Origin of the sequence: Streptomyces sp. A0592, assembly GCF_004795115.1 — a bacterium.
Lineage (GTDB): Bacteria > Actinomycetota > Actinomycetes > Streptomycetales > Streptomycetaceae > Streptomyces > Streptomyces erythrochromogenes.
The window spans coordinates 1-55627 of record NZ_SSBM01000023.1 but is presented as its reverse complement, the minus strand read 5'-3'; the positions used below and the strand labels follow the sequence as shown (position 1 = coordinate 55627).

General features: G+C 73.2%; 54 protein-coding genes, 1 pseudogene and 1 riboswitch (1 of these 56 cut by a window edge). Of the genes and pseudogenes, 31 read left to right on the top strand and 24 right to left on the bottom strand.

Annotation, left to right across the window (positions count from 1 at the left end):
* The 3 genes from E6U81_RS27300 to E6U81_RS27290 all read left to right on the top strand — a co-directional run.
* Positions 1 to 250, top strand: partial view of a heme o synthase gene (locus tag E6U81_RS27300; RefSeq protein ID WP_136232726.1) — the 3' end only. 692 nt of this gene lie to the left of the window's left edge; the window shows 250 of its 942 coding nt (coding positions 693-942); the start codon falls outside the window, past its left edge; its stop codon occupies positions 248 to 250.
* 24 nt (positions 251 to 274) lie between these two features.
* A complete protein-coding gene (locus E6U81_RS27295; protein ID WP_136232725.1) occupies positions 275 to 634 on the top strand; it encodes a hypothetical protein in 360 nt (119 codons plus the stop codon).
* 127 nt (positions 635 to 761) lie between these two features.
* Positions 762 to 1853 (top strand): amidohydrolase family protein, encoded by a 1092-nt coding sequence (locus E6U81_RS27290; RefSeq protein WP_136232724.1) that lies wholly within the window; start codon positions 762 to 764, stop codon positions 1851 to 1853.
* 31 nt (positions 1854 to 1884) lie between these two features.
* On the opposite strand, the gene E6U81_RS27285 is transcribed toward E6U81_RS27290, so the two are convergent.
* The 4 genes from E6U81_RS27285 to E6U81_RS27270 all read right to left on the bottom strand — a co-directional run bounded on the left by E6U81_RS27285 (position 1885) and on the right by E6U81_RS27270 (position 5771).
* Entirely contained in the window at positions 1885 to 2874 is a 990-nt protein-coding gene (locus E6U81_RS27285) for a COX15/CtaA family protein (RefSeq protein WP_136232723.1), read from the bottom strand.
* A 4-nt stretch (positions 2875 to 2878) separates the two neighbouring features.
* Positions 2879 to 4012 carry a hypothetical protein gene (locus E6U81_RS27280; protein WP_136232722.1) on the bottom strand — a complete coding sequence of 378 codons (1134 nt, stop codon included), beginning with the start codon at positions 4010 to 4012 and terminating at the stop codon, positions 2879 to 2881.
* A gap of 68 nt (positions 4013 to 4080) precedes the next feature.
* Complete coding sequence (locus E6U81_RS27275) at positions 4081 to 4848, bottom strand: ABC transporter permease (protein WP_136232721.1); 768 nt, start codon at positions 4846 to 4848, stop codon at positions 4081 to 4083.
* On the bottom strand, positions 4845 to 5771 hold the full coding sequence (locus E6U81_RS27270; protein ID WP_136232720.1) for an ABC transporter ATP-binding protein: 927 nt from the start codon (positions 5769 to 5771) through the stop codon (positions 4845 to 4847). The genes E6U81_RS27275 and E6U81_RS27270 overlap by 4 nt, the downstream gene beginning before the upstream one ends.
* 396 nt (positions 5772 to 6167) lie before the next feature.
* On the opposite strand from E6U81_RS27270, the gene E6U81_RS27265 reads away from it, so the two are divergent.
* The 9 genes from E6U81_RS27265 (at position 6168) to E6U81_RS27225 (ending at position 14327) form a co-directional block, all read left to right on the top strand.
* Positions 6168 to 6929, top strand: coding sequence for a MarR family transcriptional regulator (locus E6U81_RS27265; RefSeq protein WP_136232719.1), 762 nt, complete (start codon positions 6168 to 6170; stop codon positions 6927 to 6929).
* Positions 6926 to 8341, top strand: coding sequence for a Fe-S cluster assembly protein SufB (gene sufB / locus E6U81_RS27260; RefSeq protein ID WP_136232718.1), 1416 nt, complete (start codon positions 6926 to 6928; stop codon positions 8339 to 8341). Before E6U81_RS27265 ends, sufB begins: the two co-directional genes overlap by 4 nt.
* 74 nt (positions 8342 to 8415) lie before the next feature.
* The gene (sufD, locus tag E6U81_RS27255) at positions 8416 to 9594 is read left to right on the top strand and encodes a Fe-S cluster assembly protein SufD (RefSeq protein WP_136232717.1); all 1179 of its coding nucleotides are present in this window, start codon (positions 8416 to 8418) and stop codon (positions 9592 to 9594) included.
* A complete protein-coding gene (locus E6U81_RS27250) occupies positions 9594 to 9911 on the top strand; it encodes a bifunctional 3-phenylpropionate/cinnamic acid dioxygenase ferredoxin subunit (RefSeq protein ID WP_136232716.1) in 318 nt (105 codons plus the stop codon). The genes sufD and E6U81_RS27250 overlap by 1 nt, the downstream gene beginning before the upstream one ends.
* A gap of 7 nt (positions 9912 to 9918) precedes the next feature.
* Complete coding sequence (sufC, locus tag E6U81_RS27245; RefSeq protein ID WP_030009136.1) at positions 9919 to 10686, top strand: Fe-S cluster assembly ATPase SufC; 768 nt, start codon at positions 9919 to 9921, stop codon at positions 10684 to 10686.
* Complete coding sequence (locus E6U81_RS27240; protein WP_030659930.1) at positions 10683 to 11939, top strand: cysteine desulfurase; 1257 nt, start codon at positions 10683 to 10685, stop codon at positions 11937 to 11939. The genes sufC and E6U81_RS27240 overlap by 4 nt, the downstream gene beginning before the upstream one ends.
* Before the next feature lie 22 nt (positions 11940 to 11961).
* The gene (sufU, locus tag E6U81_RS27235; RefSeq protein ID WP_030846233.1) at positions 11962 to 12423 is read left to right on the top strand and encodes a Fe-S cluster assembly sulfur transfer protein SufU; all 462 of its coding nucleotides are present in this window, start codon (positions 11962 to 11964) and stop codon (positions 12421 to 12423) included.
* Positions 12420 to 12764: a metal-sulfur cluster assembly factor gene (locus E6U81_RS27230; RefSeq protein WP_030027092.1), complete on the top strand. Its 345-nt coding sequence runs from the start codon at positions 12420 to 12422 to the stop codon at positions 12762 to 12764. Before sufU ends, E6U81_RS27230 begins: the two co-directional genes overlap by 4 nt.
* A 231-nt stretch (positions 12765 to 12995) precedes the next feature.
* Positions 12996 to 14327: a hypothetical protein gene (locus E6U81_RS27225; RefSeq protein ID WP_136232775.1), complete on the top strand. Its 1332-nt coding sequence runs from the start codon at positions 12996 to 12998 to the stop codon at positions 14325 to 14327.
* Here E6U81_RS27225 and E6U81_RS27220 read toward each other — a convergent pair.
* A complete protein-coding gene (locus tag E6U81_RS27220) occupies positions 14311 to 15153 on the bottom strand; it encodes a hypothetical protein (RefSeq protein ID WP_136232715.1) in 843 nt (280 codons plus the stop codon). The genes E6U81_RS27225 and E6U81_RS27220 overlap by 17 nt on opposite strands.
* A gap of 123 nt (positions 15154 to 15276) precedes the next feature.
* Here E6U81_RS27220 and E6U81_RS27215 point away from each other — a divergent pair, with 123 nt between their 5' ends.
* Entirely contained in the window at positions 15277 to 15597 is a 321-nt protein-coding gene (locus E6U81_RS27215) for a multidrug efflux SMR transporter (protein WP_030963955.1), read from the top strand.
* Entirely contained in the window at positions 15597 to 16142 is a 546-nt protein-coding gene (locus E6U81_RS27210) for a TetR family transcriptional regulator (protein ID WP_136232714.1), read from the top strand. Before E6U81_RS27215 ends, E6U81_RS27210 begins: the two co-directional genes overlap by 1 nt.
* Here E6U81_RS27210 and E6U81_RS27205 read toward each other — a convergent pair.
* The gene (locus tag E6U81_RS27205; protein ID WP_136232713.1) at positions 16139 to 17029 is read right to left on the bottom strand and encodes a winged helix-turn-helix transcriptional regulator; all 891 of its coding nucleotides are present in this window, start codon (positions 17027 to 17029) and stop codon (positions 16139 to 16141) included. The two genes, E6U81_RS27210 and E6U81_RS27205, sit on opposite strands and share 4 nt — an antisense overlap.
* Positions 17030 to 17105: 76 nt before the next feature.
* On the opposite strand from E6U81_RS27205, the gene E6U81_RS27200 reads away from it, so the two are divergent.
* Together E6U81_RS27200 and dapD are read left to right on the top strand one after the other, a co-directional pair.
* Positions 17106 to 18353: an MFS transporter gene (locus tag E6U81_RS27200; RefSeq protein WP_168714755.1), complete on the top strand. Its 1248-nt coding sequence runs from the start codon at positions 17106 to 17108 to the stop codon at positions 18351 to 18353.
* 9 nt (positions 18354 to 18362) lie between these two features.
* Positions 18363 to 19343 (top strand): 2,3,4,5-tetrahydropyridine-2,6-dicarboxylate N-succinyltransferase, encoded by a 981-nt coding sequence (dapD, locus tag E6U81_RS27195; RefSeq protein WP_136232712.1) that lies wholly within the window; start codon positions 18363 to 18365, stop codon positions 19341 to 19343.
* A 169-nt stretch (positions 19344 to 19512) separates the two neighbouring features.
* On the opposite strand, the gene E6U81_RS27190 is transcribed toward dapD, so the two are convergent.
* The 4 genes from E6U81_RS27190 to E6U81_RS27175 form a co-directional block, all read right to left on the bottom strand.
* The gene (locus E6U81_RS27190) at positions 19513 to 19971 is read right to left on the bottom strand and encodes a hypothetical protein (protein ID WP_136232711.1); all 459 of its coding nucleotides are present in this window, start codon (positions 19969 to 19971) and stop codon (positions 19513 to 19515) included.
* Positions 19972 to 19998: 27 nt separating this feature from the next.
* Positions 19999 to 20253: a hypothetical protein gene (locus E6U81_RS27185; protein ID WP_136232710.1), complete on the bottom strand. Its 255-nt coding sequence runs from the start codon at positions 20251 to 20253 to the stop codon at positions 19999 to 20001.
* A gap of 144 nt (positions 20254 to 20397) precedes the next feature.
* Complete coding sequence (locus tag E6U81_RS27180) at positions 20398 to 20859, bottom strand: GNAT family N-acetyltransferase (protein WP_136232709.1); 462 nt, start codon at positions 20857 to 20859, stop codon at positions 20398 to 20400.
* Positions 20860 to 20926: 67 nt separating this feature from the next.
* Positions 20927 to 22768 (bottom strand): endonuclease/exonuclease/phosphatase family protein, encoded by a 1842-nt coding sequence (locus tag E6U81_RS27175; RefSeq protein WP_136232708.1) that lies wholly within the window; start codon positions 22766 to 22768, stop codon positions 20927 to 20929.
* A 377-nt stretch (positions 22769 to 23145) separates the two neighbouring features.
* Here E6U81_RS27175 and E6U81_RS27170 point away from each other — a divergent pair, with 377 nt between their 5' ends.
* Together E6U81_RS27170 and E6U81_RS27165 are read left to right on the top strand one after the other, a co-directional pair.
* Complete coding sequence (locus E6U81_RS27170; protein WP_136232707.1) at positions 23146 to 24636, top strand: hypothetical protein; 1491 nt, start codon at positions 23146 to 23148, stop codon at positions 24634 to 24636.
* A gap of 180 nt (positions 24637 to 24816) precedes the next feature.
* The gene (locus tag E6U81_RS27165) at positions 24817 to 26256 is read left to right on the top strand and encodes an alkaline phosphatase PhoX (protein ID WP_136232706.1); all 1440 of its coding nucleotides are present in this window, start codon (positions 24817 to 24819) and stop codon (positions 26254 to 26256) included.
* A 27-nt stretch (positions 26257 to 26283) separates the two neighbouring features.
* Here the strand turns inward: E6U81_RS27165 and E6U81_RS40045 are convergent, their stop codons facing one another.
* The 4 genes from E6U81_RS40045 to E6U81_RS27150 all read right to left on the bottom strand — a co-directional run bounded on the left by E6U81_RS40045 (position 26284) and on the right by E6U81_RS27150 (position 29770).
* Complete coding sequence (locus E6U81_RS40045; protein WP_168714754.1) at positions 26284 to 26460, bottom strand: hypothetical protein; 177 nt, start codon at positions 26458 to 26460, stop codon at positions 26284 to 26286.
* A gap of 102 nt (positions 26461 to 26562) precedes the next feature.
* Positions 26563 to 27831, bottom strand: coding sequence for a TerD family protein (locus E6U81_RS27160; protein WP_206310027.1), 1269 nt, complete (start codon positions 27829 to 27831; stop codon positions 26563 to 26565).
* A 35-nt stretch (positions 27832 to 27866) separates the two neighbouring features.
* Positions 27867 to 28106, bottom strand: a complete 240-nt coding sequence (locus E6U81_RS27155; protein WP_136232704.1) for a hypothetical protein — start codon at positions 28104 to 28106, stop codon at positions 27867 to 27869.
* A 140-nt stretch (positions 28107 to 28246) separates the two neighbouring features.
* The gene (locus tag E6U81_RS27150) at positions 28247 to 29770 is read right to left on the bottom strand and encodes an aldehyde dehydrogenase (NADP(+)) (RefSeq protein ID WP_136232703.1); all 1524 of its coding nucleotides are present in this window, start codon (positions 29768 to 29770) and stop codon (positions 28247 to 28249) included.
* A gap of 128 nt (positions 29771 to 29898) precedes the next feature.
* Between E6U81_RS27150 and E6U81_RS27145 the strand changes: the two genes are divergently transcribed.
* The 10 genes from E6U81_RS27145 to E6U81_RS27100 all read left to right on the top strand — a co-directional run bounded on the left by E6U81_RS27145 (position 29899) and on the right by E6U81_RS27100 (position 40080).
* The gene (locus E6U81_RS27145; protein ID WP_136232702.1) at positions 29899 to 30681 is read left to right on the top strand and encodes an IclR family transcriptional regulator; all 783 of its coding nucleotides are present in this window, start codon (positions 29899 to 29901) and stop codon (positions 30679 to 30681) included.
* Positions 30682 to 30911: 230 nt separating this feature from the next.
* Positions 30912 to 31811 (top strand): hypothetical protein, encoded by a 900-nt coding sequence (locus tag E6U81_RS27140; RefSeq protein WP_240804044.1) that lies wholly within the window; start codon positions 30912 to 30914, stop codon positions 31809 to 31811.
* The gene (locus E6U81_RS27135) at positions 31811 to 33103 is read left to right on the top strand and encodes a histidine kinase (RefSeq protein ID WP_136232701.1); all 1293 of its coding nucleotides are present in this window, start codon (positions 31811 to 31813) and stop codon (positions 33101 to 33103) included. Before E6U81_RS27140 ends, E6U81_RS27135 begins: the two co-directional genes overlap by 1 nt.
* Positions 33100 to 33783, top strand: coding sequence for a response regulator transcription factor (locus E6U81_RS27130; RefSeq protein ID WP_136232700.1), 684 nt, complete (start codon positions 33100 to 33102; stop codon positions 33781 to 33783). Before E6U81_RS27135 ends, E6U81_RS27130 begins: the two co-directional genes overlap by 4 nt.
* Positions 33784 to 33845: 62 nt before the next feature.
* Positions 33846 to 35294: a penicillin-binding transpeptidase domain-containing protein gene (locus E6U81_RS27125; RefSeq protein WP_136232699.1), complete on the top strand. Its 1449-nt coding sequence runs from the start codon at positions 33846 to 33848 to the stop codon at positions 35292 to 35294.
* Positions 35295 to 35358: 64 nt separating this feature from the next.
* Entirely contained in the window at positions 35359 to 35835 is a 477-nt protein-coding gene (locus tag E6U81_RS27120) for a GNAT family N-acetyltransferase (RefSeq protein WP_136232698.1), read from the top strand.
* 138 nt (positions 35836 to 35973) lie between these two features.
* Positions 35974 to 36681, top strand: coding sequence for a DsbA family oxidoreductase (locus E6U81_RS27115; protein ID WP_136232697.1), 708 nt, complete (start codon positions 35974 to 35976; stop codon positions 36679 to 36681).
* Positions 36682 to 36751: 70 nt separating this feature from the next.
* Positions 36752 to 37813 carry an aminotransferase class V-fold PLP-dependent enzyme gene (locus E6U81_RS27110; protein WP_136232696.1) on the top strand — a complete coding sequence of 354 codons (1062 nt, stop codon included), beginning with the start codon at positions 36752 to 36754 and terminating at the stop codon, positions 37811 to 37813.
* Between the two features lie 30 nt (positions 37814 to 37843).
* Entirely contained in the window at positions 37844 to 38929 is a 1086-nt protein-coding gene (locus E6U81_RS27105; protein WP_136232695.1) for an amidohydrolase family protein, read from the top strand.
* A 188-nt stretch (positions 38930 to 39117) separates the two neighbouring features.
* Positions 39118 to 40080 (top strand): SCO1860 family LAETG-anchored protein, encoded by a 963-nt coding sequence (locus tag E6U81_RS27100; protein ID WP_136232694.1) that lies wholly within the window; start codon positions 39118 to 39120, stop codon positions 40078 to 40080.
* A 58-nt stretch (positions 40081 to 40138) separates the two neighbouring features.
* Here the strand turns inward: E6U81_RS27100 and E6U81_RS27095 are convergent, their stop codons facing one another.
* Together E6U81_RS27095 and cobC are read right to left on the bottom strand one after the other, a co-directional pair.
* Positions 40139 to 41380, bottom strand: a complete 1242-nt coding sequence (locus E6U81_RS27095) for a CapA family protein (protein WP_240804043.1) — start codon at positions 41378 to 41380, stop codon at positions 40139 to 40141.
* Positions 41381 to 41529: 149 nt separating this feature from the next.
* A complete protein-coding gene (gene cobC / locus E6U81_RS27090; protein WP_240804042.1) occupies positions 41530 to 42951 on the bottom strand; it encodes an Rv2231c family pyridoxal phosphate-dependent protein CobC in 1422 nt (473 codons plus the stop codon).
* A 132-nt stretch (positions 42952 to 43083) separates the two neighbouring features.
* Between cobC and E6U81_RS27085 the strand changes: the two genes are divergently transcribed.
* Positions 43084 to 43809, top strand: a complete 726-nt coding sequence (locus E6U81_RS27085) for a ZIP family metal transporter (RefSeq protein WP_136232693.1) — start codon at positions 43084 to 43086, stop codon at positions 43807 to 43809.
* An 11-nt stretch (positions 43810 to 43820) separates the two neighbouring features.
* Here E6U81_RS27085 and E6U81_RS27080 read toward each other — a convergent pair whose 3' ends face one another.
* From E6U81_RS27080 to E6U81_RS27050, 7 genes are all read right to left on the bottom strand, one after another.
* Positions 43821 to 45254: a cobyrinate a,c-diamide synthase gene (locus E6U81_RS27080; RefSeq protein WP_206310026.1), complete on the bottom strand. Its 1434-nt coding sequence runs from the start codon at positions 45252 to 45254 to the stop codon at positions 43821 to 43823.
* Entirely contained in the window at positions 45248 to 45847 is a 600-nt protein-coding gene (gene cobO / locus E6U81_RS27075; protein ID WP_031149039.1) for a cob(I)yrinic acid a,c-diamide adenosyltransferase, read from the bottom strand. Before cobO ends, E6U81_RS27080 begins: the two co-directional genes overlap by 7 nt.
* Positions 45847 to 47973, bottom strand: coding sequence for a putative cobaltochelatase (locus E6U81_RS27070; RefSeq protein ID WP_136232692.1), 2127 nt, complete (start codon positions 47971 to 47973; stop codon positions 45847 to 45849). Before E6U81_RS27070 ends, cobO begins: the two co-directional genes overlap by 1 nt.
* A 139-nt stretch (positions 47974 to 48112) precedes the next feature.
* Positions 48113 to 49672, bottom strand: coding sequence for a cobyric acid synthase (locus E6U81_RS27065; protein WP_136232691.1), 1560 nt, complete (start codon positions 49670 to 49672; stop codon positions 48113 to 48115).
* Positions 49669 to 50625 carry a cobalamin biosynthesis protein gene (locus tag E6U81_RS27060; protein WP_136232690.1) on the bottom strand — a complete coding sequence of 319 codons (957 nt, stop codon included), beginning with the start codon at positions 50623 to 50625 and terminating at the stop codon, positions 49669 to 49671. The genes E6U81_RS27065 and E6U81_RS27060 overlap by 4 nt, the downstream gene beginning before the upstream one ends.
* Positions 50626 to 50683: 58 nt before the next feature.
* Positions 50684 to 50770: riboswitch (cobalamin riboswitch) on the bottom strand.
* A gap of 156 nt (positions 50771 to 50926) precedes the next feature.
* Complete coding sequence (locus E6U81_RS27055; protein WP_046775416.1) at positions 50927 to 51148, bottom strand: hypothetical protein; 222 nt, start codon at positions 51146 to 51148, stop codon at positions 50927 to 50929.
* Between the two features lie 32 nt (positions 51149 to 51180).
* Positions 51181 to 52449, bottom strand: coding sequence for an inorganic phosphate transporter (locus E6U81_RS27050; RefSeq protein WP_136232689.1), 1269 nt, complete (start codon positions 52447 to 52449; stop codon positions 51181 to 51183).
* A gap of 309 nt (positions 52450 to 52758) precedes the next feature.
* Between E6U81_RS27050 and E6U81_RS27045 the strand changes: the two genes are divergently transcribed.
* Together E6U81_RS27045 and E6U81_RS27040 are read left to right on the top strand one after the other, a co-directional pair.
* Complete coding sequence (locus tag E6U81_RS27045) at positions 52759 to 53889, top strand: alpha/beta fold hydrolase (RefSeq protein WP_136232688.1); 1131 nt, start codon at positions 52759 to 52761, stop codon at positions 53887 to 53889.
* Between the two features lie 206 nt (positions 53890 to 54095).
* Complete coding sequence (locus tag E6U81_RS27040; protein ID WP_136232769.1) at positions 54096 to 55448, top strand: hypothetical protein; 1353 nt, start codon at positions 54096 to 54098, stop codon at positions 55446 to 55448.
* 86 nt (positions 55449 to 55534) lie between these two features.
* Here E6U81_RS27040 and E6U81_RS41245 read toward each other — a convergent pair.
* Positions 55535 to 55627: pseudogene (locus E6U81_RS41245) on the bottom strand (glyoxalase); the annotation flags it as partial.

Sequence of the window (55627 nt, the reverse complement as noted above, 5' to 3'; positions counted from 1 at the left end):
CGTCCTCTACAGCTGGGTGATGGTGGCGGTCTCGCTGCTGCTGACCCCGCTGGGGTACACGGGCTGGTTCTACACCGCGGTCGCGCTGGCGTCGGGTGGCTGGTGGCTGTGGGAGGCGCACGCGCTGCACGCACGCGCCAAGGCGGGCGTGACGGGCGCGAAGCTCAAGGAGATGCGCCTGTTCCACTGGTCGATCACCTATGTGTCGCTGCTGTTCGTGGCGGTGGCCGTGGATCCCTTCCTCCGCTGATTACTCGCCGGTAGCATGGGTTCCATGGGAGACACCGCAGACACCGCGGCCGCCGCAGGCACCGCGGACAAGAAGCAGGACCGTACGGCCGCGAAGCTGGCCAAGCAGATCGGCGCCTTCGCCAAGCAGCACGGCGGCGCCGAGGGCCAGCTCGCGCACATCGGCCAGGCCGGCACCCGCATCGTGCTCGTGGGCACGGACGGCGGCTGGGGCGACCTGGTGGCCCCGACCTTCGCGGTGGCGCAGCTGGCTGCGGAGAAGGCCGGGCTCACCCTCCACGACGAGTTCGACGGGGAGTTCGCCGCGCGGGTGCGGACCGGCCCGTACGAGTGGTCGCGGATGGCGGGCATCCAGCTCGGCGGGTCCGAGAACCCGGCGGCCTGACCGTCCCCGGACCCCCTCCGGGGGCCGGTGCGCGGGCTCGGTCAACAGCCCGAGCAACACCTCACACCCCGCTCACCCGTTAGGACGTGTGGAAGCGCCTTCCCCACGTCCGCAACGGGATGCCCGGATGATCGAAACGCCGCCCCTGGTGGACCAGTACTGCCACGGAGTCCTCCGTACGGAACTGGGACTGGGCACCTTCGAGGCCCAGCTGATCCACTCGGCCGGCCCGCCCGCCGCGGGCACCACCTTCTTCGACACCCAGACCGGTTTCGCGGTCCGCCGCTGGTGCCCGCCGCTGCTGGGGCTGGAGCCGCACGCCGCCCCCGCCCGCTATCTGGCCCGGCGCCGCGAGCTGGGCCCGGCCGAGTCCGCGCGGCGGCTGCTGCGGGGGTCCGAAGTCGCCGCCTATCTGGTCGACACCGGTCCGACCGGGGACCTCACCGCCCCCAAGGAACTGGCGCTCGCCGCCGACGCCGAGGCCTTCGAGACGGTCCGGCTGGAGTTATTGGCCGAGCAGGCCGCCGACACCTCCGGGACGGTGGCCGCCTTCCTCGTCAATCTGGCCGAGGCCGTCCACCATGCCGCCGCCGGCGCCGCGGCCTTCGCCTGCGCGACGGTCCCGGGCCGCGCGGACGGCACGCCCCTCGATCCCGATCCGCCCGGCCCGGGCGAGGTGCGCGGGGCCGCCGGGCGCTGGCTGGCCCGGCGGCCGCGCGGGGGAGCCGTACGGGACCCGGTGCTCCTGCGGCACCTGCTCTGGAGCGCGGTGGCGTCCGGGCTGCCGCTCCAGCTGCACACGGGTACGGGGGATCCCGCGGGGCTGACCGGGTTCGTGCGGGCCACCGCGGGGCTCGGCACACGCCTGGTGCTGCTCGGCGGGTATCCGTACCACCGGCACACGGCGCGGCTCGCGGAGGCCTTCCCGCACGTCTACGCGGACGCCGGCGCGGGCCTGGGGCGGACCGGGGCGCGGGCCGCGGCGGTCCTGGCCGAGCTGCTGGAACTCGCGCCGTTCGGGAAGCTGCTGTTCTCCAGCGGGGGAGGGCGGCTGCCCGAACTGCACGCGGTGGGCGCCCTGGTGTTCCGGGAGGCGCTGGCCCGGGTGCTGGGGGGCTGGGTCGCCGAGGGGTCCTGGTCCTGGCGGGACGCGAACCGGGTGGCGGCCATGGTCGCGGCGGGCAACGCCCGCCGCGTCTACCGGCTGGACCGGCCGTGAGGGCCGGTCCCGGACGGTCGGCCCGGCCGGCTCAGACGGAGGAGAGCCGGGCGTCGTCCGGCGCGGGGATCCCCGCCTCCTCGGCCGGCCGCTCGCGCAGGCTCAGGGCGAGCCGGAGCACGGCGATCCACACCAGGCAGGAGCCGAGCATGTGCGCGGCGACCAGGACCTCGGGCACGTCGGTGAAGAACTGCACGTAGCCGATGCCGCCCTGGGCGAGCAGGACGAGCAGCAGGTCGCGGGCGCGGGCCCGGGTGTCGACGGGAGCGTCGACCACGCGCAGCACCAGCCACATTGCGACGGCCAGCGCGCAGACCACCCAGGCGGCGATCGCGTGCACGTGCGCGGTGGCCTCCCAGTCGAACGGCATCCGCTTGATCTCGCTGCTGTCACCGGCGTGCGGGCCGGATCCGGTGACCACCGTGCCCGCGCCGATCAGGACGAGCGTGGTGGAGATCAGCGCCCACGACAGCTTGCGCACCGGGCCGGGGACGCGCGGACGGGGAGCGGTGTCGCCCTCGCCGGTGCGCTGCCAGGTGATGGTCGTCACGGCGATCAGCGCGGTGGCGAGCAGGAAGTGCCCGGCCACGCTGTAGGGGTTGAGGCCCGTCATGACGGTGATGCCGCCGAGCACGGCGTTGCACATGACGATCGCGAACTGGACCCAGCCGAGCTGCGTGAGCGAGTGGCGCCAGGGCTCGGCCGACCGGGCCGCGACGATCACCCAGCCGACGGCGGCGCTGAGCACGTAGGTCAGCATCCGGTTGCCGAACTCGATGGCACCGTGGAGCCCCTGCTCCTGCGTCACGATCAGGCTGTCGTCGGTGCACTTGGGCCAGGTGTCGCAGCCGAGACCGGATCCGGTCAGCCGCACCGCGCCGCCGGTGACGACGATGGCCACGCTCATGACGAGCGCGGCGAGCGCGGCCCGCCGGACGATCCGGGGTGACGGAGTCCAGCGGCTGGCGATGTATGCGAGGGGGTTCAACACGCCCCATATCGTAGGCGACCCCTTGTGCAAACTTTCACGAGGGGGTGGGGGGTGGTGCGTCGGGGCCGCAGAGCAGCCGGAACCTGGCCCCGGCGGGGTCGCCCTCCTCGTGCCACCAGAGCAGGACGCGCCAGTGCGCGGCGTGGCCCGGGTAGTCCGGCGAGCCCGTGAAGCCGCGCACTAATTCGGCCCCTACGTCCTCTGCCGTCCGGTTCCTCACCTCTGTGGTGCTGTGCCAGGGATGGGGGAGTGCGTTCCACAGTCCGTCGGGGTCGCGGACGTCGAAGCGCCACACCGCGAGCCACGGGGTGACCTCCAGCATCGTGCGCACCTGCTCGGCGCCGAGGTGCAGCCGGGCCGCGATCTCGCTCTCCTCGACCGACCGGATACGGGCGGCCACCACGGCCCGGGGCAGCAGCCGTTCGGGCAGCAGACCCCGCGTGCGCAGGCCGACCAGTTCGTCGAAGGCCAGGTGGCGCAGGCGCAGTTCCAGCTGGCGGCCGATGTGGTCGAGGGCCTCCTCCGCGGCCTCGGCCTCCTCCGCGGCGGGAACGGCCAGCAGCAGCTGCCGGAAGTCGGACTCCGCGTCCACGGCCCAGGCCACCGCGTCCTCGGTGAAGCCCAGCTCCGCGAGGCGGTCCCCGAGGAACACCTTGGCCTGGGCGAGGCCCCGCCGGTTGACCGGATCCCGCTGGTCCAGTCCCGCCCACACCTCCACCGCGGTACGGGTCAGATCGCGGGCGCGCTCACCGGCGGCCCGCTCCATGGCGCTGGGGCCCCCGCCGGCGGCCGGGCCCAGCGGGTGCCGGGGCAGCCGGTCCGCGTCGCTCAGCGGCCAGGCCAGCCACACCCCGTGGTTGATCAGCCCGCGGGCGTACCAGCGGGCGTACTCCGGGGTGTGCCGGGCGGCCCGCTCCGAGCTGCGCAGACCCTCCTCGATGGTGGCGAGGGCGCTCGCCCGGTCCCCCGCGGCGAACCGCAGGGCGGCCCGGTCGGCGAGGCGCAGCCCGAGCAGGGCGGTGCACTCGGGGTCGTCGTCAAGCGTGCGCAGGGCGCCGATCAGCTCGTCGAGGAGCCGCTCGCGCTCCGCCGGCTCCGCCTGCGCGGCCCCCGCCCGCACCCGCGCCCATCGGTCGTCCAGCCGAAGTACGGCCTCCCGCTGCACCATGTCCGCCCCCCGGCTTCATGTGTGGAGGCGCCCATCCTCGCGGCTCGGCCGTCGCGAGGGAAAGGGTTTCATTCCCAGCGGAAGAGCCGCGCGGCGGCGCCCAGACCGAGTACGGCCCAGGCCGCGAGGACGGCGGCGTCGCCCCACGGCAGCGCCGCACCCTGCTGGAGCACCTCGCGCAGACCGCCGGACAGGGCCGAGATGGGCAGCAGCCCCAGAACGGACTGGACGGCGCCCGGGAACTTCTCCATCGGCACGATCACCCCGCCGCCGATCAGCAGCAGCAGGAAGACCAGGTTGGCGGCGGCCAGGGTGGCCTCGGCCTTGAGCGTGCCCGCCATCAGCAGTCCGAGCCCCGAGAAGGCGGCGGTGCCCAGCAGGACCAGAGCGGCGACGGACAGCGGGTTCCCCTGCGGGGACCAGCCCAGCGCGAGGGCGATCACCGTCAGCAGGGCGGTCTGCAGCACCTCGGTGACCAGCACCGAGAGGGTCTTGGCGGCCATCAGCGCCCAGCGCGGCAGCGGGGAGGCCCCGAGCCGCTTGAGGACCCCGTAGCGGCGGTCGAAGCCGGTGGCGATGGCCTGGCCGGTGAAGGCGGTGGACATCACGGCGAGGGCGAGGATGCCCGGGGCGAGGAAGTCCACCGGCTTCCCGGCGCCCGTGTCGACGATGTCGACGGCGGAGAACAGCACCAGGAGCAGCGCCGGGATGATCACGGTCAGCAGCAGCTGCTCGCCGTTGCGCAGCAGCATCCGCGTCTCCAGCGCCGTCTGCGCGAGGATCATGCGGGACACGGGCGCGGCCCCCGGGCGGGGGGTGAACGTACCGGCGCTCATGCGCGCAGCTCCTTACCGGTCAGTTCGAGGAAGACGTCTTCGAGGGTGTGCCGCTCCACCGAGAGGCTGTCCGGCATCACGCCGTTCTGCGCGCACCAGGAGGCGACGGTGGCCAGCAGCTGCGGGTCGACCTCGCCGGTCACCCGGTAGACGCCGGTGGCGGCCTCGGCCGCCTCGGTGCCGTCGGGCAGCGCCTTCAGCAGCGAGGCGAGGTCCAGGGAGGGGCGGCCGGTGAAGCGCAGCGTGTTCTCGGCGCCGCCCCGGCACAGCTGCTCGGGGCTGCCGTGGGCGATGACCCGGCCCGCGTCCACGATGGCGACCTCGTCGGCGAGCTGCTCGGCCTCGTCCATGTGGTGGGTGGTGAGGACGACGGTGACCCCGTCCGCGCGCAGTTCCCGTACGAGGTCCCAGGTCGCGCGGCGGGCCTGCGGGTCCAGGCCGGCGGTGGGCTCGTCGAGGAAGACCAGCTCGGGGCGGCCCACGACGGCCATGGCCAGAGCCAGGCGCTGCTGCTGGCCGCCGGAGAGCCGGCGGTAGGGGGTGCGGCCGCAGCTGCCCAGCCCGAGGCGTTCCACCAGGACGTCCGGGTCGAGCGGGTCGGCGTACAGCTTGGCCATGTGGTGCAGCATCTCGACGGCGCGGGCCCCGGAGTAGACGCCTCCGGACTGGAGCATCACACCGATCCGCGGGCGCAGCGCCTCGGCCTGGGCGACCGGGTCGAGGCCGAGGACGCGGACGGTGCCGGCGTCGGGGCGGTGGTAGCCCTCGCAGGTCTCGACCGTGGTCGTCTTGCCCGCGCCGTTGGGACCGAGGACCGCGGTGACGGAGGCCCTGCGGACGGTGAGGTCCAGTCCGTCCACCGCCGTCTTGGCGCCGTACCGCTTCACCAGTCCGCGGATCTCCACGGCGGGGTCGTTGCTCATGGTGGGTGAGTCTACGGAGCCGCGGGGAGGGCCCAGGGTGCCGGGTGGGCGGGAGCGGGACCGCCGAATTCGGGAGGGGAGGGCGTCCGGGGGCCTGCGATTCGAACGCCAGGTAGCGAATATGGCTTTTTTCAGTCCGGTGCACCCGGACGGCCCATCCGGTTTCGGTGATCTTTTCGAGAAGTCGATGTTCGAGGAGCCTGGAACCACCGCGGGGGCATGAGTGCTGGTGGGAGCCGTACTGCGGGCCCTGAAACGCATTCGGGGGGTTAGCGGAGCGAGCCCCTCCGAATAACTCTCCGTAGACAAATAAGGTAACCCTTAGTGATGGAGGCCACCAGGCGTGGCGTCGGTCACGGCTTGTCCGGGCTCGGTTAATTACGCAACAATGGCGTTGTGAAATACGGCGAACGGCAGAACGAGACCCCCCAGGGGGAGCTCACCACCGGGGAGCGGTCAACCCGCAACCGGGTGGCGCGCTCGATCCTGGACCACGGTCCGTCCACCGTCGCCGACCTCGCCCAGCGCCTCGGCCTCACCCAGGCCGCCGTCCGCCGCCACCTCGACACGCTCGTCGCCGACGACGTGGTCGAAGCCCGTGAGCAGCGCGTGTACGGAGCGCGGACCCGGGGTCGGCCCGCCAAGGTCTTCGCGCTCACCGACTGCGGTCGCGACGCCTTCGACCAGTCCTACGACACGCTCGCCGCGGACGCCCTGCGCTGGATCGCGCAGTCCGTCGGCGGCGGCGAGCAGGGCGAGGCGGCCGTCGCCGCCTTCGCCAGGGCGCGGATGGAAGCGCAGGCGCAGACCTACCGGGAGGCCGTCGAGGCGGCCGCCCCCGAGGGCCGCACGGAGGCCCTTGCGAAGGCGTTGACGCAGGACGGGTACGCTGCTACGGCGAAGAGCGCTCCCGGTCCGCACAGCGGTGAACAGCTCTGCCAGCACCACTGCCCGGTCGCCCACGTGGCCGAGCAGTTCCCGCAGCTCTGCGAGGCGGAGACCGAGGTCTTCTCCCGCCTGCTCGGGACGCACGTGCAGCGCCTCGCCACGATCGCCCACGGCGACGGAGTGTGCACGACGTTCATTCCGCGAAGCGCGGGCACCACACAGACCGACACATCAGTATCTGCAAGTACGGCCGGGAGGAACCCCGCATGACCACGGAGACTGCTCACCCTGAGCTCGATGGCCTGGGCACCTATGAATACGGCTGGGCCGACTCCGACGCGGCCGGTGCCGCTGCCAAGCGGGGTCTGTCCGAGGACGTCGTCCGCGACATCTCGGCGAAGAAGTCCGAGCCGGAGTGGATGCTGAACCTCCGCCTCAAGGGCCTCAAGCTCTTCGACCGCAAGCCCATGCCCATGTGGGGCTCCGACCTCTCGGGCATCGACTTCAACAACATCAAGTACTTCGTGCGCTCCACCGAGAAGCAGGCCGCTTCCTGGGAGGAACTGCCCGAGGACATCAAGAACACGTACGACAAGCTCGGCATCCCGGAGGCGGAGAAGCAGCGCCTCGTCGCCGGTGTCGCGGCCCAGTACGAGTCCGAGGTCGTCTACCACCAGATCCGCGAGGACCTGGAGGAGCAGGGCGTGATCTTCCTCGACACGGACACCGCGCTCAAGGAGCACCCGGAGCTCTTCCAGGAGTACTTCGGCACGGTCATCCCGGTCGGCGACAACAAGTTCGCGTCGCTGAACACCGCGGTGTGGTCCGGCGGCTCGTTCATCTACGTCCCCAAGGGTGTCCACGTGGACATCCCGCTCCAGGCCTACTTCCGCATCAACACGGAGAACATGGGCCAGTTCGAGCGGACGCTGATCATCGTCGACGAGGACGCCTACGTCCACTACGTCGAGGGCTGCACCGCCCCGATCTACTCCTCGGACTCGCTGCACAGCGCCGTCGTCGAGATCATCGTCAAGAAGGGCGGCCGCTGCCGCTACACGACGATCCAGAACTGGTCGAACAACGTCTACAACCTGGTCACCAAGCGCGCCGTGGCGTACGAGGGCGCGACCATGGAGTGGATCGACGGCAACATCGGTTCCAAGGTCACCATGAAGTACCCGGCCGTCTACCTGATGGGCGAGCACGCCAAGGGCGAGACCCTCTCCATCGCCTTCGCGGGCGAGGGCCAGCACCAGGACGCCGGCTCCAAGATGGTCCACATGGCGCCGAACACCTCCTCGAACATCGTCTCCAAGTCGGTGGCCCGCGGCGGTGGCCGCACCTCCTACCGCGGCCTGGTCGAGATCGGCGAGGGCGCCGCCGGCTCCAAGTCCAACGTCCTGTGTGACGCGCTGCTCGTGGACACGATCTCCCGCTCGGACACGTACCCGTACGTGGACGTCCGCGAGGACGACGTGACGATGGGCCACGAGGCCACCGTCTCCAAGGTCTCCGACGACCAGCTCTTCTACCTCATGCAGCGCGGCCTCACCGAGTTCGAGGCCATGGCCATGATCGTGCGCGGCTTCGTCGAGCCGATCGCGAAGGAGCTGCCCATGGAGTACGCGCTGGAGCTCAACCGGCTGATCGAGCTGCAGATGGAGGGTTCGGTCGGCTAGTCCGACCGCCCCGCCCCGCAGCACATCCACAGACGCAGACCTGCTTCTTTAAGAGAGCGAGCAAGACGACAGCCATGGCTGAGGCTCAGAATATTCCGGCGGGCTCCACCACCGCCGGCGCGATCGCGGTGGCCGCCGAGTCCACCGTCGCCACCCGGATGAGCGCGCCCCCGTCCTTCGACGTGGCCGACTTCCCGGTTCCGCACGGCCGCGAGGAGGAGTGGCGCTTCACGCCGCTCGCCCGCCTCAAGGGCCTGCACGACGGCACCGCTGTCGCGGACGGCACCATGAAGGCCCAGATCGACGCGCCCGAGGGCGTGACCGTCGAGTCCGTGGAGCGCGGCGACGAGCGGATCGGCAAGGCCGGCACCCCCGTCGACCGGGTCGCCGCACAGGCCTTCTCCTCCTTCGCCAAGGCCACGGTCGTCACCGTGCCCAAGGAGACCGTGCTCGCCGAGCCCATCCGGGTCGCCCTGCACGGCGAGGGCGGCACGACCTTCGGCCACACCGTCTTCGACGTGAAGCCCTTCGCCGAGGCGATCATCGTGATCGACCACACCGGTGACGGCGTGCGCGCCGCCAACGTCGACATCCTCGTCGGCGACGGCGCCAAGGTGACCTTCGTGTCCGTCCAGGACTGGGACGACACCGCGGTCCACACCTCGCAGCACAACGCCCTCGTCGGCCGCGACGCCAGCTTCAAGTCCGTCGTCGTCACCTTCGGCGGCGACCTCGTCCGCCTGCACCCGCGCGTCACCTACGCGGGCCCCGGCGGCGAGGCCGAGATGCTCGGCGTGTACTTCACGGACGCCGGCCAGCACCAGGAGCACCGCCTCCTGGTCACGCACGACGCGCCGCACTGCAAGTCGAACGTGGTCTACAAGGGCGCGCTGCAGGGCCAGGACGCCCACGCGGTCTGGATCGGCGACGTGCTCATCGAGAAGAGCGCCGAGGGCACCGACACGTACGAGATGAACCGCAACCTCGTCCTCACGGACGGTGCGCGGGTCGACTCCGTGCCGAACCTGGAGATCGAGACCGGCGAGATCGTCGGCGCCGGCCACGCCTCCGCGACCGGCCGCTTCGACGACGAGCAGCTCTTCTACCTGCAGGCCCGCGGCATCCCGGCCGACGAGGCCCGCCGCCTGGTCGTCCGCGGCTTCTTCGCCGAGCTCGTCCAGCAGATCGGTGTCGACGACATCGAGGAGCGCCTGATCACCAAGATCGAGGCCGAGCTCCAGGGTTCTGTCTGATGAACTACGTCAAGGCCTGTGCGCTGAGCGAGCTGGAGGAGGACACCCCCAAGCGGGTGGAACTCGACGGCACGCCGGTGTCCATCGTCTCCACCGATGGGGAGGTGTTCGCGATCAACGACATCTGCTCGCACGCGAACGTCTCCCTCTCGGAGGGCGAGGTCGAGGACTGCATGATCGAGTGCTGGCTGCACGGGTCGGCCTTCGACCTGCGCACCGGCAAGCCCTCCGGTCTGCCCGCGACGCGCCCCGTTCCCGTATACCCCGTAAAGATCGAAGGGGACGACGTGCTCGTCTCCCTCACCCAGGAGTCCTGAGGTATCCATGGCAACGCTTGAAATCCACGACCTGCACGTCTCCGTCGAGGCCGAGAACGGCGCCCGCGAGATCCTCAAGGGCGTCGACCTCACCGTCAAGCAGGGTGAGACGCACGCCATCATGGGTCCGAACGGCTCCGGCAAGTCCACGCTGGCGTACTCCCTCGCCGGTCACCCGAAGTACACGATCACCAGCGGCACGGTGACCCTCGACGGCGAGGACGTCCTGGAGATGTCCGTCGACGAGCGCGCCCGCGCCGGCGTCTTCCTCGCCATGCAGTACCCGGTCGAGGTCCCCGGCGTCTCGGTCTCCAACTTCCTGCGCACCTCCGCCACCGCCATCCGCGGCGAGGCCCCCAAGCTGCGCACCTGGGTGAAGGAGGTCAAGTCCGCGATGGAGCAGCTCCAGATGGACCCGGCCTTCGCCGAGCGCAACGTCAACGAGGGCTTCTCCGGCGGTGAGAAGAAGCGCCACGAGATCCTGCAGCTGGAGCTCCTGAAGCCGAAGATCGCGATCCTCGACGAGACCGACTCCGGCCTGGACGTCGACGCCCTGCGCCAGGTCTCCGAGGGCGTCAACCGCGTCCGCGCCACCGGCGAGGTCGGCACGCTGCTGATCACGCACTACACGCGGATCCTCCGCTACATCAAGCCCGACTTCGTCCACGTCTTCTCCGAGGGCCGCATCGCCGAGTCCGGCGGCGCCGAGCTCGCCGACAAGCTGGAGGCCGAGGGCTACGAGTCCTACAGCACGAAGGGTGGCGCGACCGCGTGACACAGTTGCCTGGCCTCCTCGACATCGAGGCGATCCGAAAGGACTTCCCCCTTCTGGATCGTGTGGTCCACGACGGGAAGAAGATCGTTTACCTGGACAACGCGGCGACCTCGCAGAAGCCGCGCCAGGTGCTCGACGCGCTGAACGAGTACTACGAGCAGCACAACGCGAACGTCCACCGCGGCGTCCACGTGCTCGCAGAGGAGGCCACGGCGCTGTACGAGGGCGCCCGCGACAAGGTCGCCGCCTTCATCAACGCGCCGAGCCGCGACGAGGTGATCTTCACCAAGAACGCCTCGGAGTCGCTCAACCTCGTCGCGAACATGCTCGGCTGGGCGGACGAGCCCTACCGGGTCGACCGCGAGACCGAGATCGCCATCACGGAGATGGAGCACCACTCCAACATCGTGCCGTGGCAGCTGCTCGCGCAGCGCACCGGCGCGAAGCTGAAGTGGTTCGGCCTCACCGACGACGGCCGGCTCGACCTGTCCAACATCGAAGAGGTCATCACGGAGAAGACGAAGATCGTCTCCTTCACGCTGGTCTCCAACATCATGGGCACGGTCAACCCGGTCGAGGCGATCGTCCGGCGCGCCCAGGACGTCGGCGCGCTCGTGCTGATCGACGCCTCCCAGGCCGCTCCGCACATGCCGCTGGACGTGCAGGCGCTCGGCGCCGACTTCGTGGCCTTCACCGGCCACAAGATGTGCGGCCCGACCGGCATCGGTGTCCTGTGGGGCCGCCAGGAGCTCCTGGAGGACCTGCCCCCGTTCCTCGGTGGCGGCGAGATGATCGAGACCGTGTCGATGCACGCCTCGACCTACGCTCCCGCGCCGCACAAGTTCGAGGCCGGTACGCCCCCGATCGCCCAGGCCGTCGGCCTCGGCGCGGCCGTGGACTACCTGTCCGCGATCGGCATGGACAAGATCGCCGCGCATGAGCACGCGATCACCGAGTACGCGATCAAGCGCCTCGCCGAGGTGCCCGACCTGCGGATCATCGGCCCCACCACGGCCGAGGACCGCGGCGCCGCGATCTCCTTCGTGCTCGGCGACATCCACCCGCACGACGTCGGCCAGGTCCTGGACGAGCAGGGCATCGCGGTCCGCGTGGGACACCACTGCGCGCGCCCCGTCTGCCTGCGCTACGGAATTCCCGCGACGACGCGAGCGTCTTTCTACCTGTACTCCTCTCCGGCCGACGTCGACGCGCTGATCGACGGGCTGGAGCACGTACGGAACTTCTTCGGCTGACGGACGAGGCGACGAGGACGCAGTGAAGCTGGATTCGATGTACCAGGAACTGATCCTGGACCACTACAAGCACCCGCACGGGCGTGGCCTGCGCGACGGCGACGCCGAGGTGCACCACGTCAACCCGACGTGCGGCGACGAGATCACGCTGCGCGTGAAGTACGACGGTGAGAAGCTGACGGATGTCAGCTACGAGGGCCAGGGCTGCTCCATCAGCCAGGCCAGCGCCTCCGTGCTGAACGAGCTGCTCGTGGGCAAGGAACTGGCCGAGGCGCAGAAGATCCAGGCCGTGTTCCTGGAGATGATGCAGTCCAAGGGCAAGATCGAGCCCGACGAGGCCATGGAGGAGGTGCTGGAGGACGCGGTCGCGTTCGTCGGCGTCTCCAAGTACCCCGCCCGTGTGAAGTGCGCCCTGCTGAGCTGGATGGCGTGGAAGGACGCGACCGCCCAGGCTCTGGGCGACGCGGAGAGGAAGACGGCATGACCGAGAACGCGACGCCCGAGGCGTCGACCAAGCCGGCCACCGAGGAGGAGGTCCGCGAGGCCCTCTACGACGTGGTCGACCCCGAGCTGGGCATCGACGTCGTCAACCTGGGCCTGATCTACGGCATCCACATCGACGACGCGAACATCGCCACCCTCGACATGACCCTGACCTCGGCGGCCTGCCCGCTGACGGACGTCATCGAGGACCAGGCGAAGTCGGCGACGGACGGCATCGTCAACGAACTCCGGATCAACTGGGTCTGGATGCCGCCGTGGGGCCCGGACAAGATCACGGACGACGGTCGTGAGCAGCTCCGCGCGCTCGGCTTCAACGTCTGACCACCCGCGCTCGTACAGCAGGGCCCCCGGCACACGCGTGCCGGGGGCCCTGCTGTCTGCTGTTCTCCGGGTGGACGGACAACGTGCACCCCGTGTTGTCCACCGTCGCCGAATCTTCTCGACGGCCGTCACGACGTGGCGGCGCATACGAGAGGACCCCCTGTGACCGTTCGTTTCACCGCCGCGACCGCCGCGACCGCCGCGACCGCCGGGACCGCCGGCCTCGCCGCGCTGCTGATCGCCGGGCCGGCCGCGCCCGCGCAGGCCGTGACGTACGGGACGCCCACGATCGCACTGTCCGCGTCCTACCTCTCCGGGGCCGTCGGGGCAACCGGGGACCCGGTCGTGAACGTCACCGTCGGCCAGAGCGGGGCCGACGCGTCGGCGCTGACGGTCAGCGCGTCGGCGTCGAGCAGGGCCTCGGTCGCCGGGACCGGGGACGTGACCGTCACCGGCGCCGGCGCGGTGCGGCAGCTCGCCGTCGCCGCGCGCGGCCGCGGCTACACCGACCTCACGGTCAAGGTGACCGGGCTGGGTGGCAAGAGCGCCACCAAGACGCTGTACTACGCGGCTTCGGGGGCCGTGCAGAACCCGGCGGACGCCCGCTGGTTCACCGGCTCCGCGGACGCCTCGGCCGCCGTGGACGTGGGCGGCGGCTACGCGGTGGTGGCCGACGACGAGTCCAACGTGCTGCGCCTGTACGACCGTTCCCGCTCGGGCGCGCCCGTGAAGACCTGGGACTTCAGCTCGCAGCTCGGTGTCAGCAAGGAGGTGGACATCGAGGGGGCGACCCGGATCGGCAACACCGTCTACTGGACCGGCTCGCTGGGCAACAACAAGGACGGCGAGTACAAGGCGCCCCGGAACGCGGTGTTCACCACCACCGTGAGCGGCTCCGGCCCGGGCACGCAGCTGGCGTACGGGCGCTCGTACAAGAAGCTCCGTGACGACCTGGTCGCCTGGGACAAGGCGAACGGGAACAGGTACGGCTTCGCCGCGGGCACTGCGGACGGGGAGGCGCCCCAGCAGATCGACGGGTTCAACGTGGAGGGCCTGGAGTTCGCGCCGGGCTCCACGACCACCGCCTACCTGGGCTTCCGCGCCCCACTGGCACCGGCCGTGCCGGGCGGCAGGGCGCTGCTGGTGCCGGTCACCAACTTCGACCAGGTCCTGGCGAGCGGGGCCAAGGCGGTCTTCGGGGCGGGCGTCGAGCTGGATCTCGGCGGGCTGGCAGTGCGGGACATCCGCAGGAACGCGGCCGGGCAGTACCTGATCCTGGCCGGCTCCTGGGCCGCCGACGACAACTCCGACCCGTACGCGCTCTACCAGTGGGACGGGGTCCCGGGGCACGCCCCGGTCAAGCGGGCCGACCTGCCCACGACCGACCCGGGCGGCTGGGAGGCGATCGTGGACGTCCCGGACCTGACGGCCGCGGGGGCCCGGGTGCAGCTGGTCACCGACAGCGGGTCCGCGGACCTGTACGGGGACGGCACCGAGGCCAAGGACCTGTCGCACGCGGAGTGGAAGAAGGCACGGGCGGCCTGGTTCACGCTGAACCCGTGACCAGCGGCTCCGCCGTGAGCGACCCGGCCCGATGCTCGCGGCGGAGCCGCCGGTCGGCGTAGAGCAGCCCGACGGCCAGCTGCGGGAAGGTCAGCAGCAGCGCCGGCGCGAGCAGCAGCCCGAGGGCGCCGAACCACTGCTGGAGGACGTACGAGGCGCCCAGCGCGAGCGCGCCCGCCGGAGCCGTGACCCCGAGGGTCCGCCACCAGGCGCCGCGCACCAGGCGGGCCGACCGGCGCAGGGCCGCCACCGGGCCGAGCGCCTCGTACCCGGCGGCCGTGGGCGCCAGGGCGAAGAGCACGGCGAGCCACAGGGCGACCGGTGCCAGGGGCAGCAGTGCGAGCGGCGGCAGCCCGGCGGCGAAGGCGGCGGCGCCCGGTCCGGCGGCCGCCAGCAGGGCCAGAAGCCGCGCGCCGAGTACCGCGGGGGTCCGGGGCAGCGCGGCCCGCAGCAGCTCGCGCGCGGCCACCGGGCGGCCGAGCACGGCCGGCCGGAGCAGGGCCGCGGCCAGCGCGCCGGCCAGCGCCCAGCTGAACAGCAGGAACAGGACGGTGGCCGGGACGAGGGCGTAGACGAAGGCCCGGCTGCCGGCCGTACGGGTCAGGGAGGCCAGGGTGGCCGCCCCGCCGACCGCGGTGATCAGCAGCAGCCCGCCGAGCTGTCCCAGGAGCAGGGCCCCGAGCAGCCGGCCGCCGTACCGGCGCAGCGCGGAGAGGGCGCCGCCGAGGATCTCCCGGCGGGCCAGCGGCCGCAGGGGGATCACGCCCGGCCGGGGAGCACGCGGGGGAAGCCAGCCGCCGCCCTGGTGGGTCCAATGCTGCGCCATGCGCCGCCCGCCCCTTCGTCGCCCGAGGAGGCGACAGGGTAGCGCCGCGGGCCGCAGGAGTCCCGGGTCGTGCGCCCGCTCTCGTGTGTACAGGTGTACGCATCGATGTGTACTCTTGTACGCATGCCCTATGTCCTGCTCGCCGCAGCCATCGCCGCCGAGGTCGCCGGCACCACCGCCATGAAGTACAGCGACGGCTTCACGAAGCTGTGGCCCTCGCTCGGCACCCTGCTGGGGTACGCCATCGCCTTCACCCTCCTCGCGCAGACGCTGAAGACCATGTCGGTCGGCACGGCCTACGCGATATGGGCCGGCGTCGGCACCGCCGCCATCGCCGCGATCGGCATGGTGTTCATGGGGGAGGCGGCCACCGCCGCGAAGATCGCCGGGATCGCCCTGGTGATCGGCGGGGTGGTCCTGCTGAACCTGGGCGGGGCGCACTGATGCCCCAGGGCGTGCGGCGCTACGACCCGGACCGGCGCCAGCGGATCATCGACGCCGCGATCCGCGTGGTGGGGGCCAAGGGCATCGCCGGGCTGAGCCACCGCAGCGCGGCCGCGGAGGCCGACGTACCGCTGGGCTCGACGACGTACCACTTCAAGACGCTGGACGACCTGCTGGTCGCGGCGCTGCGGCAGGCCAACGAGGGCTTCGCGCAGGCGGTGGCCCAGTCGCCGGCGCTGGCCGATCCGGACGCGGACCTCGCCGGGGCGCTGGCCCGCCTCCTGGGTGAGTTCCTGGCGGCGGACCGGGGCCGGGTGGAGCTGGAGTACGAGCTCTACCTCGCGGCACTGCGCCGTCCGGCCCTGCGGCCGGTCGCCGCCGAGTGGTGCGAGGCCGCGTCCGAGGCGCTGGTGCCGAGGACCGACCCGGTCACGGCCCGGGCGCTGGTGGCCGTGATGGACGGCATCAGCCTCCAGGTCCTGCTGACGGACGCCGCGTACGACGAGTCGTACGCCCGCGAGGTCCTGGCCCGGGTCCTGGCCTAAGCCCCGTCCCGGAGGGCGGCGGCGCGGACGGTCGACAGGACCGTCCGCACGCTGGCCTCGATGTCGCGGATCGGGTAGATCACCTCGCGCACCGTGCGGTCGCGGTCGACGACCAGGGTCAGCCGCTTGATCCGGCTCACGCCCGCCGCGCGGAAGGTCGGCAGCCGCAGCGCCGCCGTCAGCGCCAGGTCGGCGTCCGAGAGGAGCGGGAAGCGCAGTCGCTCCTGCTCCGCGAACTCCCGCTGCTCGTCGGGGCGCTGGGTCGAGACCCCGTGCACGGTGGCGCCGGCCGCCGTGAACTCCGCGAGCTGGTCGCGGTACGTGCACGACTCGAACGTACAGCCCTTGGCGCCCGGGATCCCGGCCCAGCCGGGCGGGTAGGACTCGGCCCGCGCGTAGGCGCCCGGGAAGAAGTACAGGACCGTGAACGGCGTGTCCGCCACCGGGTCGCCGACCCCGCCGAAACGGTCCGGCAGCAGCAGCGGCGGTACCCGCGTGCCCTGCAGCGCGTGCACCCGTTCCGCCTCGCGCGACGCCTCGTCGGTCGTGGCCGTCATGTCTCCCTCTCCCAGGACCCAGGTGTCGCCCCAGTCCTGGAGGGCCACCAGGACCGGCAGCAGCCCCCGCCCGCGCGGGGTCAGCCGGTACTCGTGCCGCACCGGACGTTCCTGGTACGGCTCGCGCGACAGCACCCCGGCCTCGACCAGCAGCTTCAGCCGCTCCGCGAGCACCTTGCGGGACACGCCCAGCTCGCGCTGGAGCTCGTCGAAGCGGTGCAGGCCGCGCGCCGCGTCGCGCACGACCAGCAGCGTCCACCAGTCGCCCACGACGTCGAGGGCCTGGGCGATGGCGCAGTCCGCGTCGCCGAGGTGTGTGCGCTGGGCCATGGGAGCTCCTTTGTCCGTTGACCCAAGGCTGTCATGCTGACATAGTCCGTTCCCAAAAGGAACTGACTAGCCGGATGTGGGGGGCACGGGTGTGCTGCAGGGGTTCAAGGACATACCGAGGGTCGTGTGGCTGCTGGCTGCGGGGGTGTTCGTCAACGCCGTCGTCAGCTTCACCTTCGTCTTCGTCTTCCTCTACCTGACCGGCCCGCGCGGCCTCGGGGCCGCCCAGGCCGGCCTCGTCACCGGAATCGGCGGCATCGGCCTGGTCGCGGGCAACTTCAGCGGCGGCTGGTACGGGGACCGCTTCGGCCACCGCCGGGTGCTGCTCGCCGCTTCCACCCTTGCCGGAGTCACTCTCGCGGCCGTTCCGCTGCTGCCGACCCCGCTGCTCTTCGCGGCCATGCCGGTGGCCCAGTACGCCTCCGGCGTGATCCGGGCGGCCAACTCCGCGCTGGTCGCGGTCACCGTGCCGGAGGGGGGTCGCCGCCAGGCCTTCGCCCTCGTACGGTGCGTGTCCAACGGCGGCTTCACCCTCGGGCCGCCGCTGGGCGCCGTGGTCGCGACCGGGCTCTCGTACGACTGGCTCTTCGTCGCCGACGGCGTCGGAACCCTCTTCTTCGCCCTCTGGACCGCGCGCGTCGTCCCGTCCCGCGGCGCGGCCCGAAAGGCCTCCGCGGCCCCGGACGGGGGTCGGGGCCGCGGACTCGCCGCCGAACTGCTGGCCCGGCCGGCCCTGTTGGTGCTGCTCGGCGCGATTCTGGTGACCGACGTCGTCTACCGCCAGCAGTACTACACCTTCCCCGTGTTCCTCACCGACCACGGCCTGGACCCGCGCGCCTTCGGGCTCGTCATCGCCCTCAACGGCGGGGTGATCCTGCTGCTGGAGCTGCCCGCCGCCGTCGCGCTGCGCGAGCGGCCGGCGCTGCCGGTGATCGGTACCGGGCTGCTGCTGGTCGGGGCCGGGTACGCGGCACTGCTCCTCGGGGCGGGGATCGCGACCGCCGTGGTGATGATGGTGCTGCTGAGCCTCGGCGAGATCCTCTACAAGACCACCGCCACCGCCTACGTCGCCGACGAGGCCCCCGAGCACGCCGTCGGGCGGTTCCAGAGCCTGTACGCGGGGATCTCGGTCAGCGGCGTCGTCATCGGGCCGCCGCTGGGCGGAGCGCTGTACTCGGCCGCGCCCGGCCTGCTGTGGCCGCTGTGCGCCGGGCTCGCGGCGACGGCGGGCGCGGCGGTGCTGTGGGCCTCGGCGCGGCATCGGCGACACGCGGTCCGACCGGCACATGAGACCGGTTCGCAACCTCAGGCCGTCGCCGGTTAGGTTTCGGGCATGACTGCTACGCGTACCACCGGCGCCGTCGCCGCCGGACTTGCCACCATCACCGCCGACGGCACCGTCCTCGACACCTGGTTCCCCGCCCCCGAGCTGGTCGCCGAGCCCGGCCCGGCCGGCACCGAGCGCCTCACCGCCGAGCAGGCCGTGGAGCTCCTCGGCGCCGCCGCGGCCAAGGCGATCCGCACGGACGCGGTCCGCGGCGTCGAGGTCGTAGCCGTCCGCACGGTCATCGCCTCCCTGGAGGACAAGCCGCTGGACGCGCACGACGCGTACCTGCGTCTGCACCTGCTCAGCCACCGCCTGGTGAAGCCGCACGGCCAGAACCTCGACGGCGTCTTCGGCCTGCTGACCAACGTCGCCTGGACGTCGCTGGGCCCGGTCGCCGTCGACCAGGTCGAGACCGTCCGCCTCAACGCCCGCGCCGAGGGCCTGCACCTGCAGGTCACCTCGATCGACAAGTTCCCGCGGATGACGGACTACGTCGCCCCCAAGGGCGTGCGCATCGCCGACGCGGACCGCGTCCGCCTCGGCGCGCACCTCGCCGAGGGCACCACCGTCATGCACGAGGGCTTCGTCAACTTCAACGCCGGCACCCTCGGCACCTCCATGGTCGAGGGCCGCATCTCCGCGGGCGTCGTCGTCGGCGACGGCTCCGACATCGGCGGCGGCGCCTCCACCATGGGCACCCTCTCGGGCGGCGGCAAGCAGATCATCTCGATCGGCGAGCGCACCCTGATCGGCGCCGAGGCGGGCATCGGCATCGCCCTCGGCAACGAGTGCGTCGTCGAGGCCGGCCTCTACGTCACCGCCGGCACCCGCGTCACCCTGCCGGACGGCCAGGTCGTCAAGGCCCTGGAGCTCTCCGGCGCCGACAACATCCTCTTCCGCCGCAACTCGGTGACCGGCGCCGTCGAGGCCCGCCCGTACAAGGCCAACTGGGGCGGCCTCAACGAGGTCCTGCACAGCCACAACTGACGGTCGTACACGTCGGCGAGCGCCCTCCCGGACCTGCTGCGGTCCGGGAAGGGCGCTCGGCCGTGTTCAGGGCGGGGCGGGCAGGGCCGTGTGGGCGCGTCCGATCTCGCCCAGGTACTGGTCCAGGCGGAAGCGGACCTCCTCGCCGGGCCGCGGGATTCGCGGGCGGTCAGTCGCAGCGCTCGACGGCGTCCGGTTGCAGCCGCAGCTCCTGGACCTGGTAGCAGTCCGAGTAGACGGTGGCGATGACCGCGCCGCACGTGCACACCAGGTTGGGGCCCCATTCGCCGTCCATTCCGCAGCAGTGGCCGCGGCGCAGAGCGAGGTCCGGATGGGGCTCCAGGCCGATGCCGTCGCCCGGGTTGAGCACGACGGTGCCGCTCGGGCCGGATTCGATCAGCAGGCCGGACGAACCGTCGAGGACGTACGGGGGCCCGGACGGCTCGGGGTCGACCGCGAAGGTCCCGGGAGCCATCCGCACGATCGGCTCGTCGGTGTGGCCGTCCGCGTCCGACTCGGACGACTCCGGCCGGTACCACTCCTCGTCCCTGTCCGGGTCCGGCAGGGACCGCTCGGTCACGGGCGGAGTCACCGCGCGGCGGCAGGCACGGCACTGGAAGACCGTCATCGGGTTAATCATGCGGCGGGCAGACGCTCAGTGGAGGGGGATCGTGCGGATCAGGCCCGCGAAGGCCTGTTCCTCCGCCTCGGTCAGCTGGACCGACTCCATCGGGTGCGCGGCGGAGGTGCGCTGGGCCGGGATCATCGGCAGGACCTCTCCCGCGCCGGTCTCCGGCCGGTGGAAGCGGCTGTCCCACAGCATGTGGCCCAGACCGGCCACCCAGACCAGCGCTGCCACGAACAGGACGGCGAGGCCGATTTCCTGGGCGAGGGAGATCGAGGGGAACACCAGGATCCTCCAGGGATGCGGGCGGTGCGAGCCGGGACAAGATCGGGCGTGCAGACACTCAACACCACAACCGGTCGATTCGGTGGAGATGTGGCGAGCGTCACGCCAGGGGCGAAAGTCCCTATCTCGACCGAGACCGTCCGGTCACGGCCGCTCCAGGGGCAGCTTGAAGCCCTCGTGGCTGCGCGCGAACCCCAGCCGCTCGTAGAAGCGGTGGGCCGCCGTGCGCCGCTTGTTGCTCGTGAGCTGGATCAGGCCGCAGCCGCGCCCGCGCGCCCGCTCGGCGGCCAGCCGCATCAGCTCCGCGCCGAGTCCCTCGCCCCGCCGGTCCGCGCGGACCCGTACGGCCTCCACCAGGGCACGCTCCTGCCCGCCCTGGCCCAGGCCCGGTATGTAGGTCAGCTGGAGGCAGCCGAGGACGATCCCGCAGTCCTCCGAGTCCGTGAGGACCAGCATCTCGTTCCGGACGTCCGACTCGATCGCCGCGAAGGCCCGCTCGTGCTCCTCGCCGACCGCCGTCGTGGCCGGATCGAGGACCCGGTCCTCGTCGGCGAGCAGGGCGAGTACGGCCGGCAGGTCCCGGCGGGTGGCGACGCGGAAGATCATGGCGGGATTGTGGCAGGGGGCCCGCCCGGGACGGCGGCCGGGCCCCCTGCTGCTCCTGACCCGGGACTTACGGGCGGAAGCGCAGCACCTGCGGGTCGTGGTCGCTGTTCTGGGCGGCGAACTCCGCGTTGATGTGCACGCTGTCGTACGTGAACTTCTTGATCGCCGGGCTGGTCAGGATCTGGTCCAGCACCTGGGCGTTGCCCTGGTAGACGTACGAGTAGCGCTCGGCCTTCGGCAGCGACTTGATCGCCGGGTACAGCGCCCCGCCGTCCGCCAGCGCGTCGGTGGTCGCGGAGAACTCGAAGTCGTTGATGTCGCCGAGGACGAGGACGTTGGCGTTCTTGTCCTCCGCCAGGATCTGCTTCACGAAGCCGTTCACGGCCTGCGCCTGGAGCAGCCGCTTGGCCTCCGACGAACGCAGCGGGGGCTGGTGGTGCGAGGTCAGACCCTCGTCGCCGCCCTTGGAGCCGAAGTGGTTGGCGATCACGAAGACCGTCTTGCCGCGGAAGACGAACTCGCCGGCGAGCGGCTTGCGGCTGTCGGCCCACGCCGGGTTCGCGGGGTCCACGCGGCCGGGGGAGTGGGTCAGGTGGGTCTTGCCGTTCTCCTTGACGACGCCCGTCGCCGTCACCGCGTCACCCGGGGCGCGCTCGGTGAAGGAGACCCGCGCCGGGTTGAAGAGGAACACCTGGCGGATGTTGCCGCCGGGCTCGCCGCCGTCCTTCTTGTCCTCGGGGTTGACGGTCCGCCACTGGTAGGCCGGGCCGCCCGCCGCCGTGATGGCCGCGGTGAACTTGGTGAGCGTCTGCTCCGCCGAGACGGTGCCGTCGTTCTTGGCGCCGTTGTCGTCCTGGATCTCCTCCAGCGCGAGGATGTCGGGGGAGGCCAGGTTCTCGACGACGGCCTTCGCCAGCGCGTCGAACTTCTCCTGCGGGTCCGTCGGGTCGAGGTTCTCCACGTTGTACGTGGCCACCGCGAGCTCCTGCTCGGCCTGCGGCTTGGTCTTCTCGGGGGCGAGGGTGCCCGCCTTGACGGTGCCGAGGGTGCGGGCCACCAGCGTGTAGCCGCCGAACTGGTTGAAGTCCAGCGGGCCTTCCGTGGTGCCGGTCAGCTTGTCGCCGACATTGGCCACGGGGAAGGGCTGCTGCGCGATCGGCGCGAGCTGCTGGATCTGCAGGCGACCGGTGTTCTGGGACTCGTAGGAGCCGTAGACGGTGCCGCCGCGCTTGGCGGTGTTCTCCCAGCCCTTCACCGTGACCCACAGCTCGGAGTACGGGTCGGTGGCGCCGACGACGCGCGAGGTGCCGATCTTGACGTTCATGCCCTCGACGGACTCGTAGAAGTCCAGGGCGTAGCGCGAGGGCTCCAGCACCAGGCCGTTGATGCTGCCGCCGGCGGCCGGGTCGCCGGCCGGGGTGTACTCGGCGGGAACCGTGTACTCGTTGATCGCGGCGGCCTCGGGCAGCGCGTTGCCGGAGGAGACCACGGTGACGGCCGGCTTGGAGATCTGGGTCACCGACTGGTTGCCGGAGCTGACGCCACCGGGGATGTACTCGCCGACGGTGCCGGAGACCTTGACCGCGTCGCCCACGGCGACGGTCGGGACCGAGTTGGTGAAGACGAAGACGCCCTCACTCGTCGCGTCGTTGTCGTCGGCGTCGGGGTCCTGGATCCAGAAACCGCGCGAGCCGTAGGTCCGCACGCCCGTCACGATGCCCTCGACGTCGGCGACCTGCTTGCCGTTGAGCGGGGATATCCGGGTGGTGCCCTGGATGTCGTGGATGCGTACCGGGTCGGCGGACGCCGCGCCCTCGGCCGCGTCGGCGGAGCCCGCGAGCAGGCCGGTGGCCAGCGCGGAGGCGACGAGGGCCGCGACGGCGGCGGAGCGGGGATACGAGGAGCGCATGGTCAGGAGACTCCGGTGTGGGAGAGGGGTAGGGAGAGGCAGCGAACAGCGAGATCTGCGGGGGGTTGGTCAGCCCCCAAACGTCTACGCGCGTCAATTTCCTGTGTTGCCAGCAAAGTTGTCAAGCCCTCCAGGGGAGACGGCAGCTGACTGTGGGATGAACCAAAGGCGATGGCCCGTCGGGTGCGCCCGATATGCGTCTACGCTGGGTCGCCGTACGACGGCCACGGCTGTCATCTGCGCCACACCGGCCATGCCCGCACTGCCCCGTCATGTCGGCCATGTCGCCGGTTTTCGGGCGCGTATGACGGTCCGGCCGCCCGGCCGGACCGTCACGGCCCGCCCGTCACCACCGCGTCCGCGAGGAGAGCCTCCCCATGTCCGCTGAGTCGCACCCCACACTGCCGCCGGTACGGCTGCACTCCGATGCGGAGCTGGCACGCGACGCCCTCGGCGCCCCGCTGTTCGCGCGCGCCGTACGCCTGGCCCGCTGGGCCGGGCCCGCAACCCGCGTCGGCGTCGGCGGCGAACTGGTGGCCGACCAGCTGCCCGCGGCAGCCGCCCACCTCGGCCTCGACGCGGGGGACGAGGACGCCGCCGGGTACGCGAGCCAGGCCTGGCGGGTGGCCGTGGACACCGGCCTGGTGGACGTGGCCGAGCCGGAGGAGGACGCGGACGCCGAGGGCCCCGGGGAGGCGGGCGAGGAGCCGCACGGCACCGCCGCGCCCGGCGAGGACCTGGCGCTGGTGACGGCCGGGGCCCCCGGCGACGTGCTCGGCCTGTGGCGGGCGGCCCTGGAGACGGTGCTCGCCGACGCGGCCGTGCCCGACCTGGAGGACCTGGTCGACGCGCTGGACGAGGGCGGGGAGATCGACTTCGACCGGCTGGACTGGAACCCGGGCCGCGAGGCGGACTTCCTCGACGAGGTCCTCGCCAATCTCTACCTCCTCACCGTCGCTGAGGGCGGCACCGCGGACCGCCAGATTCCGCTTCCTGTGCTGGCCGCGTCGATGGTCGTGCCCGACGGAATGGGCGAGCCGACCGACGCCGTCCTGGAGCAGGTCTCGGACGCGATGATGCGACTCGACGACCAGTTCCGGCAGCTGGAGCCGATCGGGCTGGTGGACTTCCGGCCCGTCGACGAGGAGCTGATGGCGCAGGCCGACGAGGACGCCCCACGCGGTGATCTCGCGGCCGACGAAGAGGACGTCTCCCGCTACGGCATGGTCCGCCTGACCCCGCTCGGCCTCTACGGGATCCGCGCCCGGATGCTGGAGGCCGGAGTCGACGCCCCCGCGGTCGGCGAACTGGCCGGCAAGGGCGCCGACGCACTCCTCGACGCCGTCTCCTCCTACCCCGAGCACGCGGCGCAGGTCGAGATCGAGCAGTGGATGGCGGGCCGCGAACCGGCCGACGCGGTCGCCGAACTGCTGTCCGCCGCCCGCGGGGACGACGAGGGCGGCCCGCTGCGCCGGCTGCGCTGCCAGCAGGCCCTCGCGCTGGCCGGCCCGGAGGCCGAGCCGGCGGTCCGCTCGGTCCTGGACGAGGCGGAGCTCGGCGGGCTCGCCCGGGTCTGGCTGGCGGAGCACGGAGCGGCCGACGTACCGGCGCCCGCCCCCGAGATGGTGTTCTGGCTGACGGTCGACACGATCGCGGCGCAGCTCGCCGCCGACGGCGAGACCGAGGAGCTGCCCCTGCTGATGGAGACCCTGACCGCTCATCACACGGGCTTCTTCGACCAGGTGTGGCGCGTCGAGCATCCGTCGACCGTGCAGGTCCTGGAGGCGATGGGCCGGCTGCACCCGGACCGGAAGAGGGCGAAGGAGGCCCGCAGGGCCGCCTTCAAGGCGCGCTCCCGCAGGCCCTGAGGGGCCGGCCGGGGAGTCGGCGACAATGCGCCGTTCCTGGGCCGGAGTTGGCCATTGACGCCGACCTGCAAGGGGACGGTTGCTCTTGGTGGGTAATTCAGCCGCCGTTCACGTGCGGGCGGGAGCGTGTGCGCCGACGACCGCACGACAGGCGCACCACTCCCCACCCCTGGAGACCCGATGCCGCTCAGCCGCAGAGACTTCACCGCCCGTACCGTCATCGCCGGCGCGGGGGTCGCGCTCACCGGGACGGTCGGCGCCCTCGCGACCGCTCCGGGTGCGCTCGCGGCCGAGGACGGCGCGGGCCGCGACGAGCACGGGCGGCCCTGTGAGCCCGGCTACGGCCCGCTCGTCCCCGACCCGGCCGGCATCCTCGCCCTCCCCGCCGGCTTCAGGTACCGCGTGATCACGCACAGCGGCGTCACGCGGCTGGAGTCCGGCGAGACCACCCCGTCCCACCACGACGGGACCGCGGCCTTCGAGGGGCACCGCGGCGTCACCCTCCTCGTCAACAACCACGAGCTCAAGGGCAAGCGGGAGAACTGGGCGCGCCCCGTTCCGCTCGCCGAGGGCCTCGTCTACGACCCGGCCGCGGCGGGCGGTTGCACGGTCGTCGAGGTCCGGCGCGGCGGCGAGGTCGCCGAATGGGTGGGCATCGCCGGTACGTCGACCAACTGCGCGGGCGGCGCCACCCCCTGGGACACCTGGCTGACCTGCGAGGAGAATTCCGACCTCGCCGGGAAGAACGGCATGACCAAGGACCACGGCTACGTCTTCGAGGTCGACCCGCACGACCGGCGCGCCAACCGCGACCCGAAGCCGGTCAAGGCCTTCGGCCGCTACGACCACGAGGCCGTGGTGATCGATCCGCGCCAGGGCCACGCGTACCTGACCGAGGACGCCTCCGGGCCCAACGGGCTGCTCTACCGCTGGACCCCGCCCCGCGGCTTCCGGCACGGGCGCGGCCGGCTCCGTACGCTCGCCGCCGACGCGGGCGTGCTCCAGGCCGCCAAGTGCACCGACAGCTCCGGCCGGTTCGTCGACGACCTGTCGCGCGCCACACGGATCGGCACCGTCTACGGCGTCGACTGGGTGGACGTGGCGGACCGCGACGCGCGCACCGTGCCGGTGCGGCGGCAGTTCGCGGACAACGCGGTGACGCGCGGACGCAAGCTGGAGGGCATGTGGTGGGCCGACGGCGGCGCGTACTTCGTCTCCTCCTACGCCCGTGAGGAGAGCCCGGGTGCCGCGCACGACGGACAGGTCTGGTTCTACGACCCCAAGCGGCGCACGATCCGGCTGACCGTCCTCATCGGAGTCAACGCGGACCCGTCGGCGGACGGCGGCTACGACGGCCCCGACAACATCACCGTGTCGCCGTACGGAGGCCTGGTCATCGCGGAGGACGGCTCGGGGCTGCAGCACCTGTTCGGCGCGACCGCATCGGGCCGTACCTACCCGCTGGCGCGCAACGAGCTGAACATCGGGTCGGCCGAGGAGCCCGAGTACTCCGAATTCACCGGTGTCTGCTTCTCCCCGGACGGACGCACCCTGTACGCCAACCTCCAGGACCCGGGCGTCATGCTGGCCATCACCGGGCCGTGGCGGCGCGCACACTGACGCTCCGCCCGGCCGGTATCGCGGGCCTCAGTGGGCCGGGGAAACCTCCGCGCGGGAGGCCTCGGCCCACTCGGCGAGCAGGAACTCATACGCCTCGGAAGGCCACTCGCCGTCCACCCTGGTCTCCACGAGGTGCCGGATCGCCTCGTTCGCCTCGGCGGCGGACGGGCGGGCGGGCCCCGCGGGTGTGAAGGTCTCGTGCATGCTTCCAAGGCTACGGGCGGGCACTGACAGCCACCCACGGATTACGCGTGGCATCCATCACCCGCGAACCCGTCCGGTGGCCGCCCGTGCCCGCCCACCTGCTCAGAGTGCCTGGGCGGCCGGCTTGACCATGCCGCGCACTGTGCGCGACTTCACAAACTCGCCCATGGCCGTCATCTCCCACTCGCCGGAGAACTGACGGATCAGCTTGGCCATCATCACGCCCGTCTGCGGTTCGGCACTGGTGAGGTCGAAGCGCACCAGCTCCTCGCCGCTGGCCGCGTCGATCAGACGGCAGTAGGCCTTGGCCACGTCGGTGAACTTCTGGCCGGAGAAGGAGTTGACCGTGAAGACCAGGCCCGTGGCGTCGGCGGGGAGCCTGCCGAGGTCCACGACGATCACCTCGTCGTCGCCCGCGCCCTCACCGGTGAGGTTGTCGCCGGAGTGCTTGATGGCGCCGCCCAGGATGGACAGCTTGCCGAAGTAGCAGCTGTCGATGTGGTTGCGCTGCGGGCCGTACGCGATCACGGACGCGTCGAGGTCGATGTCCCGGCCGCGGAAGGCGGGCTCCCAGCCCAGGCCCATCTTGACCTGGGAGAGCAGCGGGCGGCCGCCCTTGACGAGGGAGACGGTCTGGTTCTTCTGGAGGCTGACCCGGCCCTTGTCCAGGTTGATCTTCCCGGTGGCGGGCGGGGCGGCCGGGGCTGCGGCGGGAGCGGGAGCGGGCGCGGGGGTGACCGGGGCGGGGGTGCCGGCTCCGGCGGTGAGCCAGGGGGAGGGCTGGTGGGTCGTCGGCGGGGCGGGCGGGGCAGGGGGTGTCACGGGTGCGGCGGGCGCGGGCGGGGCCACGGCGGCTGCGGGAGCCGGTTCCTCCTCCACGCTGACCCCGAAGTCGGTGGCGATGCCGGCGAGGCCGTTCGCGTACCCCTGGCCGACCGCGCGGACCTTCCACACGCCACCGCGCTGGTAGATCTCGACGACGACGAGCGCGGTCTCGGTGGCCAGCTGCGGCGGGGTGAACGAGGCGATCGCCGCGCCGCCGTCGGCATTGCGCACGGTGGCGGTGGGCTCGATGCCCTGGAAGCTCTGCCCGGCGGCATCGGGGCTGGCCGTGACCACGATCCGCTCGATGCCCGGGGGCACCGCGGAGGTGTCCACGGTGACCGAGTCCGGCGCCGCGCCCCCGCCCGACCGGTAGGTGACACCGGGCCCGGAGGGCTGGTTGAAGAAGATGAAGTCGGCGTCGGAGCGCACCTTGCCGTCCGCCGTGAGGAGCAGGGCGGACACGTCGAGCCGCACCGGCGCAGCCACGTCGACCGTCACGCGGACGGCATTGAGCGGCAGGTTGGATCCAGGGGTCATAGCGGTCATGCACGGAGAACGAGCGGAGGTGCTTTGCCGTTCCCTTACCTTCGCGGGATATTTCCGCCCCGGTTGCGGGGGTGGTTCTTCGCGGTGCGCTCGTTGCCGAACTTGTAGGAGCCGGTCCACCGGGCCATCACGAGCTGCGGATCCCCGCCCTCCACTTCAGCCAGGAACGCGGCGGCGCGGTTCCCGCGCAGGGTGGCCGCGGTGCGGCTCATGTGGGTGATGACGACGCAACCGTCGCGCCGTACGTCGTACGTGAACCCGTGTGGTCTCGGCATGGCCCGCAGCCTGCCCCGCGGAGCGCGGGACGGGCAACGGGATTGTTCGTGCGCGAAGGGCGGCCGGGCCCAGGGGCCCCGGGGCGCCGGGCCCAGGGGTGCCCGCGTCGGCCGGCTGTCGGCCGCCCGCCGACCGCAGGTCAGCCGCCGGTCACCCGGCGCGGCAGGCCCAGGGGATTGGCCTCGCGCAGCTCGGCCGGAAGCAGTGCGTCCGGCACCGACTGGTAGGCCACCGGCCGCAGCCAGCGCTCGATCGCCGTGCCGCCGACCGAGGTGGAGTGCGAGGTCGCGGCCGGGTACGGCCCGCCGTGGTGCTGGGCCGGGGCCACCGCGACCCCGGTCGGCCAGCCGTTGACCACGATCCGCCCCGCCAGCTGCGTGACCTGCCCGATCAGCTCGGCGGCCGGGCCGGGGGCGCCCTCGGCCTCGGCGGCCGACAGCTGCAGGGTGGCGCTCAGGTTGCCGCCGAGCCGCCCGAGGACCGCTCCGGCCTCGGCCCGGCCGGCGTACCGGACGACGACGGTGACCGGGCCGAAGCACTCCTCCAGGAGGACGTCGTGCCCGTCGCCCGCGAGGAGGTCCCCGGCCCGCACCGTCAGGTAGCCCGCGCCCACGGTGTGCTCGCCGCCGGATCCCGGGGTGACGGGGGCCTCGACGCCGGGCAGCGCGGCCCGCTCGCGCACCCCGGAGACGAAGTTCTCCCGCATCCGGTGGTCGAGCAGCACTCCGGGCTCGGTCTCGCCGAGGGCCTTGGTGAGCGCGCCGGTGATCCGGTCGCCGTCCGCGCCGTCCGGCACCAGGACCAGGCCGGGCTTGACGCAGAACTGGCCGACTCCGAGGGTGACCGAACCCGCCAGACCGGCGCCGATCTCCTCGGGTCGTTCGGCGGCCGCGGCCGGGGTGACCACGACGGGGTTGAGGGAGCCCAGTTCGCCGTGGAAGGGAATGGGCACGGGCCGGGCGGCGGCCGCGTCGAACAGCGCCCGCCCGCCCCGGATGGAACCGGTGAATCCGGCGGCCGAGACCAGCGGGTGACGGATCAGCTCCAGGCCCGCGTCGAACCCGTGGACCACGCTCACCACTTCGGGCGGGAGCCCGTTCGCGACGGCCGCCCGGCGCAGCAGCGAGGCGCACAGCTCGGAGGTGGCGGGGTGGTCGGGATGCGCCTTGACCACCACCGGGCAGCCCGCGGCCAGCGCGCTCGCGGTGTCCCCGCCGGGGACGGAGAAGGCGAGCGGGAAGTTGGAGGCGGCGTAGACCGCGACCACGCCGAGCGGGACCTTGTAGCGGCGCAGCTCGGGGCGCGGCGGGGTGAGGGAGGCGTCGGCGCGGTCGATCCGGATGTCGAGGTAGGCCCCCTCGTCGACGGCGTCGGCGAAGGCGCGCAGCTGGCCGGTGGTGCGGGCCAGTTCGCCGGTCAGCCGGCCCGGGCCGAGCGCGGTCTCGGCGTCGGCGGCCTCGATGACATGGGCGGCGGCCTCGTCGAGGAGTGCGGCGGCGGTGCGCAGGAAGGCGGCGCGGACGGCGGCGTCCGCGAGCGGGCCGCGGGCGGTGTGGGCGGCCCGTACGGCTTCGTCCACCTCGTGGGATGTGGCTTCCACCGCAACCTGCTCGCGCTGCTTCCCGGTGCGGGGGTCCACACTCCAGACTGGTGTCGTTGTCATGGCCCACTGCCTCCTGGATCGTTCAGTATTCTGAACGTGGTTCCGGTGGATGAATGATCACATCTGCTGCGGACTCTATTTCCGGGGTCCTCCGCGTGACAAGAGGCGACCAGAGGGGAAGCGGGCGTATGACGACGACCGAGCCGGGGATTCCGGTTGCGGCGGCGCCGGTGAAATCGGCGGTCCGGACCGTCCTGTTGCTGGAGCACTTCGCGGCCCGGCCGGGGCTGCACAGCCTGGCCGACATCCAGAGCGACCTCTCGCTGCCCAAGTCCAGCCTGTACATGCTGCTGCGCACGCTGGTGAACCTCGGCTGGGTGGAGACGGACGCGACGGGCACGCGGTACGGCATCGGCGTACGGGCCCTGCTGGTCGGCAGTTCGTACATCGACGGCGACGAGGTGGTCGCCGCGGCCCGGCCCACCCTGGACCGGCTCTCCGACGACACGACGGAGACCATCCACCTGGCTCGGCTCGACGGGACGAGCGTGGTGTACCTGGCCACCCGGCAGTCCCAGCACTACCTGCGGCCCTTCACCCGGGTCGGGCGGCGGCTGCCCGTGCACTCGACGGCCCTCGGCAAGGCGCTGCTCGCCACGCACTCGGACGCGGAGGTGCGGGCGCTGCTGCCGCGGCGGCTGGAGGCGGTCACCGAGCACACCGTCACCGACCGCGAGCAGCTCATCGAGGAGCTGGAGCTGGTGCGGGAGCAGGGGTACGCGCTGGACCGGGAGGAGAACACGCTCGGGCTGCGCTGCTTCGGGGTGGCCGTGCCGTACCGCACGCCGGCCCGGGACGCGGTGAGCTGTTCGGTGCCGGTGGCCCGGCTGACGCCGGGGCACGAGCAGGTCATCAAGGCGGCGCTGTTCGAGGCGCGCGACCGGCTGTCGGTGGTGACGCGCCGCATGTGAGGCGCCGCATGTGACGGTGCGTGGGGCGGCGCGGGGGCCGCTGTTCCTCCCCCGCGCGGGGGAGGCGGTTCCCCATTGAGGGGGAGGTGGCGGGCCGCCGCGCACGGGACCGTTGGGACATGACCACACGAGCCGTTCACACGAAGCACGCACCGCAGTCCTCCGCCCCGGCCCCTGCGCCCGTCCCGGCGCCTGCGCCTGCCGGGGCCGGGAGGCACATCCTCACGGCAGTGGCCCTGGTGGCCACGGTGCCCTATCTGGCGCTCAAGGCCGCCTGGCTGTCCGGCAGCCGGATCGGGATACCGGACGGCAGCGTGCTGCTGGAGGCCGGCCCGTTCCTCACGGTCGCCAATGCCGTCACGCTGGCCATGGACGCGTGCGTGATCCTGCTCGTCCTGGTGCTCACCAGACCCTGGGGGCTGAGAACGCCCGCCTGGATGCTGACCGTTCCGGTGTTCACCGCCACAGGCCTGCTGACGCCGATCCTCCTCGGATTCCCCGGCCAACTGCTCGTACGGGCCCTGGGCTTCGGGGACGGCCCGGAGGCGGCGGCCGCGCGGGAGCCCTTCCTGGACTCCTGGGTCTTCATGGTCGTGTACACGGGATTCACCGTCCAAGGGCTCGCCCTGGCCGCGCTGTTCGTGCCCTACGCGCGACGGCGCTGGGGTCGGCGGTGGCAGGGCGTGGTGGGAGATCGGCTGCCGTCACCCACGGGGGTGGTGGCGGCAGCCGCGGCCGCGGGCGCCCTGGTCCTGGGCGGGATGTTCCTCTACTGGGCCCTCGGGGGCACCGCCGGGCTGAGTGCCGAGCAGGCCGAGGCGCATTCGGCGGAGACCGCCGTCGCATCCGTGGCCCACACGATATGCGCGCTCGCCGCGGGAGCGGGGGCGCTGCTCCTGGCCCGCGGTGGGGTGCTTCGGGCACGGTGGCCGCTCGGACTCGCCTGGGTCGGTGCCGCCGCGACCCTGGCGTGGGGGGCCTGGCTGCTGATCGCCTCGCTGGGGCCGCAGCTGGGTCATGGTGAAGGACCGTCCTCGGCCGCGCAGTCGATCTACGCTGGCCAGATGGTCACGGGATCGCTCGCCACCGCCGTCCTCACCCGGTTCCTCATATCCCGACGCGAGAGCTGATGCGCGACGGCCTGGGCCGGCTGCTGGGGGCGCGGGCGCGGCTGCGGTGGGTCCACCAGATCCTCGGCGGCGCCCTGCTGATGCCGTACTTCCTCCTGGCCTCGGTGGCGGTCGGCTCGGTGGCCGGCGGGGCCAACGCCCTGTCCTCCCTGCCCCTGTCCCTCGCCGCCTACGCAGCGGCCCTGCCGCTGGCCGCCGCCACCGGGGTGTACGGGCTGGTCCGGCCGCTGTCGGTGACCGCCGTCCGGGCCATGTGCGCGGTGCCGGGGGAGCGGCTCGCCGAAGGGCCGGCCCGGTCCTGGGCCGCCCGGGGGCGGGCATCGGCCTGGTGGACTGCGCACCTGGGGATCGGAGCGCTGGTCAGCGGGATGACCCTGGCGGTGCCGCCCATGGCGGTGGTGCTGATCGTGCTGCCGTTCGTGAGCGGACTGCGCGAAGTCAGGCTGGGCTTCGGATGGTTCAACACGGGTGTCGAGACGTACACGGCCCCCTTCCTCGGGATCGGCCTGCTGGCCGCACTCGCCCTGTGTGCGGCCGCGGCCGGGGAGCTGCTGGCCCGGCTGGCGCCCGTACTGCTCGGGCCCACGGCCGCGGACCGGCTCGCGGCGGCCGAGGAGCGGGCGGCCGACCTGGCCGTACGCAACCGGCTGGCCCGGGAGCTGCACGACGCGGTCGGCCACGCGCTCAGCGCCGTCACCCTCCAGGCGGCCGCCGCGCGGCGGATGCTGGAGCGCGACCCCGACTTCGTACGGGAGGCGCTCACCGCGATCGAGGACACCACGCGGCGGACCGTGGGCGAACTGGACGCCGTACTGGGCCTGCTGCGCGAAGGGGACCCGGCGCGGCCGGACGGAGCGGCCGCCCCCGCGCCCACCCTCGCCGCCGACCTCGCCGGGCTGCTGGCCCGCACCCGCGCCGCGGGCACCACTGTCACCGCGCACCAGGACCCCGGACCCGCGGGGGACTGGGCCCGGCTCCCGGAGACCACCTCGCGCGAGGCCTACCGGATCGTGCAGGAGGGCCTCAGCAACGCACTGCGCCACGGCGCCGGCCCGGTGGACCTGCGGATCCTCGTCCGCGCGGGCCACGCCACCGGACGACGAGAACTGGAGATCACCGTGACCAATCCGCCCGCCCGGCCCGGGGGCCGGGAGCCCCGCACCACCGGGGGCCGCGGGCTGCGCGGCTCCGCGGAGCGGGCCGCCCTGCTCGGCGGCAGCGTCGAAGCCGGCCCGCACGAGGAGCGGTGGCGGCTGCGCGCCGTCCTCCCGCTGGCCGGCGGCGACCGATGACCGCTGGCGCCCCGGCGGGCCGGCCGCCGCTGCGCATCGTGGTCTGCGACGACGAGCGCATGGTCCGCACCGCGCTGCGGGTCATCCTTGAGGACGAAGCCGACCTGGAGGTCGTCGGCGAGGCCGCCACCGGCGCCGAGGCGGTCCCACTCGTGCGCTCCCTCGCCCCCGACGTGGTGCTGATGGACGTCCGGATGCCCGAGATCGACGGTATCCGGGCCACCGAGCAGATCCTCGCCACCATGGCCGAGCCACCCAGGGTCGTGGTCGTCACCACCTTCGAGAACGACGCCTACGTCTACGAGGCGCTGCGCGCCGGAGCCGTCGGCTTCCTCCTCAAGCGCGCCGACCCCGACGAGCTGATCGGCGCGGTCCGGCTGGTCGCCCGCGGCGACTCGCTGCTCTTCCCGGCCGCCGTCCGCTCCCTCGCCGCCGCCCACGCGGCGGCCACCGCCCCCGCCGTCGCCCCCTGGATCGCCAGGCTCACCGACCGCGAGGCCGACGTACTGCGCCTGATGGCCACCGGACTGTCCAACCACGAGATGAGCGAACGCCTCGGGGTCGGGCCGCAGACGGTCAAGACCCACGTCGCGGCGGTCCTCGCCAAGACCGGCTCCCGCGACCGCACCCAGGCGGTCATCGCGGCCTACGAGGGAGGGTTCATCATGAGGAAAGCCTGAGAAGTCGGCCACAATCGGGGCAGAGCGGAACGCCTGAGGCCGCCGGGACGTCTTTTCGGGCGATGAACAAGACGATCAGGCGTGCGTCGGTCTTCTGTCTGCTCCTGGTGCTGGCCCTGCTGGTCCGGGTCACCTGGGTGCAGGCCTACCAAGGCCAGGCCCTCGCAGACGACAAGCACAACCGCCGCAATCTCATCGGGCAGTACGAGAACCCGCTGGGCAACATCATCGTGGGCGGGGAGGCGATCACCGGCTCGGAGAAGACGGGCGGCAAGGACTTCGGCTACAAGCGGACCTACGTCGACGGCCCCCTCTACGCGCCCGTCACCGGCTACAGCTCCCAGGCGTTCGGCACCAGCATGCTGGAGGGCGTCTACAAGAACGTCCTCAACGGTTCCGACAGCCGGCTGAAGACCGTGATGGACATGCTCACCAACAAGCGGGCCGACCCCGGCAACGTCCTCACCACGATCGACAAGGACGTGCAGAAGGCCGCCTACGACGCGCTCCAGGGCAAGCAGGGCGCCGCCGTGGCCATCGACCCCGCCACCGGCGCGATCCTCGCCGTCGTGAACAACCCCTCCTTCGACCCGGGCAGCATCGCCGGCGCCAACGACCAGAAGGCCTGGGACGCGCTCTCCGCGGACAAAGGCAAGGCTCTGGAGAACGTGGCGCTCCGCAAGCCCCAGGCGCCCGGCTCCACCTTCAAGCTGGTCACCCTCACCGCCGCGATCGAGAACGGCCTGGTCACCGACATCGACCAGCAGACGGGCATCCCCGACCCGTACACGATCCCCGGCACCCGCACCCCGCTGCCCAGTGAGGCGGGCTCCGCGGCCTGCAACAACGTCTCGGTGCGCACCGCCCTGCGTCTGTCCTGCAACAACGTGTTCGCCGAGCTCGCCTCCAAGCTCGGCCAGGACAAGATGCGTGCGACCGCCGAGAAGCTCGGCTTCAACACGCAGATCGACACCCCGGTCCGCACCAACCCGCCGAGCAAGTACCCGTCCAAGAAGATGTCGATCGACCAGGTCGCGCAGACGGGTATCGGCCAGTTCGACGTCCAGGCCACCCCGCTGCAGATGGCGATGGTCACGGCCGCGATCGAGAACGGCGGCGAGCTCGTCGCCCCGCACATGGTCTCCGAGGTCACCGACGCCAACGGGAACGTGCTGGAGAGTTTCAAGGACCCGAAGTCCCAGAGGGTCATGAAGGAGAAGACGGCCTCGATGATCCGGGACGCCATGCGCACGGTCGCCACCGAGGGCGGCGGCAAGCCGGCCCAGGTGTCGGGCGCCGAGGTGGGCGGCAAGACCGGCACCGCGCAGCGCGGCGTGAACAACAGCCTCGCGCCGCTGGCCTGGTTCACCTCCTACGGCAAGGCGAACGGCAAGCAGATCGCCGTGGCCGTGGTGATCGAGAACTCCGACACCGACCGCTCCGAGATCGGCGGCGGCAAGCTGGCCGCGCCGATCGCGCAGAAGATGATGCAGGCCTGGCTGAAGAAGTAGCCACGCGGGGCGCCACGCCCGACGCGCCGGGAACCGACGGAGTTCCCGGCGCGTATCTGTCTTCATGATCAGGAATGCGGGACCCGCCGACCTCGACGCCATCGCCGCCCTCCACACCAGGGCCCGGGCCACCTACTACCAGGGCCACATACCCGAAGAGGCCTACGCCGGCGAGGCCGAGCTGGCCCGCACCCGCGAGGGCTGGACCGTGGCCGTCGCCCGCGAGGCCGCCGAGGGCGCGGTGCTGTGCGCCGAGGAGGGCGGCGAGCTCACCGGGGTCGCCGCCTTCCGCACGCAGGACGGCGAGACCACCCTCACCCAGCTCCACGTCGATCCGGTCCGCTGGCGCCGGGGCACCGGGGCCGCCCTCCACGAAGCCTGCCTGGAGGTCTGGCGTCGCGCCGGCATCCGTCGGGTCCGCCTGGAGGTCTACGAGCACAACCTCCGGGCCCAGGCCTTCTACGCCGCCCAGGGCTGGAGGCCCGACCCGTCCGCCACCCCGTCGGGCAGCCACCGCACCCTCTGGCTGGACGTTGCCTGAGGCCGTCCCGCCAGCGCCCTCGGCCCGCCACGCGGCATCCGCCGTGTCCGGGGAATGAGACGGCGGGACGGATGGTTCACACCACTGATGGTTGAACAGCAAACCGTCCCCCCAGTGACCCCGGAGAGAAGAAGGACCATGCGCGTCGAGATCTGGAGCGACATCGCCTGCCCCTGGTGCTACATCGGCAAGGCCCGTTTCACCAAGGGGCTGGCCGAATTCGCGCACCGCGACGAGGTGGAGGTCGTCTTCCGGTCCTTCGAGCTCGACCCGGGCAGCCCCAAGGGCGTGACCGCCCCCGTCGTCGAGATGCTGGCCAAGAAGTACGGCCGCACCCTCGACGAGGCGCGCGGCATGGAGGAGCACGTCGCCGCGAGCGCCCGCGCCGAGGGGCTGACGTACCGGACCGACGGGCGTGACCACGGCAACACCTTCGACATCCACCGGCTGCTGCACCTGGCCGACGCCAGGGGCCTGCAGGAGGAACTGCTCGACCTCGCCTACCGGGCCAACTTCGGCGAGGAGCGCTCCGTCTTCGACCCCGAGGTGCTGATCGCGCTCGCGGTCGAGGCCGGCCTGGACGAGGCCGAGGCCCGCGCCGTCCTCGCCGACGGCTCCGCCTACGCCGACGAGGTCCGCGCCGACGAGCGCGAGGCCGCCGAGCTGGGTGCGAACGCCGTGCCGTTCTTCGTCCTCGACCGCCGCTACGGGATCTCCGGCGGACAGCCGGCCGAGGTGTTCACCCGGGCCCTGGAGCAGGCCTGGGCCGGGCGCGAGGTGGAGGAGCCGGCGGCCGCGGCCGACGCGTGCGAGCCCGACGGAGCGTGCGCCGTCCCGCAAATATAAGTATTACTTGGAGTGGGCGAGCGAAACTCGGCAATGGACTTTGGGTCTTTCCTGGCGCAGAGTTGACGGCATGGATCTTCCGATCGCCGAAGCGACCCGTGCCGAGTTCGCCCACTCCACCACCTATCTCAACTCCGCCAACTGCGGGGTGGTCCCGCGTGCCGCCGTCGCGGCCGTACGGGAGCTGGCCGAGGCGGCGGGGGCCGGGATCCCCGCCGGATTCGGCGACTTCGACCGTGTGGACCGCGCCCGCGCCTCGTTCGCCCGCCTGGTCGGCGTGGACGCCGACCGGGTGGCCGTCGGCTCGGCCGTGTCCACGCATGTCGGCCTCGTCGCGGCCTCGCTCCCCTCCGGCGCGGAAGTGCTCTGCCCGGAGGGCGACTTCGCCTCCGTGATCAACCCGTTCGTGGTGCGGGACGACCTCAAGGTGCGGTTCGCGCCGCTGGAGTCCCTCGCCGAGGCCGTCGGCCCGGACACCGCCCTGGTCTCGCTGAGCGCCGTACAGTCCGCGGACGGGCGCAAGGCCGACCTGGCGGCGGTGCGCGGGGCGACGGCGGCGCACGGGGCCCGGATGCTCGTGGACGCGTCCCAGGCGGCGGGCTGGCTCCCCTTCGACGCCTCGCCCTACGACTACACGGTCGCCGTCGGCTTCAAGTGGCTGCTCAGCGTCCGGGGGGCCTCCTTCCTGACCGTGTCGCGCGAAGCCCAGGACGCCCTGACCCCGCTGCACGCCGGCTGGGTGGCGGCGGAGTCCATGTGGGACGCCGTCTACGGGCCGATGCCGCGACTGGCCGACTCCGCACGGCGGTTCGACGAGTCCCCGGCCTTCCTCGCCTACCACGCGGCGGACGTCTCGCTCGCCCTCATCGAGCGGATCGGCATCGAGGCCGTGCACGCCCACGACACCGCCCTGGCCGCCCGCTACCGCGCCGGCCTGGCGAGCCTCGGCCACGAGCCCGTGCCCGGCGATTCCGCCATCGTCTCCGTGCCCGGCCTGGCCGACCGGCAGCCCGCCCTGCAGGCGGCCGGTGTCATGACGTCCGCCCGGGCGGGCCTGCTGCGGGCCTCGTTCCACCTGTACAACACCGAGGCGGAGGTGGACCGGCTGCTGGACGTGCTCTCCGCCTCCTGACCCGGCGGGGGCCGCGGCTACAGTGCCGCCATGAGCGATGTGCTGCACGTGAAGGGGCGGGTGCTGGTCGGGCCCGACGAGGTCCGCGACGAGCTCTGGGTGGTCGGCGGGCGCGTCTCCTACGAGCGCCCGCCCGGTGCCCGCGAGGTCACCGCGGTCACCGGCTGGGTCCTGCCCGGGCTGGTCGACGCGCACTGCCACGTGGGGCTGGACGCCCACGGCCCGGTCGACGCGGACACGGCCGAGCGCCAGGCGCTCACCGACCGCGACGCGGGCACCCTCCTGATCCGCGACGCCGGATCGCCCTCCGACACCCGCTGGATCGACGACCGCGAAGACCTGCCGAAGATCATCCGGGCGGGCCGGCACATCGCGCGCACCCGCCGCTACATCCGCAACTACGCCCACGAGATCGAGCCGGCCGACCTCGTCGAGTACGTCGGCCGCGAGGCGCGGCGCGGCGACGGCTGGGTGAAGCTGGTCGGCGACTGGATCGACCGCGACGCCGGCGACCTGACGGCCTGCTGGCCGCGCGCCGAGGTCGAGGCGGCCATCGCCGAGGCACACCGGCTGGGCGCCCGCGTCACCGCGCACTGCTTCGCCGAGGACGCGCTGCGCGACCTCGTCGAGGCGGGCATCGACTGCATCGAACACGCCACCGGCCTCACCGAGGACACCATCCCGCTGTTCGCCGAGCGCGGGGTGGCCATCGTCCCCACCCTCGTCAACATCGCGACCTTCCCGAAACTCGCGGCGGGCGGCGACGCGAAGTTCCCCCGCTGGTCGGCGCACATGCGGCGGCTCCACGAGCGGCGCTACGACACCGTCCGCGCCGCCTACGACGCGGGCATCGAGGTCTACGTCGGCACCGACGCCGGGGGTTCCCTGCCGCACGGCCTGGTCGCGGCGGAGGTCGCCGAGCTGGTGAAGGCCGGGATCCCGGCGCTCGACGCCCTCTCGGCGACGGCCTGGGCGGCGCGCGAGTGGCTCGGCAGGCCGGGGCTCACCGAGGGCGCGCCGGCGGACCTGGTGGTCTACGACGCCGATCCGCGGGCCGACGTGGGCGTTCTGGCGCGGCCGCGACGGGTGGTCGTCGACGGCAGGGTCAGGGCCTGAGCGCGGTGCGGTGAGCGGAGCCGCAATTCGAAACCCCGCACGGAAACCACCCGTTGGGGTGAAGTGGCCTCAGGTAGCTGCCCCGTCACCCACATTGAGTAAGGATTCCCAGGGTCGAAGCCGTCGGCGCGCGCGATGTCCCCCATTGGCCGCGCGACGGCACCCAACTCCCCGGGGGTTCCACCACCTTGAACAGCAACACCTTCCGCATGCCCGCGGCCGTTCTGCTCGCCACGGGAGCGGTCGTCCTGCTCACCGCACCGCCCGCCTCCGCCACGGGAGGCACCCCCGCGGGCGGAGAGGGCACGTCCGGTGCCGTGGTCCTGCGCACCGGACTGGACGTGGGCCTGCTCAACAAGACCGTGCACGTCCCGCTGAAGGCGACCCTCAACGAGGTCAGTGCCCCCGCGAAGGCCGAGAAGACGGCGCTGACCGTCACCCTGGACGGGGTGGAGGGGAACCGCCCGGTCAGTGTCCTGCGCGCCGACGTCGCCACCTCCAGGGCCACCGCGGACAAGACGAAGGCGGAGGCCGAGGCCAACCTGGCCAAGGCCCGCGTGCACGTGCCCGGGCTGCCGCTGCTGTCGCTCATCGAGGTGGAGAAGGTCACCTCCAAGGCCGTCTGCGAAGCCGGCAAGAAGCCGGTGGCCAGCGCGAACGTCCTCGGCACGGTGACCGCGCTCGGCAAGAAGGTCACCCTGTCGGCGGGCGGTCCCACCAAGGTCGAGGTGCCGGGCGTGGGCATGGTCAGCCTGGAGCTGTCCGGCACCGAGACCACCTCCACCACGGCCGCCGCGGCCGCGCTCCGCCTGAAGGTGGCGGTGAACCCGCTGAACCTGAACGTGGCACAGGTCGACGGCGAGATCGTGCTGGCCGAGGCGCACTGCGAGTCCCCGAAGGGCTCGGCCCCGACGACGAAGGCACCCGAGCAGCCCGACATCAAGACCCAGACCGGGACGGGCACCGGCACCACCGCGGGCTCGGGCACCACCGCCGGCTCCGGCGGCAGCGGATCGGGCACCACCGCGGACGCCAACCTGGCCGAGACCGGCGGCGGTTCGCTCACCCCCTTCATCACGGGCGGTGCGCTGACCCTGCTCGCGCTCGGCGGCGGCGCGCTCTTCCTGACCCGCCGGGGCAGGACCCAGTAGGGGCCACCGGGCGACCCCGGCCCCCCCGCCACCCGGCGAGCACATCGGAGGGGAGTGTTCAACGGGTGGCGTGGGCCAGTCCCTGCCCGTCCGCGCCCCGCGACAGCACGGCGTCGGTGACCTGCCGGTCGATCCGCGCGTACGCCTCGCGCTTCGCGGCCGGGAGCGCCCCGTCCGAGGCCGCGCAGGAGGCACAGACGACGCGGAACGGCGGGCCCATGTCCGAGTACTGCGTGAGGTACTCGGCCTTCACCACCTCCCAGCGGCCCGGACGGTCCGCCGCCGGGGCGAAGGTGAAGCGCGGGACCGAGGACTGGTTGCCGCGCAGCTTGTCGGCCGGGACGAAGCTGGCGACCTGGTCGCCCATCCCGAAGACCACCCACGTGCCGTTGATCTTCTCGTAGGGCTGCGGCACGTGGTTGTGCGTGCCGATGATCAGGTCGATGTCGGGGAGGCCGTCGGCCGAGCGGGAGGCGGTCAGCGCCTGCGCCAGATCCTTCTGCTGCTCGTCGGGCGCCGTCTGCCACTCGGTGCCCCAGTGGACGCTGAGCACCACCACGTTCGCGCCGCCCGCCCGGGCCGCGCGGGCGTCGGCGATGATCCGGTCCTTGTCGATCAGGTTCACGGCCCACGGCTTGTCCCGGGGGAGCGGGATGCCGTTCGTGCCGTACGTGTACGACAGCTGGGCGACCTTCGCGCCGCCCGCGGAGAGCAGGGCCGGCGCCTTGGCCTCCTCCGCGCTGCGCGCCGAGCCGACGTGCGGGATGCCGACCCGGTCCAGGTGCTCCAGGGTGCGCGCCAGGCCCTCGTAGCCGTCGTCCAGCGTGTGGTTCGAGGCGGTGGAACACCCGTCGTACCCGGCGTCCTTCAGGGCGTCCGCCAGCTGGTGCGGCGCCTTGAAGGTGGGGTAGCCGGTGTAGGGGCCGCCGGGGCGCCCGTACGGTATCTCGTGGTGGCATATCGCCAGGTCGGCGGCGGAGACGAGGGGTTTGACCCCGGCGAGTATCTTCCGGAAGTCGTACTCCCCGGCTGTGTCGGCGTCGTCCCCCGCCCGCTGGATGATCGACGGGTACGGGATGATGTCCCCGGTCGCCACCAGGGTGAACGGCTGCCCGGCCGGGACGGCGGGAGCGGCCTGGGCCGTCGGCCGGGACGTCCCGTCGCGGCCCTGCTCGCCCCCCAGCTGCTGCTGTGCGGCGGGTGCGCCGCCCCCGTCGAGCAGCTGCGGTACGGCGTACAGCGCGCCGCCCGCGACCACCAGTGCGGCCAGCGCAGCGCCTGTCGCGGTGGATGGCTTCATTCCCGACCCCCGTTGTTCGTGAACCGATGCGGGGATCCTCGAACGGCCCCGCCCCCGCAGCCATCGTAGGTGGGCCGTTCGAGTGAACCCGAGCCCGCAGCCCAAGGAAACACGCAGGTCAGGGGAGGGGGCGGAAAGGAAGCGCGAGGTCAGCGGGAGGTCAGGGCGAGCGCGCGGTCCAGGGCCTGCAGCAGCCGTCCCGTCGTCGCCCGGTCGCGCACCGCCAGCCGGATCCAGCTCCGGTCCAGCCCGGGGAAGGTGTCCCCGCGCCGGACCGCGAACCCCAGGGCCCGCAGCCGGATGCGGACCTCGGCGCCCTCTGCCACCCGGATCAGGACGAACGGCCCCTCGGCCACGCCCACGACCTCCACCTCGTCGAACTCCGCCAGCCCCGCCAGCAGATGCGCCCGGTCCACCGCGATCCGCCGGGCCGCCTCCTCCGCCTCGGCCAGCGCCGCCGGAGCCACGCAGGCCTCGGCCGCCACCAGGGCGGGCGTGGACACCGGCCACAGCGGCTGCGCCGCCGCCAGCTTCGCGATCACCTCGGGCTCGGCCAGCACGTAGCCGATCCGCAGCCCCGCCAGACCCCATGTCTTCGTCAGGCTCCGCAGGACCACCAGCCCCGGCAGGTCCGTCCGGCCCGCGAGTGCCTCCCGCTCGCCCGGGACGGCGTCCATGAACGCCTCGTCCACCACCAGGATCCGGCCCGGCCGGGCCAGCCGGGCCAGCGTCGCCGCCGGGTGCAGGACGGACGTCGGGTTGGTGGGATTGCCGATGACCACCAGGTCCGCGTCCTCCGGCACGGCCGCCGGATCGAGCCGGAACCCGTCCGCGGCGCGCAGCACCACCCGCTCGACCCGGTGGCCGGCGTCCCGCAGTGCCGCCTCCGGCTCGGTGAACTGCGGATGCACCACGACCGGCCGCACCGCGCCCAGGGCCCGCGCGATCAGCACGAAGGCCTCCGCCGCCCCGGCCGTCAGCAGCACCCGCTCGACCGGCAGCCCGTGCCGGGCCGCCACCGCCGCACGGGCGGCCCGGCCGTCGGGATACGCGGCGAGGTCCCCGAGGGAGGCGGCGATCCGCTGCTTGAGCCACTCCGGGGGCGTGTGCGCCCGCACGTTGACCGCGAGGTCCACCAGGGCGGAGCCCGCGTCCACCACCTCGGCGTCCCCGTGGTGGCGCAGGTCGTGCGCCTCGGCCGTGGCCACCGCGCAGGTCGCCGACAGCGAGCGCCGCTTGGGCACGAGGAGTTCCCCGCCCGCGACGAGGGCCGCGGCCTCCGCCACCGAGGGGGTACCGGTCGCGGCCCGCGCCGCCTCCGAGGGGTGCGGTACGGCGACGGCGGCAAGCCGGTCCGCGGGATAGCCGAGGACGGGCACGCCGAAACGTTCCGCCGCGCCGGCGATCCCGGCCTCGGCCGCCTTCGACTCCACCGTGGCCAGCGCCGTGACCGCCTCCGCGGCCAGTCCGGCGCCCCGCAGCGTCTCCTCGACCAGGGCGCAGATCTCCTCGACGGAGACCCCCGCACGGCCGCCGACCCCGACCACCAGCCGCGTCGTGTACTCGCCCACCGCGGGGCCTCCCTCCGTAGTCACCGTCACCGGCACATCACCCGAGACCGGTCATTCATTCGTCAACACCGCTACGCCCGCCACCCGCGCGCGGACGTGCACGCGGGCCGAGGAGTCTGTATTCAGGGGCACATGGCCGTGATCGTGGCGCTGGGCGCGTTCCTGATGACCCTGCTGGGCGGTTGGACGGCGCAGCGCGTCACCGACCGCCGCCACCTCGTGCTGGGCCTGGCGGGCGGGCTCATGCTCGGCGTCGTCGGCCTCGACCTGCTCCCGGAAGCCCTGCACGCGGCCGGCCGGGAGGTCTTCGGCGTCCCGCTCGCCCTGCTGCTCTTCGTGGCCGGCTTCCTGGTCGCCCACGTCGTCGAACGGCTGCTGGCCGTGCGCCAGGCCGCGCACGGCGCCGAGAACGGCGCGCGCGTCCCGCAGGTCGGGCTCACCGCGGCCGCCGCGATGGTCGCCCACAGCCTCGCCGACGGGGTGGCACTCGGCGCGGCCTTCCAGGTCGGCGGCGGGATGGGCGTGGCCGTGGCGCTGGCCGTGATCACCCACGACTTCGCCGACGGGTTCAACACGTACACGCTCACCAGCCTCTACGGGAACGACCGCCGCAAGGCCCTGATGATGCTCTTCGCGGACGCGCTCGCCCCGGTGGTGGGCGCCGCGTCCACTTTGCTGTTCACCCTTCCGGAGGAACCCCTCGGCGCGTACCTCGGGTTCTTCGGAGGCCTTCTGCTCTACCTCGCGGCCGCCGAGATCCTGCCCGAGGCGCACCACAAGCACCCCGCCCTGTCCACGCTGATGTGCACGGTGGGCGGGGTGGCCGGGATCTGGCTGGTGGTGGGCATCGCGGAGTGAGCCGGCAGGGTTCACCGCCGTGCTGCCGCGGCTTCCCGTACGGCCGCCGTCCTCGCGGCCGCGGCCTCGGCGAAACGGCGGGCGACGGACGGCTCCGCCGCCCAGTGCGTGTGCAGATAACTGGCGTGCACGCCGCCCTGGACGAAGCCCTCGACCCGGCGCTCCGGGTGCGTGAACCCCCACGCGGGAGCCGCCCCCGCGCCCGGCTCGATCACCGTCCGGTGGAACTCGTGCCCGCGCAGCCGGGTACCGGCCGGCGCGAGCGAGCTGTCGGACACCGCCACTGCCTCGCGGTAGCCGAGGGTCAGCCGCTCCGACATCCGCGCGTCCGCGTCGAGCACCCCGCACATGGGCTTCCCGTCCAGCGACCGCGCCAGGTACAGCAGTCCGGCGCACTCGGCCGCCACCGGACCGCCGGCCGCGGCGAACGCCGAAACGGCCTCGCGCAGCGCCCCGTTGGCGGACAGCTCGGGCGCGTACACCTCCGGGAAGCCGCCGCCGATCACCAGGCCGCCGGTCCCCTCGGGCAGCGCCTCGTCCCGCAGCGGGTCGAAGGTGACGACCTCCGCGCCCGCCGCCTGCAGCAGCTCGGTGTGTTCGGCGTACGAGAACGTGAACGCCGGGCCGCCGGCGACGGCGATGACCGGTGCGGCTCCGCCGCCGGCCCCGGCCCCCCGCGCCCCGATCGCCGGAGAGATCGAATCGTGCGGCGACCACGGCTCGCAGGACAGGGGCGGGGCCGTCCGCGCCAGCGCCATCAGCGCGTCCAGGTCGCAGCCCGCCCGCACCTGCTCGGCCAGCGCCGCCACGGCTGCCAGCGCGTCGGCGTGCCGCTCGGCCACCGGCACCAGCCCCAGGTGGCGCGAGGGCGTGGCCACCTGCGGGGCCCGCCGCAGGACACCGAGCACGGGCATCCCCGCCTCCTCCAGGGCCTCCCGCAGCATCACCTCGTGCCGGTCGGAGCCGACCTTGTTGAGGATCACGCCGCCCAGGCGCACCTGCGGGTCGAAGGAGGCGAAGCCGTGCACCAGCGCCGCCACCGACCGCGACTGCGAGGAGGCGTCGACCACCAGCACCACCGGCGCCCGCAGCAACTTCGCCACCTGCGCCGTCGATGCCAGCTCGCCCCGGCCCGCGGCCCCGTCGTAGAGCCCCATCACGCCCTCGACCACGGCCAGGTCGCACCCGGCCGCCCCGTGCGCGAACAGCGGAGCGACCAGCTCCGGCCCGCACATGAAGGCGTCGAGGTTGCGCCCGGGCCGGCCGGTGGCCAGCGCGTGGTAGCCGGGGTCGATGTAGTCGGGCCCCGCCTTGTGCGGCGACACGGCGAGGCCGCGCTCCGCGAAGGCCGCCATCAGGCCCGTGGCCACGGTGGTCTTGCCGCTGCCGGAGGACGGCGCGGCGATGACCAGACGAGGCACGTCGAAGCCGAGCGAAGTCACCACTCGATCCCCTTCTGGCCCTTCTGGCCGGCGTCCATCGGGTGCTTGACCTTCGTCATCTCGGTGACGAGGTCCGCGAACTCCACCAGCTTCTCCGGCGCGTTGCGGCCCGTGATCACCACGTGCTGGGTGCCGGGACGGCTGCGCAGCACCTCGATGACCTCGTCGACGTCGATCCAGCCCCAGTGCATCGGGTACGCGAACTCGTCGAGCACGTACAGCTTGTGCGTCTCGGCGGCCAGATCGCGCTTGACCTGCTCCCAGCCCTCCTTGGCCGCCTGCTCGTTGTCGAGCTGCGCGTCCCGCTGGACCCAGGACCAGCCCTCGCCCATCTTGTGCCAGACGACGGTGCCGCCCTCGCCGGAGGCGCCGAGCACCTTGAGTGCGTTCTCCTCGCCGACCTTCCACTTCGCCGACTTGACGAACTGGAACACCCCGATCGGCCAGCCCTGGTTCCAGGCGCGCAGCGCCAGCCCGAAGGCCGCCGTGGACTTGCCCTTGCCGGGGCCGGTGTGGACGAAGACGAGCGGGCGGTTGCGGCGCTGGCGGGTGGTGAGCCCGTCGTCCGGAACGACGGACGGCTGTCCCTGGGGCATTACGCGGCCCTCCTGGTGGTGTGGGAAGCGGGAGCGGTCACTGCGGTGCGTACGTCTTTCACGAGCCCGGCCAGGGAGTCGGCCCGCAGCCCGTCGAGGGTGACGGCCGGCCCGCCGAGGTCGGCCGCGAGTACTCCGGCCAGGCCCAGCCGGACCGGACCCGACTCGCAGTCCACGACGACGGACGCGACCCCTTCGGCGGCCAGCAGCCGGGCACTGCGCGCCGTCAGCTCGCGCGGGTCGCCGCCGACGGCCCCGGCCGAGGTGGCCCGCCCGTCGGTGACCACGACCAGCAGCGGGCGGCGGCTCGGATCCCGCAGCCGCTCGATCCGCAGCACCTCGCGGGCCTTCAGCAGCCCGGAACCGAGCGGGGTGCGGCCGCCGGTGGGCAGCTTCTCCAGCCGGGCGGCCGCCGCGTCCACCGAGGAGGTGGGCGGCAGCGCCAGCTCGGCTGCGGCGCCGCGGAAGGTGACCAGGCCGACCTTGTCCCGCCGCTGGTAGGCGTCCAGGAGCAGCGACAGCACGGCGCCCTTGACCGCGCTCATCCGCTGCCGGGCGGCCATGGAGCCGGAGGCGTCGACCACGAAGAGGACCAGGTTGCCCTCGCGGCCCTCACGGGTGGCCTGGCGCAGGTCGTCCTTGCGGATCACCAGTCCGCGCCCGGCCCGGCCGCGCGCCTTCTGGTGGGGGGCGGCCGCGTGCACGGTGGCGGCCAGGTGCAGCTTCGTGAGCTGGCCGCGGGGGCGCTGGGCGCCGGTGGTGCGGCCGTGCGCGGTGCGGGCGCGCGAACGCCGCCCGGCGGCGCCCTCACCTAGCCCCGGAACGCTCAGCATCTTGGTCCGGAACGGCTCGGCCGCCCGTACGGCCGCCTGCTCGGGCCCGCCGGCCTCCTGGGCGGGGGACTGCGGGGCGCCCTCCGGGGCCTCCGCGGGCGCCTCGGCGGGCTCCGCCGGGGGCTGCGCGTCCTGGGGGCCGCCACCCTGCGGGGGCACGCCACCGCCGTCGGGGCCGCCGCCGTCGTCCGGGCCCTGCGGGTTCTCGGGGCCCCCGTCCGGGTCGGGCTCCGGGTCGGTCCCGGGATCCGGCTCCGGCTCCGGGTCGTGCTCCGGTTCCTCGTCGGGGAACTGGTCGAGGATCTCGTCCAGCTTGTCCTCGTCCAGGCCCGGCGCGTCGAAGGGGTTGCGGCGCCGCCGGTGGGGGAGCGCGAGCAGCGCGGCCTGCCGTACGTCGTCCTTCAGCACGGTCGTCCGGCCCGCCCAGGCGGCCAGCGCGGTCGCGGTCCGGGCCATCACGATGTCGGCCCGCATGCCGTCGACCTCGAAGCCGGCGCAGGTCGCGGCGATCTGCAGGAGCGCGTTGTCGCCGAGGCGGACCTGCGGAAGCAGCGCCCGCGCGGCCACGACCCGGGCGCGGACCTCGCTCTCGTCCCCAGACCAGCGGGCGGCGAAGCCCGCCGGGTCGTCCTCGTAGGCGAGCCGGCGGCGGACGACCTCCACCCGCTGGGCGGGCTCGCGGGAGGCGGCGACCTCCACGGTCAGCCCGAAGCGGTCGAGGAGCTGCGGGCGCAGCTCGCCCTCCTCCGGGTTCATGGTGCCGACGAGCAGGAACCGGGCCGCGTGCCGGACGGAAACGCCCTCGCGCTCCACGTACGAGGCGCCCATCGCGGCGGCGTCCAGCAGCAGGTCGATCAGGTGGTCGTGGAGCAGGTTGACCTCGTCGACGTAGAGGATCCCGCGGTGGGCGTCGGCGAGCAGGCCAGGCTCGAAGGCCTTCACACCCTCGGCGAGGGCCCGTTCGATGTCGAGGGCACCGACGAGGCGGTCCTCCGAGGCGCCGACGGGCAGCTCCACCATGCGGGCCGGCCGGGCGCCGCCGGGGCCGGCCTCGTGCGGACCGTCGGGGCAGTCCGGGTCCGGCGCGACGGGCGCGCACGAGAACCGGCAGCCGGTTACGACGTCGACCTGCGGCAGCAGCGCCGACAGCGCGCGCACGGCGGTGGACTTGGCGGTCCCCTTCTCGCCGCGCACGAGCACACCGCCGACCGCCGGGCTCACGGCGTTCAGCAGGAGCGCCAGCCGCAGGTCGGTCTGGCCGACCACCGCGGTGAACGGATAGGGCGTGCTCATGCGTTGCCTCTCTCTGGGCGGATCCGGGTCTGCGTGCGGGGGTTGTTGTCCGTGCCGGTGAGGCGCCGTGGCGGGGGCTCCGCCCCCGGACCCCCGCGCCCCGAAGGCCGTCGGGGCCGCAGGCGCGGGGCCGCGGCCGTCACGGCGCGCCCGGCGGGAGGAACGGGAGCCCGGCAGGGGCCCCGCTCTCGATCAGCTTCAGCAGCGCGTCCGTGTCCGCGTGCTGTTCGATCAGGTCGCCCAGCAGGTCCAGCTGCTCCTCGCGCAGCGTGCCGAAGGAGGTGTCCGGGGAGGGGACGAACCGGCGCCCCGCGGCCGCCGCCACCTCGCGGAGGAACGCCCGGCGGAAGCCGTCCGACTCCAGCGAGCCGTGCCAGTGGGTTCCCCACACCGCACCCACCCGGCAGCCGTCCAGGAAGGGCTCCCCGCCCAGGACCTCGGCCACGCCGTGGTGGATCTCGTACCCCTCGACGGGCTCGCCGAGCGCCGAGCCCACCGGCCGCGCCAGGGTCTTCTCCCGTTCGAAGCGGACGCGTACGGGCAGCAGCTCCAGGCCCGCCACCGAGCCCGCCCGCGATTCGACCTCGTCCTCGATGTGCTGGCCCAGGACCTGGAAGCCGCCGCAGATGCCCAGCACCGGCCGGCCCTCGGCGGCGCGCCGCGCCAGGGCGTCGGCCAGCCCCCGCTCGCGCAGCCACGCCAGTGCCTTCACCGTGCCGCGGGTGCCCGGGACGACGACCAGGTCCGCGTCGGCCAGCTCCTCCGCGCGGTCCACGAAGCGCACCACGACCCCGGGCTCGGCCGCAAGCGCGTCGACGTCCGTGAAGTTCGACATCAGCGGCACCGCGCACACGGCGACCCGCAGTACGTCCTCGCCCACGGGCGGCGCCACCACGGACTCGCGGACGGCGCCCCGCAGCGAGACGCGCAGCCCGTCCTCCTCGTCGATGCCCAGCCCGTGCTGGAACGGCAGCACCCCGTAGGTCGCCCGACCGGTCAGGCCGCGCAGCATCTCCATGCCCGGCTCCAGCAGCGACACGTCGCCGCGGAACTTGTTGACGAGGTACCCGGCGATCAGCGCCTGGTCCTCGGGGGAGAGCAGCGCCGTCGTCCCGAAGAAGGACGCGAAGACCCCGCCGCGGTCGATGTCGCCGACCACGACCACCGGGAAGCGCGCGGCCCGCGCGATGCCCATGTTCACGATGTCGGTCCGGCGCAGGTTGATCTCCGCCGGACTGCCGGCCCCCTCGCAGATCACGGCGTCATACGTGCCCCGAAGCTGCTCCAGGCAGTCCGTGACGACGCCGAGGAGCTGCTCCTGGCGCCCGCCGTGCAGCGCCTTCCCGGGGGACGACCCCCCGGACCCCCCGAAGAACCCGCGCGCGCTCATCTCGCCCACGGGCTTCCCCAGCAGGACGACCTGGCTGCTGCGGTCGCTCCCGGGCTTGAGCAGCACCGGGTTCATCAGCGCGGTCGGCTCCACGCGGGCCGCCTGGGCCTGCATCGCCTGGGCGCGCCCGATCTCGGCGCCCTCCCGGGTGACGAACGAGTTCAGCGACATGTTCTGCGCCTTGAAGGGCGCCACCTTCACGCCCTGGCGGGCCAGCCACCGGCAGATACCCGCCGTGACCACGCTCTTGCCCGCGTCCGACGTGGTGCCCGCGACCAGCAGACCCCCGCCGCGCCTCGTGCCGCTCATGCGCGTCCCCCTCGTACTCGTGCCACCAGCAGCCTGGTGGCCACGCAGGCGCCCAGGGCCAGCCACGTCACCTGCCGCGAGAGCCGTACCGCCCGCTCGATGTCGGCGACCTCCACCGGCCGCCCCGCCCCGCCGTTCAGCACGGCCCGGTGCTCCACCCGGCCGCCGTAGGCCAGGGTCCCGCCCAGTCTGACGCCGAGCGCCCCGGCGAAGGAGGCCTCGACGGGGCCGGCGTTCGGGCTCGGGTGCGCGGCGGCGTCCGCGCGCCAGGCGCGCACGGCTCCGCGCCGGTCGGGACCGGCCACCACGGCGGCCAGGGCCGTCAGCCGGGCGCCGGGCCAGCCGGCGAGGTCGTCGAGCCGGGCGGAGGCCCAGCCGTAGCGCAGGTGGCGGGGGGACTTGTGGCCGACCATCGCGTCCAGCGTGTTGACGGCGCGGAACGCCAGGAGTCCGGGGACCCCGGCGGCGGCGCCCCACACCAGGGCACCGACCACCGCGTCGGAGGTGTTCTCGGCGACGGACTCCACGACGGCCCGGGCCATCTGCTGTCCGTCGAGGGAATGGGGGTCGCGGCCGCACAGGTGCGGCAGCCGCTCGCGGGCCACCTCGACGTCGCCGGCGGCGAGCGCGCCGCCGATGGCACGGGCCTCCCGGCCCAGCGAGGTGCCGCCCACGACCGCCCAGGTGGCGGCGGCGGTCACGGCGATACGGGCGGCCGCGGGCCGGGAGCGCACGGCGCGGGCGGCCAGCGCGCCGACGGCGGCCGCGCCCCCGGCGCACAGCAGGGTGTGCAGGACGCCCCGGCCGCGGTGGTCACGCCACAGGGAACGCTCGACGGCGGCGGCGGCTCGTCCGAAGGCGGCCACGGGGTGCCCTCGGCGCGGATCCCCGAGGATCCGGTCGCCGATCAGGCCCGCCGTGGCGCCGTACGCGAAGACGCGATCGGCACGCATGGTGGCAGGTATGTCCTCACTCAGGGTCCGCGCCCTGGTTCGACGTGTCCGGCGGCGAGAGTTCCTGGCTCCCGGGGCGCACGCGCGGCGTGCGCTCCCCGGTGACAGTGGCGGGACCGCGCCGGATTCGCACCGGACTTCCTCTCCATGCCGCCGTATTGGCTCGGGCAGTCCACCACGCACCCGGAAGGCCCGTCAACTCGCCGTTGACCTGCGGCGCGGCAGGGTCGGGAGATGCGAAAGCTCCCCCCGGGACGAACCCGGGGGGAGCTTTCATGCCGTGGCCGCGCCGGCGCGGGGGTCAGGCGACGATCAGGTAGATCCCGTACGTCACGGCCGCCGTGACGAGCGCGAAGCACAGGTACGCGCCGCTGCGGGCCAGGGTGGCGGAGCCGCCCTGCTCGGTGGCGGCCTCGTGCTTGGACAGGCCCACCAGGCCCAGGGTGAAGAGGGCCACGAGGGCGACGGTGGCGAAGAGGCTGACCCCGAAGACGGAGCCGAGCGCTTCCCAGTCGATCTTCATACTGCCGTTTCCTCTGTGTGTCTCTGTCTCGGTCAGACCGTGGCGGCCGGAGCCGCCGGGGTCTGCGTCGCGGCCGGGATGGTGGCCTTGAGGTCTTCGTCCGTGATCGCGGCGGTGGTGCCGGCCGCGGCGACGGTGGGCGGGACGGTGACGGCCGCGATCGCCGTGGTGACGACGCCCGGCGCCTCGACGTCCGCCTGCTCGACGTCGTTGACGTTGTGGTGGTCGACGACCTGGCGGCGCGAGATGAGCCAGATGGCCAGGCAGGAGCCGACCAGGAAGACGGTGACGGCGGCGATGCCGATGTCACCGGCGCGCATGACCAGCTCGGCACCGGCCGAGACCAGCGCGGCGGCCGGAAGGGTCAGGCCCCAGGCGACGAACATGCGGGTCGCGGTGGACCAGCGGACCACACCGCCCTTGCGGCCCAGGCCCGCACCCATGACCGCACCGGAGCACGAGTGGGTGGTGGAGAGCGAGAAGCCCAGGTTCGAGGAGGCGAGGATGACGGACGCGGCCGAGGTCTGGGCGGCGAAGCCCTGCTGCGGCTGCAGGTCGGTCAGGCCCTTGCCCATGGTGCGGATGATGCGCCAGCCGCCCAGGTAGGTGCCGAGCGCGATGGCCAGGCCGGCGGAGACGATGACCCAGACCGGCGGGTTCGCGTCGGGCGCGAGCGCGCCGCCGGCGATGAGGGCCAGGGTGATGATGCCCATCGTCTTCTGCGCGTCGTTGGTGCCGTGCGCGAGGGAGACCAGACCGGCCGAGGCGATCTGACCGGCGCGGTAGCCCTTGGCCGAGGTCTTCTCGCCGACCTTGCCACCCAGCTTGTAGGTGAGCTTGGCGGCCAGGTACGCGGCGACGCCGGCGACCAGCGGGGCGGCGATCGCGGGGATGAGGACCTTGGTCACGACGACCCCGCCGTTGACCGCGCCGATGCCGGCGGAGGCGACCGCGGCACCGATCAGGCCGCCCATCAGGGCGTGGGAGGAACTGGACGGAAGTCCGACCAGCCAGGTGACGAGGTTCCAGAGGATCGCGCCGACCAGGGCGGCGAAGATCACCTCTGGCTGGATGCCTTCCTCATTGACGAGGCCCTTGGAGATCGTCTTGGCGACCTCCACGGACATGAACGCGCCGACGAGGTTGAGCACGGCGGACATGGCCACCGCGGTCTTGGGCTTGAGGGCGCCGGTCGAGATGGTGGTGGCCATCGCGTTGGCCGTGTCGTGAAAACCGTTCGTGAAGTCGAACACGAGAGCGGTGATGATCACGATCCCGAGGAGAAGCGTTATGTGCTCCATTTACCCAGGCTTCTGTTTGGCGTCAGTGGCTCGGTGAACGTAGGCAACCTGGATGAACGGAAGGTGAACTGGCTCCGGCGGAGCGGTGTACGGGCACGGGGCGCGATCGGGACATTCGTCCGGATTCTTGCGTAGATTTCAGCATAAGCGCAGGCCAAAGCCGGGTGAATGAACCCCTCCGCGTGTCCCCGGTGGTGCACGGGGTCACCCCCGCCGTCCCTCGAAAGAGACCCAGATCACTCTCCCCGCGTAGACCCGGAAGAGTGCCCTCCGGTGGCTCGCCGGACTCTGCGCGACCACACTGGAACGGTGCGTACCGTGACAGCGACGGCAGCGGCCGTCACGACGACCCTCCTCGGGGCGGGCGCGGCCGCCGTGGCGGCCGGCCGGTACGCCGCCGATGCCGCCCTGCGCCCCCGGCCCGGTGTCCCGCTCCCCGGCGGACCGCGGCTCAGCGTCCATTCCGCCGGCGACGGCAGGATCGCGCTCACCCGCTCGCTCGCCTCCCTGCGCCCCGGCGTGTACGCCCTGGCGGCACCCGGTGTGCACGCCGTCGTCGGGCCCGTGCTCCCGGACGCCGCCCACGGCCCCGACACCGTCGTGCGCCGGCTCCTCTCCGTCACCCACGGCAGCCTCGACCCCGGCACCCGGGTCACCCTCACCCCCCAGGTCCACGTCGGCGATCCGCGCACCGCGCTCGGGCTCGACCACGCCGACGTGGACGTCCCCGGCGAGCTCGGCGCGCTGCCCGCGTGGTTCGTGCCCGCCGCCCGGGACACCTGGGTGATCACCGTGCACGGACTCGGCGCCGGCCGTGAGCACCCGATGGTGGTCATGCCCCTCCTGCACCGCCACCGGCTGCCCGTACTGGACCTCGGCTACCGCGGCGACCTCGGCGCCCCCGAACCCCCCGACGGCCTCGGCCACCTCGGCGAGTCCGAGTGGCGGGACCTGGACGCCGCCATCCGCTACGCCCTGCGCTACGGCGCCCGGCGCGTGGTCCTGCACGGCTGGTCCACCGGCGCCACCATGGCCCTGCACGCCGTCGAGCGCTCGGCGCTCGCCGACCGGATCTCCGGCCTGGTGCTGGACTCGCCCGTGCTCGACTGGCACGCCACCCTGCGCGCACTCGCCGCGGCGCGCCGCACCCCGGCCCCGGTGCTGCCGCTGGCCGTGCGGGCCGCCGAGGGCCGCGCAGGGCTGCGCGCCGACCGGCTGCCGCCCGGCGCCGACCCCGGAGCCCTGAAGGTCCCCGTACTGATCTTCCACGGCCCCGACGACACGATCGCCCCCTGGCAGCCCTCCCGGCGGCTCGCCGCCGCCCGCCCCGACCTGATCACCCTGCACACGGTGCGGGAGGCCGGGCACGGGGCGATGTGGAACGCCGACCCCGCCGGATACGAGGAAGCCCTGCGCCGCTTCCTCACCCCTCTGATGTGAAGGGCGTGTGACGGACCGGGCCCTGCGGGCGGGTTGTCCCGGTCTGCCCCTGGGACAGGCGGGGAAGGAGCCGATTCCGTTTGGGCTTTCGGCCAGTGACGGGCGAGACTGCTTCCGTGACGTCCCGAAAGCCTGATGAGCAGTTGGCTCGCGACTCCAGACTCCGACTCGTCTCCCCGCGCTCCGTCGCCGCGGCACGCAAGGCGGTGACCGACCGCCGCACCCGCCCCGCCCCGCGCCCCCCGGCGGGCACCCCGGCCACCGCCGACCTGGCGAACCGGGCCCGGGCCTCGCTGGCGGACGCCGTACGCCTGACCCGCTGGGCGGAACGCAACCTCGGCGCGGTGGACGGGGGCCGGCCCGCTCCTACGGGAGCCCTGCCCGCGGCCGACGTCGAACGCGCAGCCGACGAGCTGGGACTGACGCACGGCCAGATCCGGGTCGGCTGGGACCGCGCCCGCCTCGCCGGCCTCGTCGAGGTGCACGGCGGCCACGCCCGCCCCGGCTGGCGGCTGCGCGCCTGGGACCGCGACGACACCGCCGTACTGCGCGGCTGGGTCGCCCTTTTCGACGCCTGGTCGCTGGTCCACCCGGCCCCCGCCGACATCGCCCCCGAGGCCGTCGCCGAGGTCGTCGAGGCCATGCCCCAGCTGCTCTCCCTGCTCCAGCTGTCCGCGGGCCCGGTGACCGTTCCCGACCTGCTGGACCTGCTCGGGCAGCGCGTCACCGAACTGCGCGACGAGCGCTGCGAGATCCCCTACGAGGCCGAGGCCGAAGCCGAGGCCGAGTCCGCGACGGAGCCGACCTCCGCGGCCGGCTCCGCCGAGGCCCGGCCCGTCCCGCTCGCCCGGCTGCTGCGCTGGGCGCTCGGCGGCCTCGCCGCCGTGGACGCGGTCACCCTCGGACCCGCCCGGGCCACCCTCACCCCGCTCGGCAGCTGGGCCGTCTGGGTCAAGCTGGAGCAGATCTGCGTCGCGGCGCAGAGCCCCGCCGGGAACATCGAGCAGTCCGCCGCGGCCATGCTGCACGGCTGCGCGCGGCTCACCCCCGGACCGGCCCGCGCCGAGTACCAGGCCTGGCTCGCCGCCCGGCCCGTCGGCCACGCCGTCGCCGAGCTCCTCCAGGCCGCCCGCGGCGAGGACGCCCTGCTGCGCGGCCTCGCCTTCGAGGCGCTGCGCGTGGTCGGTGCCCCCGCGGAGCCCGAGGTGCGCGCCGCCGTGCGCGAGCCCGCGCTGCGCCCGTACGCGCTGCTCTGGCTCGCCGTGCACGACGGCGTCGACCCCGACGAGGCGCAGGACGTGCTCACCGCGGAGGAGTCGACCTGGCTCTGGGTGGACACCGCCGCCGCCATCGCCGACCACGGCGAGGCCGAGCTGCTGGCCCGCCACCTGGACTCGGCCGTCCGCACCACCGTCCCCCGGCTGCTGGACGAGGTCCGCGCGGTCGGCCATCCCCGCACCGTGCAGGTCCTGGTCGCGCTGGCCGCCGCCCATCCGGACCCGGCCCTGGCCAAGGCGGTCCGCCGGGCCGCCTTCCAGGTCCACACCGGCGGCGCCTGACACCCGCGCTACGCGCGTACGCGCCGGACCGCGGCCGTACGCCGCGGGTCCGGCGCGTACGCCGCGGTTCCCGGGCGCTGCGGGTCTCAGACCTGCGGTGCGTAGGTGCCGAAGCTCCAGATGTTGCCCTCGCCGTCCCGGGCCATGTAGTCGCGGGAGCCGTAGTCCTGGTCGGTGGG

What these genes read in the sequence shown, in the direction of transcription:
- E6U81_RS27295 (WP_136232725.1), top strand. Translation starts at nt 275, where the DNA reads ATGGGAGACACCGCAGACACCGCGGCCGCCGCAGGCACCGCGGACAAG.
- E6U81_RS27290 (WP_136232724.1), top strand. Translation starts at nt 762, where the DNA reads ATGATCGAAACGCCGCCCCTGGTGGACCAGTACTGCCACGGAGTCCTC.
- E6U81_RS27280 (WP_136232722.1), bottom strand. Translation starts at nt 4,012, where the DNA reads ATGGTGCAGCGGGAGGCCGTACTTCGGCTGGACGACCGATGGGCGCGG.
- E6U81_RS27275 (WP_136232721.1), bottom strand. Translation starts at nt 4,848, where the DNA reads ATGAGCGCCGGTACGTTCACCCCCCGCCCGGGGGCCGCGCCCGTGTCC.
- E6U81_RS27270 (WP_136232720.1), bottom strand. Translation starts at nt 5,771, where the DNA reads ATGAGCAACGACCCCGCCGTGGAGATCCGCGGACTGGTGAAGCGGTAC.
- sufB (WP_136232718.1), top strand. Translation starts at nt 6,926, where the DNA reads ATGACCACGGAGACTGCTCACCCTGAGCTCGATGGCCTGGGCACCTAT.
- sufD (WP_136232717.1), top strand. Translation starts at nt 8,416, where the DNA reads ATGGCTGAGGCTCAGAATATTCCGGCGGGCTCCACCACCGCCGGCGCG.
- E6U81_RS27250 (WP_136232716.1), top strand. Translation starts at nt 9,594, where the DNA reads ATGAACTACGTCAAGGCCTGTGCGCTGAGCGAGCTGGAGGAGGACACC.
- sufC (WP_030009136.1), top strand. Translation starts at nt 9,919, where the DNA reads ATGGCAACGCTTGAAATCCACGACCTGCACGTCTCCGTCGAGGCCGAG.
- E6U81_RS27230 (WP_030027092.1), top strand. Translation starts at nt 12,420, where the DNA reads ATGACCGAGAACGCGACGCCCGAGGCGTCGACCAAGCCGGCCACCGAG.
- E6U81_RS27220 (WP_136232715.1), bottom strand. Translation starts at nt 15,153, where the DNA reads ATGGCGCAGCATTGGACCCACCAGGGCGGCGGCTGGCTTCCCCCGCGT.
- E6U81_RS27215 (WP_030963955.1), top strand. Translation starts at nt 15,277, where the DNA reads ATGCCCTATGTCCTGCTCGCCGCAGCCATCGCCGCCGAGGTCGCCGGC.
- E6U81_RS27210 (WP_136232714.1), top strand. Translation starts at nt 15,597, where the DNA reads ATGCCCCAGGGCGTGCGGCGCTACGACCCGGACCGGCGCCAGCGGATC.
- E6U81_RS27205 (WP_136232713.1), bottom strand. Translation starts at nt 17,029, where the DNA reads ATGGCCCAGCGCACACACCTCGGCGACGCGGACTGCGCCATCGCCCAG.
- dapD (WP_136232712.1), top strand. Translation starts at nt 18,363, where the DNA reads ATGACTGCTACGCGTACCACCGGCGCCGTCGCCGCCGGACTTGCCACC.
- E6U81_RS27190 (WP_136232711.1), bottom strand. Translation starts at nt 19,971, where the DNA reads ATGACGGTCTTCCAGTGCCGTGCCTGCCGCCGCGCGGTGACTCCGCCC.
- E6U81_RS27180 (WP_136232709.1), bottom strand. Translation starts at nt 20,859, where the DNA reads ATGATCTTCCGCGTCGCCACCCGCCGGGACCTGCCGGCCGTACTCGCC.
- E6U81_RS27175 (WP_136232708.1), bottom strand. Translation starts at nt 22,768, where the DNA reads ATGCGCTCCTCGTATCCCCGCTCCGCCGCCGTCGCGGCCCTCGTCGCC.
- E6U81_RS27170 (WP_136232707.1), top strand. Translation starts at nt 23,146, where the DNA reads ATGTCCGCTGAGTCGCACCCCACACTGCCGCCGGTACGGCTGCACTCC.
- E6U81_RS27165 (WP_136232706.1), top strand. Translation starts at nt 24,817, where the DNA reads ATGCCGCTCAGCCGCAGAGACTTCACCGCCCGTACCGTCATCGCCGGC.
- E6U81_RS40045 (WP_168714754.1), bottom strand. Translation starts at nt 26,460, where the DNA reads ATGCACGAGACCTTCACACCCGCGGGGCCCGCCCGCCCGTCCGCCGCC.
- E6U81_RS27160 (WP_206310027.1), bottom strand. Translation starts at nt 27,831, where the DNA reads ATGACCGCTATGACCCCTGGATCCAACCTGCCGCTCAATGCCGTCCGC.
- E6U81_RS27155 (WP_136232704.1), bottom strand. Translation starts at nt 28,106, where the DNA reads ATGCCGAGACCACACGGGTTCACGTACGACGTACGGCGCGACGGTTGC.
- E6U81_RS27150 (WP_136232703.1), bottom strand. Translation starts at nt 29,770, where the DNA reads ATGACAACGACACCAGTCTGGAGTGTGGACCCCCGCACCGGGAAGCAG.
- E6U81_RS27145 (WP_136232702.1), top strand. Translation starts at nt 29,899, where the DNA reads ATGACGACGACCGAGCCGGGGATTCCGGTTGCGGCGGCGCCGGTGAAA.
- E6U81_RS27135 (WP_136232701.1), top strand. Translation starts at nt 31,811, where the DNA reads ATGCGCGACGGCCTGGGCCGGCTGCTGGGGGCGCGGGCGCGGCTGCGG.
- E6U81_RS27130 (WP_136232700.1), top strand. Translation starts at nt 33,100, where the DNA reads ATGACCGCTGGCGCCCCGGCGGGCCGGCCGCCGCTGCGCATCGTGGTC.
- E6U81_RS27125 (WP_136232699.1), top strand. Translation starts at nt 33,846, where the DNA reads ATGAACAAGACGATCAGGCGTGCGTCGGTCTTCTGTCTGCTCCTGGTG.
- E6U81_RS27120 (WP_136232698.1), top strand. Translation starts at nt 35,359, where the DNA reads ATGATCAGGAATGCGGGACCCGCCGACCTCGACGCCATCGCCGCCCTC.
- E6U81_RS27115 (WP_136232697.1), top strand. Translation starts at nt 35,974, where the DNA reads ATGCGCGTCGAGATCTGGAGCGACATCGCCTGCCCCTGGTGCTACATC.
- E6U81_RS27110 (WP_136232696.1), top strand. Translation starts at nt 36,752, where the DNA reads ATGGATCTTCCGATCGCCGAAGCGACCCGTGCCGAGTTCGCCCACTCC.
- E6U81_RS27105 (WP_136232695.1), top strand. Translation starts at nt 37,844, where the DNA reads ATGAGCGATGTGCTGCACGTGAAGGGGCGGGTGCTGGTCGGGCCCGAC.
- E6U81_RS27095 (WP_240804043.1), bottom strand. Translation starts at nt 41,380, where the DNA reads ATGAAGCCATCCACCGCGACAGGCGCTGCGCTGGCCGCACTGGTGGTC.
- E6U81_RS27085 (WP_136232693.1), top strand. Translation starts at nt 43,084, where the DNA reads ATGGCCGTGATCGTGGCGCTGGGCGCGTTCCTGATGACCCTGCTGGGC.
- cobO (WP_031149039.1), bottom strand. Translation starts at nt 45,847, where the DNA reads ATGCCCCAGGGACAGCCGTCCGTCGTTCCGGACGACGGGCTCACCACC.
- E6U81_RS27070 (WP_136232692.1), bottom strand. Translation starts at nt 47,973, where the DNA reads ATGAGCACGCCCTATCCGTTCACCGCGGTGGTCGGCCAGACCGACCTG.
- E6U81_RS27065 (WP_136232691.1), bottom strand. Translation starts at nt 49,672, where the DNA reads ATGAGCGGCACGAGGCGCGGCGGGGGTCTGCTGGTCGCGGGCACCACG.
- E6U81_RS27060 (WP_136232690.1), bottom strand. Translation starts at nt 50,625, where the DNA reads ATGCGTGCCGATCGCGTCTTCGCGTACGGCGCCACGGCGGGCCTGATC.
- E6U81_RS27055 (WP_046775416.1), bottom strand. Translation starts at nt 51,148, where the DNA reads ATGAAGATCGACTGGGAAGCGCTCGGCTCCGTCTTCGGGGTCAGCCTC.
- E6U81_RS27050 (WP_136232689.1), bottom strand. Translation starts at nt 52,449, where the DNA reads ATGGAGCACATAACGCTTCTCCTCGGGATCGTGATCATCACCGCTCTC.